Below are 57,671 nucleotides of genomic sequence, written 5' to 3'. Positions count from 1 at the left end.
CTAACTGTGGAGCTTGGTCTTCTTTTATTGAAGAGGTCGAGGTTGCAGAGGTCAAGAATGCGCGTGTGTCCTTGACAGGTGAGAAAACCAAGCCTATGAAATTGGCTGAAGTAACATCTATCAATGTTAATCGAACCAAGACTGAGATGGAGGAATTCAACCGTGTACTCGGTGGGGGTGTGGTACCAGGGAGTCTCGTCCTAATTGGTGGAGATCCAGGTATTGGAAAATCAACCCTTCTCTTACAAGTATCAACCCAGCTGTCTCAAGTAGGAACAGTCCTCTATGTCAGTGGTGAGGAGTCTGCCCAGCAGATCAAACTCCGTGCAGAGCGCTTGGGGGATATTGATAGCGAGTTTTATCTCTATGCTGAGACCAATATGCAGAGCGTGAGAGCTGAGGTAGAGAGAATCCAGCCTGATTTTCTCATCATCGACTCGATTCAGACCATTATGTCTCCTGAAATTTCTGGGGTGCAAGGGTCAGTTTCTCAAGTACGAGAAGTGACGGCAGAGCTTATGCAGCTGGCTAAGACTAATAATATTGCCATCTTTATAGTCGGTCATGTGACCAAGGAAGGAACTTTGGCGGGACCTCGAATGTTGGAGCATATGGTAGATACGGTTCTTTACTTTGAAGGGGAGCGCCACCATACATTCCGTATCTTGAGAGCAGTTAAAAACCGTTTTGGTTCGACCAACGAGATTGGAATCTTTGAGATGCAGTCAGGTGGCTTGGTTGAAGTTCTTAATCCTAGTGAAGTGTTTCTGGAAGAACGCTTGGATGGAGCCACTGGCTCGTCAATCGTTGTGACAATGGAAGGAACACGTCCAATTCTTGCGGAAGTGCAGGCCTTGGTGACGCCGACCATGTTTGGAAATGCTAAGCGTACGACGACAGGGCTTGATTTCAATCGCGCTAGTCTGATTATGGCTGTTCTGGAAAAACGTGCAGGGCTTCTCTTGCAAAATCAGGATGCCTATCTCAAATCAGCTGGTGGTGTCAAATTAGATGAACCTGCTATTGACCTGGCTGTTGCAGTTGCTATTGCTTCTAGCTACAAGGACAAACCAACCAATCCTCAGGAATGTTTTGTAGGAGAGTTGGGTTTGACGGGAGAGATTCGGCGCGTAAATCGTATCGAACAACGGATCAATGAAGCCGCTAAGCTTGGATTTACAAAAATCTATGTACCAAAAAATTCCCTAACAGGTATAAAGCCACCTAAGGAAATTCAGGTGATTGGGGTGACGACTATTCAGGAAGTCTTGAAAAAAGTATTCTCCTAATCGTTTTACTCAGATTTAGATTACTAATTATTTTATTGCAAACATTTATTAAAAGTAAGGAGGAATTTCTGATGAAATTTTCTATGGACAGTCATATGCAATTTCCTTTGGTAGAGTTGTCACTCAATCAAGGAGAAACCGTCTATATCCAGCGAGGTAGCATGGTCTACCATACACCCAATGTAAGTCTCAATACCCAGCTCAATGCAAGCGGTTCTGGTTTGGGACGTTTTGTCAAAGCTGTAGGGCGTTCAATGGTTTCTGGTGAAAGTACCTTTATCACTCAAGCTGTTGCAGAGTCTGACAACGGAAACCTTGCTTTAGCACCAGATACTCCTGGTCAAGTGATTGCTCTTGAGCTAGGCGAAAAGCAGTATCGATTGAATGATGGAGCCTTTTTAGCTCTTGATGGTACAGCTTTCTATACAATGGAGCGCCAGTCTATTGGGAAAGCTCTGTTCGGAGGGCAAGGCGGTCTCTTTGTGATGACAACCCAAGGTCAGGGAACTCTTTTGGCCAATGCTTTTGGATCTATTAAGAAAATTGAGTTGCAAAACCAAGAAATAACCATTGACAATGCCCATGTGGTGGCTTGGAGTCAATCTCTGGACTATGATATCCACTTAGAAAATGGCTTCTGGCAGTCTATTGGTACAGGCGAAGGAGTGGTGAATACCTTCCGAGGGACTGGTGAGGTCTATGTACAAAGTCTCAATCTTCAGAGCTTTGCAGGCTCTCTTAATAAGTATATCCAAAAAGGTTCATAATATTAAAAAAACTAGGACAGAAACCCAAGCTAGTTGCTGGATGTCTCTGTCCCAGTTTTTTTATATGAAAGTTGACAGCTGACAAGACAAAGAAAAGATGGTAAGATAGGAGATAAATAATTTGGTGTTCAAATTATCTGGCAGACTAGAAAGTGAGTTGTCATGTCCTATTTTGAAAATTTTTTAAAAGCCAATCAAGCTTATGTAGAACTACATGGAGATTTGCATTTATCCATTAAACCCAAGACCAAGGTTGCAATCGTAACTTGTATGGATTCGCGTCTACACGTTGCGCCAGCTCTGGGGTTAGCTCTGGGAGATGCCCATATTTTACGGAATGCGGGAGGTCGAGTGACTGAGGATATGATTCGCTCGCTTGTGATTTCTCAACAACAGATGGGTACAAGAGAGATTGTAGTTCTTCATCATACAGACTGTGGGGCTCAAACCTTCAATAACGAGGATTTTCAAGAGCACTTGAAATGTGAATTGGGAGTTGATGTATCTGGGCAGGATTTTTTACCGTTTCAAGACATCGATGAGAGTGTTCGAGAGGATATGAAGTTGTTGCGAGAATGTCCCTTAATTCCAGATGATGTCATTATTTCAGGAGCTGTTTATGATGTAGATACAGGTAGTATGAGGGAGATATACTAACTTTCTATTTAAAAGTTTCTAGAGTAGCATGAAGTAGGATGAGAAGGTTGACAAGTTTTACCTTTGATATCACTAATATAAAATAGCATAAGATAAGAGTATAAAAGTCTACTCTTGTCTTATTTTTTATTGAAAAATCGAGAAAAAAGCGCTACAATGGTAGATGGAAAAATGTTGTGAAAAACACAAGTGATACATAAATACCGGAGGAAAACATGTCTTTTTCTGATTTAAAGCTGTTTGCCCTTTCTTCAAATAGAGAATTGGCAGAGCGTGTGGCGCAAGAGATTGGGATAGAGTTGGGAAAATCGACTGTTCGTCAATTTTCAGACGGAGAAATTCAAGTTAATATCGAAGAATCTATCCGTGGAAAACACGTCTTTATTCTACAATCAACTAGCTCACCAGTAAATGATAATCTACTTGAGATTTTGATCATGGTAGACGCTTTGAAGCGTGCCAGTGCAGAATCTGTCAACGTTGTTATGCCTTATTATGGTTATGCACGTCAGGATAGAAAAGCTAGAGCGCGTGAGCCAATCACTTCAAAACTCGTTGCAAATATGCTTGAAGTAGCTGGAGTTGATCGTTTGTTGACGATTGATTTGCACGCTGCACAGATTCAAGGGTTCTTTGATATTCCGGTGGATCACTTGATGGGTGCTCCATTGATTGCGGATTACTTTGAGCGTCGTGGCATGGTTGGTTCCGACTTTGTCGTTGTCAGCCCGGACCACGGTGGGGTGACTCGTGCTCGTAAATTAGCAGAATTTTTGAAAACTCCAATTGCCATTATCGACAAGCGTCGTAGTGTAGACAAGATGAATACTAGTGAAGTTATGAATATCATTGGTAAGGTAGAAGGTAAGACTTGTATCTTGATTGATGATATGATTGATACAGCTGGAACTATTTGTCATGCGGCTGATGCTCTAGCAGAAGCAGGAGCTGTTGAAGTTTACGCAAGTTGTACGCACCCAGTTCTTTCTGGTCCAGCTATGGAGAACATCCAAAAATCAGCTATTAAAAAATTGGTTGTTTTGGACACTATCTATCTTCCAGAAGAACGTTTGATTGATAAGATTGAACAAATCTCTATTGCCCATCTTTTAGGCGATGCTATTGTACGTATCCATGAAAAACGTCCTCTTTCTCCATTATTTAGTATCGAGAAAAAAATCTAAACTTTCACTTGAATAAACGAATTTCCTAGCAGACTTTTCTCTTGCTAGGAAATTTTTTGTAGCCAACAACTGCAAGCCTTTTCAAAATGTGCTATACTGATGAAAAGGAGGGTTTCTATGACTCAAGAATTTATCAATCCAAGTGATGGTGTGGTCCGTCAGTATCTAGCAACCAGTAAAACTCTAGCTGTAGTAGGCTTATCCGATCGTGAGGAAACAACTAGCAATCGAGTGACTAAAGAAATGCAGGCTCGTGGCTATAAAATCATTCCAGTTAACCCTAAAGCTGTAGGTAGCGAGATTCTGGGAGAAAAGGCTTATGCCAGTCTAGCTGAAATTCCTTTCCCTGTAGATATCGTCAATGTATATCGTCGTAGTGAATTTTTACCGGATGTAGCACGAGACTTTCTCAAGGCGGATGCCAAGATCTTCTGGGCACAACTAGGGCTTGAAAGTTTGGAAGCAGAAGAAATCTTGCGTGCTGGAGGATGCGATGACATCGTGATGAATCGTTGCATCAAGAGAGAACATACACGTTTAATTCTTGAACAATAAAAAGGTAGCTGATGGGCTACCTTTTGTGTTGNGTTTGGAAGCAGAAGAAATCTTGCGTGCTGGAGGATGCGATGACATCGTGATGAATCGTTGCATCAAGAGAGAACATACACGTTTAATTCTTGAACAATAAAAAGGTAGCTGATGGGCTACCTTTTGTGTTGTACTCAATGAAAATCAAAGAGCAAACTAGGAAACTAGCCGCAGGCTGTACTTGAGTACGGCAAGACGACGTTGACGTGGTTTGAAGAGATTTTCGAAGAGTATTAGAAAATACCGATGAGTAATTGCATGCCAAGGCTAGTCAGGATGATAGCGATCCAGCAAAGGGCTCCAAGAAGAATGGATTTTCCACTGGATTTGATCATAGCAATGAGGTTGGTTTTGAGACCAATAGCACTCATAGCCATGATGATGAGGAATTTGGAGAGTTGTTTGAGAGGTGAAAAGAAGCTATTGCTAACACCAAAAGAAGTAAGGACGGTGGTTAGCAGAGAAGCTAGGATAAAGTAGAGAATGAAAACGGGGAAGATTTTTTTAAGCTTCACTCCTTGGTTGTTGCCTTGTTGACGGCTTTGCCAATAGGAGAGGAAGAGAGTGATAGGGATAATAGCCAGGGTGCGTGTCAGTTTGACAATAGTGGCAGACTCAAGAGTGTTGCTATTGTAAAGACTATCCCAAGCGCTAGCTGTGGCTGTTACAGAGGAAGTATCGTTGACCGCAGTACCCGCAAAGAGAGCAAAACCTTCGTTGGAAAGATGAAGCCAAGAACCTAGAGTCGGAAAGATAAGAGCTGCCAAGACATTGAAGAAAAAGATAACAGAAATGGCTTGGGCTACTTCTTTTTCCTTGGCGTGAATAACAGGAGCAGTCGCTGCAATGGCAGAACCGCCACAGATAGAAGATCCAACTCCAATCAATGTAGCTAGCTTTGTATCCAGATTAAAAAAGCGTTGGAAAAAGAAAGCTATAATCAAGGCTATAGAAATGGTAGAAAGGATAACTGGGAGAGAAGACTTTCCAACTGCGAAAACTTGTGAGATATTGAGTCCAAAGCCCAGTAAGATGACTGCGTATTGGAGCAATTTTTTGGAGCTATAAGTCAAGCCGGCTTCCAGTTGTGTATAGGAAGTGAGAAAGGGATGGAGAATCATTCCGATAAAAATGGCGAAAACAGGTGCTCCCACAACAGGCAGAAAGCCTCCTAAAACCCAAGAGATGATAGAAATGATTAGACAGGCTAACAGTCCTGCCCAATTTTTTGATAGAAATGACATAAAAACCTCCAAAAATAAATACTACTTATTATAATCTTATCTGTCAGAAAAGTAAAATAGAAAGTGGGAATAAGGTTGTAAATTAATGGAATTTTGCGGTCAGAGAGCTTTTGTAGTATAATAGATATATGTTCTTTGATCAAGGAGGATATATATGGATTTAACCAAACGCTTTAATAAACAATTAGATAAGATACAAGTTTCCTTGATTCGTCAATTTGACCAGGCTATTTCAGAGATTCCTGGAGTCCTGCGATTGACCTTGGGAGAACCAGATTTTACAACGCCAGATCATGTCAAGGAAGCTGCAAAGCGAGCCATTGACCAAGATCAATCCTACTATACAGGGATGAGCGGTTTGTTGGTATTGCGTCAGGTGGCGAGTGATTTTGTAAAAGAGAAATATCAGCTAGACTACAATCCAGAGAATGAAATCTTGGTCACAATTGGTGCGACAGAGGCTCTGTCAGCTACTCTGACAGCTATTTTGGAGGAAGGAGACAAGGTTCTCTTGCCGGCCCCTGCCTATCCTGGTTATGAGCCAATTGTCAATCTAGTTGGGGCTGAGATTGTCGAGATTGATACAACTGAGAATGGTTTTGTCTTGACTCCTGAGATGTTGGAAAAGGCAATTTTGGAGCAGGGGGACAAGCTTAAGGCAGTTATTCTCAACTATCCAGCCAACCCTACAGGAATTACTTATAGTCGCGAGCAATTAGAAGCCTTGGCAGCTGTTTTACGTAAGTATGAGATTTTCGTAGTCTGTGATGAAGTCTACTCAGAATTGACCTATACAGGGGAAAATCATGTATCTTTGGGAACTATGTTGAGAGATCAGGCAATTATCATTAACGGTCTTTCTAAATCCCATGCCATGACAGGTTGGCGTTTAGGTTTTATCTTTGCACCAGCAAACTTCACAGCTCAACTCATCAAGAGTCATCAATATTTGGTAACTGCTGCAAACACCATGGCGCAACATGCTGCAGTAGAAGCCTTAACAGCTGGTAAAGATGATGCAGAACCCATGAAGAAGGAATATATCCAACGTCGGGACTACATTATCGACAAGATGACTAAGCTTGGGTTTGAAATCATCAAGCCGGACGGTGCTTTTTATATCTTTGCTAAGATTCCAGCAGGTTACAATCAAGATTCCTTTGCTTTTCTAAAAGATTTTGCCCAGAAGAAGGCTGTTGCCTTTATCCCTGGTGCAGCTTTTGGTCAATATGGAGAAGGTTATGTGCGCCTGTCTTATGCAGCTAGTATGGAAACTATTAGTGAAGCTATGAAACGACTTGAGGAGTACATGAGAGAAGCATGATTCAATCGATTACGAGTCAGGGTTTAGTACTTTATAATCGAAATTTTCGAGAGGATGATAAGCTTGTTAAAATCTTTACAGAACAGGCAGGCAAGCGCATGTTTTTTGTCAAACATGCCGGCCAATCCAAACTAGCTCCTGTCATTCAACCTTTAGTCTTAGCCCATTTTCTCCTAAAAATCAATGACGATGGACTTAGTTATATAGAAGATTATCATGAGGTGAAGACTTTTCCGAAAATCAATAGTGACCTCTTTGTTATGGCTTATGCGACCTACGTTGCGGCCTTGGCAGATGCGAGTTTGCAGGATAATCAAGAAGATGCTCCCCTATTTGCTTTTTTGCAAAAGACTTTAGAGCTGATGGAAGAGGGTCTGGATTATCAAGTTTTGACCAATATTTTTGAAATTCAAATATTGACACGTTTTGGAATCAGTCTCAACTTTAATGAGTGTACCTTTTGTCATCGTGTGGGGCAAGCCTTTGACTTCTCCTTCAAATACGGGGGTTGTCTTTGTCCCGATCATTACCATGAAGATGAGAAACGATGTCATTTAAATCCCAATATTCCTTATCTGCTCAATCAATTTCAAGCCATTGATTTTGAGACCTTGGAGACTATCTCACTTAAGGCCGAAATCAAGCAAGAATTGCGCAAGTTTATGGACCAAATCTACGAGGAATATGTCGGCATTCATCTGAAATCAAAGAAATTTATTGATTCCCTAGCCGACTGGGGACAACTACTGAAAGAGGAAGACAAATGAAAAAAATCGCAGTTGATGCAATGGGTGGCGATTACGCACCACAAGCTATTGTAGAGGGAGTTAATCAAGCCCTTGCTGACTTTTCAGATATTGAGATTCAACTTTACGGAGATGAAAGCAAAATCAAGCAATATCTAACAGCTACAGAGCGCGTCAGCATTATCCATACAGATGAGAAGATTGACTCAGACGACGAGCCAACAAAAGCTATCCGTAAGAAGAAAAATGCCAGTATGATTTTGGCGGCCAAGGCTGTCAAAGATGGAGAGGCAGATGCTGTTCTTTCTGCAGGGAATACAGGTGCTTTGCTAGCTGCAGGATTCTTCATCGTTGGCCGCATCAAAAATATTGATCGACCTGGATTGATGTCAACATTGCCAACTATAGATGGAAAAGGTTTTGATATGCTTGACCTTGGTGCCAATGCAGAAAATACAGCCCATCACCTTCATCAATATGCAATCCTAGGTTCCTTCTATGCTAGAAATGTTCGTGGCATTGAAAAACCTCGTGTAGGTTTGCTTAATAACGGGACAGAGAGCAGCAAGGGAGATCCACTCCGCAAGGAAGCCTATGATTTATTAGTGGCTGACGAGAGTTTGAATTTCGTCGGGAACGTGGAAGCGCGTGATTTGATGGATGGTGTTGCTGATGTAGTCGTAACAGATGGTTTCACGGGAAACGCTGTGCTCAAAGCTATTGAAGGGACTGCTATGGGTATCATGGGCTTGCTCAAAAATGCTATTGTAGGTGGTGGTCTTAGAGCCAAGCTAGGGGCTTTCCTTCTTAAGGATAACCTCAGAGGTTTGAAAAAACAGCTCAACTATTCAGATGTCGGAGGTGCGGTTCTGTTTGGTGTTAAGGCACCAGTAGTTAAGACTCATGGCTCAAGTGATGCCAAGGCTGTCTATAGCACAATACGCCAGATTCGTACCATGCTTGAGACAGATGTAGTTGCTCAAACTGCGCGTGAATTTTCAGAGGAATAAGGAGAACAATATGACAGAACAACAAATTTTTGACCGTATCGTAACCATCATTCAAGAGCGTCAAGGAGAAGACTTTGTCGTAACCGAAAACTTGAGCTTAAAGGATGATTTGGATGCTGATTCAGTAGATTTGATGGAATTTGTCCTAACCGTTGAGGATGAATTTGGAATCGAAATCGGTGATGAAGAAATTGACAACCTCCAAAGTGTCGCAGACGTATTAGCAATTATTAAAAATAGAATATAAGAAAAAGCAACATGCTGGTCATGTTGCTTTTTTGGTTGTGTGGAGTTTGAATGATTATGGTCTGGTTATCTAAATAGTCTGATTTGATTTTTTCTAAACATTTTAGATCGGAGAATACGTTTACGTTCGTAAAACATTTGATTTATGCTTGTTTTTGTGTTAGAATGAGGCCAAGCAATACGAAAGGCGAATAATAAAATGTCCAGTAAACTTATTTATACGGGAAAAGCTAAAGATATCTATACTACAGAAGACGAACATGTGATTAGGTCCGTTTATAAGGACCAGGCTACCATGCTGAATGGTGCTCGTAAAGAGACTATCGAAGGTAAAGGTGTGCTCAATAATCAGATTTCGTCTCTTATTTTTGAAAAATTGAATGCTGCGGGTGTAGCTACTCACTTTATCGAACGTATCTCTGATACAGAACAATTGAACAAGAAGGTTTCAATCATTCCTTTGGAGGTTGTGCTTCGTAACGTGACTGCGGGTTCTTTCTCAAAACGTTTCGGTGTTGAAGAAGGTTTGGACTTGAATACTCCTATCGTTGAATTTTACTACAAAAACGATGATTTGGATGACCCATTCATCAATGACGAGCATGTGAAGTTCTTGGATATTGCCAATGATGAACAAATTGCTTATATCAAGGAAGAAACACGTCGTATCAATGAATTGCTGAAAGATTGGTTTGCACAAATTGGTCTTCGTTTGATTGACTTTAAATTGGAATTCGGTTTTGATAAGGATAGCAAAATTATCTTGGCAGATGAATTTTCACCAGATAACTGCCGCCTTTGGGATGCGGAAGGGCACCATATGGACAAGGATGTTTTCCGTAGAGATTTGGGCAGTCTAACGGATGTTTATAAGGTTGTGTTAGAGAAGTTGCAAGACTTGAAATAAGTTGTTTGAAACGGAAAACCTTCGTCTTTCAAGTAAAAGGACTCAGGCTGAAAAGGTCTACTAGACCTTTTCACTCCGTCGTGATCTTGGTAGCTTGACGGATGTTTATAAGGTTGTGTTAGAGAAATTGCAGGGATTGAAGTAAAGTTATACTTGGTCGTCACTACAATCTTTAAGTAGAAATAGATAAAGGAACTAAAATGGATAAACGTATTTTCGTTGAGAAAAAAGCTGATTTTCGTGTCAAATCTGACTCTTTGGTAAAAGAATTACAACATAATCTTCAGTTGAAAACTTTGAATGATCTTCGAATTGTTCAGGTTTATGATGTCTTTGATTTGGCAGAGGACTTGTTTGCACGTGCAGAAAAACACATTTTCTCTGAGCAAGTGACCGATACTGTTTTGGATGAAGCTGAAGTGAAGGCTGATCTTGAGAAGGTTGCTTTCTTTGCTATCGAAAGTTTGCCTGGTCAATTTGATCAACGTGCAGCATCTTCACAGGAAGCTTTGCTTTTGCTTGGTAGTTCAAATGATGTAACGGTGAACACAGCACAATTGTACTTGGTCAATAAGGATATTGATGCGAATGAATTGGAAGCTGTTAAAAACTATCTCTTGAACCCAGTGGATTCTCGTTTCAAAGATATCACTGTTGGTATTGCGAAACAGGATTTCTCTGAGTCTGACAAGACCATTCCAAGCTTGGATTTCTTTGAAACTTATACGGCAGAAGATTTTGCACAGTACAAGGCTGAGCAAGGATTGGCCATGGAAGTGGATGACCTTCTCTTCATTCAAGATTACTTCAAGTCAATTGGACGTGTGCCAACTGAGACTGAGTTGAAGGTTTTGGATACTTACTGGTCTGACCACTGCCGTCACACGACTTTCGAGACTGAGTTGAAAAACATTGACTTCTCAGCTTCTAAATTTGAAAAACAATTGCAAGCGACTTATGACAAGTATATTGCCATGCGTGATGAGTTGGGACGTACAGAAAAACCTCAAACATTGATGGATATGGCGACTATTTTTGGTCGTTATGAGCGTGCCAATGGTCGTTTGGACGACATGGAAGTGTCTGATGAAATCAATGCCTGCTCAGTTGAAATTGAGGTGGATGTCAATGGTGTCAAAGAGCCATGGCTTCTCATGTTCAAAAACGAAACCCACAACCACCCAACGGAAATCGAACCTTTTGGTGGAGCGGCTACTTGTATCGGTGGTGCCATTCGTGACCCATTGTCAGGGCGTTCATATGTTTACCAAGCTATGCGTATCTCAGGTGCTGGCGATATTACAGCTCCAATTGCTGAAACTCGCGCTGGTAAATTGCCACAACAAGTGATTTCTAAAACAGCGGCTCACGGTTATTCTTCATATGGTAACCAAATCGGTCTTGCAACAACTTATGTTCGTGAATACTTCCACCCAGGTTTTGTTGCTAAGCGTATGGAGCTAGGTGCCGTTGTCGGTGCGGCTCCTAAGGAAAATGTGGTCCGTGAAAAACCTGAAGCAGGTGATGTGATTATCTTGCTCGGTGGTAAGACTGGACGTGATGGTGTCGGTGGTGCGACAGGTTCATCTAAAGTTCAAACGGTTGAATCTGTTGAAACAGCTGGTGCTGAGGTTCAAAAAGGGAATGCCATCGAAGAACGTAAGATTCAACGTCTTTTCCGTAATGGGGAAGTGACACGTCTGATCAAGAAATCAAATGACTTTGGTGCTGGTGGTGTCTGTGTGGCTATCGGTGAATTGGCTGATGGTCTTGAAATTGATCTAGACAAAGTGCCATTGAAATACCAAGGTTTGAACGGTACAGAAATTGCCATCTCTGAATCTCAAGAGCGTATGGCTGTGGTGGTTCGTCCAGAAGACGTAGACGCCTTCGTTGCTGCATGTAACAAAGAAAATATTGATGCAGTTGTCGTTGCAACAGTGACTAAAAAACCAAATCTTGTCATGCACTGGAATGGTGAAACCATCGTTGATTTGGAACGTCGTTTCCTTGATACGAACGGTGTACGTGTGGTTGTAGATGCCAAGGTGGTTGACAAGGATGTCAAGCTTCCAGAAGAACGTCAAACATCTGCTGAAACCCTTGAAGCTGATACTCTTGAAGTCTTAGCTGACCTTAACCATGCAAGTCAGAAAGGTTTACAAACCATCTTTGATAGCTCAGTTGGTCGTTCAACTGTCAATCACCCACTTGGTGGTCGCTACCAAATCACACCAACGGAAGCTTCTGTACAGAAATTGCCAGTCCAACATGGTGTAACGCATACAGCTTCTGTTATGGCGCAAGGGTTCAACCCTTATGTGGCAGAATGGTCTCCATATCATGGTGCTGCTTATGCGGTCATCGAAGCAACCGCTCGTTTGGTTGCTGCTGGTGCAAACTGGTCTAAGGCTCGTTTCTCTTACCAAGAGTACTTCGAGCGTATGGATAAACAAGCAGAGCGTTTTGGTCAACCAGTAGCAGCTCTTCTTGGATCCATTGAAGCTCAGATTCAACTTGGGTTGCCATCTATCGGTGGGAAGGACTCTATGTCTGGTACCTTTGAAGAATTGACAGTACCACCAACCTTGGTTGCTTTTGGTGTCACAACTGCAGATAGTCGTAAGGTCCTTTCTCCAGAATTTAAAGCTGCTGGTGAAAATATCTATTATATCCCAGGTCAAGCTTTGGCACAAGAAATTGACTTTGATCTTATCAAGTCTAACTTTACTCAATTTGAAGCTATCCAAGCTGACCATAAAGTAACAGCTGCATCGGCTGTCAAATATGGTGGAATCCTTGAAGCTCTTGCACTTGCGAGCTTTGGGAACCATATTGGTGCCACTGTAAGCCTTGAAAATCTTGAGACTGCCTTGACAGCTCAACTGGGTGGATTCATCTTTACATCTCCGGAAGAGATTTCAGGGGTTGCCAAGATTGGACAAACAGCAGCTGACTTTACACTTACTGTCAATGGTGTAATGCTTGATGGACAAAAACTTGACAGTGCCTTCCAAGGTAAATTAGAAGAGGTCTACCCAACGGAATTTGCACAAGCAACTGAGTTGGAAGAAGTACCTGCTGTGGCATCAGATGCTGTCATCAAAGCTAAAGAAACGGTTGAGACACCAGTGGTTTACATCCCAGTATTCCCAGGTACGAACTCTGAATACGATTCCGCTAAGGCCTTTGAAAAAGAAGGTGCAAAAGTCAACTTGGTACCATTTGTCACACTGAATGAAGAAGCTATTGTCAAGTCTGTTGACACCATGGTTGACAATATCGAAAAAGCTAACATTATCTTCTTTGCAGGTGGCTTCTCAGCAGCCGACGAACCTGATGGATCAGCTAAATTTATCGTTAATATCTTGCTTAATGAAAAAGTACGTGCAGCTATCGATAGCTTCATCGAACGTGGTGGTTTGATTATCGGTATCTGTAACGGATTCCAAGCTCTTGTCAAATCAGGTCTTCTTCCATATGGTAACTTTGAAGATGCAAGCAGTACTAGTCCAACTCTCTTCTACAATGATGCCAACCAACACGTGGCTAAGATGGTTGAAACACGTATTGCCAATACGAACTCACCATGGCTTGCTGGCGTGAAAGTTGGTGACATCCATGCCATCCCAGTATCACACGGTGAAGGTAAGTTTGTCGTGACAGCTGAGGAATTTGCAGAACTTCGTGACAATGGTCAAATCTTTACCCAATATGTTGACTTCGAAGGCAAACCAAGCATGGACTCTAAATACAATCCTAACGGATCTGTCAATGCGATTGAAGGTATCACAAGTAAGAACGGTCAAATCATTGGGAAGATGGGTCACTCAGAACGTTTCGAAGACGGTCTATTCCAAAATATTCCAGGGAATAAAGACCAATATCTCTTTGCATCAGCGGTTAAATACTTTACTGGAAAATAGGCTTTGCAGATTTTCTAATAGAGAACCATCAGTAAATGTAAAATCAAGTAGATCTAACTTACGACAATTGCAAATGATTTATTGTTGCGAGTGAAACGAGCTTCTGCCGTATCATTCCGCTCTAGTATCGTTAAGGAATGATACACAAATAAAAATTAGGTATATAAAATGACATACGAAGTAAAATCTCTTAATGAAGAATGTGGTGTTTTTGGTATCTGGGGCCACCCAGACGCTGCCAAATTGACCTATTTTGGACTCCATAGTCTTCAGCACCGTGGTCAGGAGGGGGCAGGAATCCTCTCCAATGACCAAGGGAAATTGAAGCGTCATCGTGATATGGGGCTTTTATCAGAAGTCTTCAAAAATCCTGCGAATTTGGATAAATTGACAGGAACTGGAGCGATTGGGCACGTGCGTTATGCGACTGCGGGAGAAGCTTCTGTAGACAATATCCAACCTTTCCTTTTCCGCTTTCATGATATGCAGTTTGGTTTGGCTCATAATGGGAATCTGACCAATGCAGAATCGCTCAAGCAAGAATTGGAACAAAGAGGAGCGATTTTCAGCTCAACCTCTGACTCTGAAATCTTGGCTCACCTTATTCGCCGTAGCCACAATCCAAACCTGATGGGTAAAATCAAGGAAGCGCTCAGTCTTGTCAAAGGTGGTTTTGCTTATCTCTTGATGTTTGAAGATAAGTTAATTGCAGCCCTTGACCCAAATGGGTTCCGTCCTCTGTCAATCGGGAAAATGGCTAATGGAGCAGTAGTGGTTTCATCTGAAACCTGTGCCTTTGAAGTAATCGGTGCTGAGTGGATTCGCGACGTAAAACCAGGCGAGATTGTCATTATTGATGACAATGGCATCCAGTATGACAGCTATACAAATGATACTCAGCTGGCTATCTGTTCCATGGAGTATATCTATTTTGCCCGTCCCGACTCTAACATCCATGGTGTCAATGTCCATACGGCTCGTAAGAGAATGGGAGCTCAACTGGCACGTGAGTTCAAGTATGAAGCTGATATCGTAGTCGGGGTGCCAAACTCCTCTCTTAGCGCAGCTATGGGATTTGCGGAAGAATCAGGTCTGCCAAATGAAATGGGGCTCATCAAGAACCAATATACGCAACGGACCTTTATCCAGCCGACTCAAGAATTACGCGAGCAAGGGGTTCGGATGAAATTGTCTGCCGTTTCTGGTGTGGTTAAAGGAAAACGCGTGGTTATGATTGATGACTCTATCGTGCGAGGAACAACATCTCGTCGCATTGTCCAACTTTTGAAAGAAGCGGGGGCATCAGAAGTACACGTTGCCATTGGTAGTCCTGCTCTTGCCTATCCATGTTTCTACGGGATTGATATCCAGACACGTCAGGAGTTGATTGCGGCCAATCATACAGTCGAAGAGACTCGCCAAATCATTGGTGCGGACAGCCTGACCTATCTTTCGATTGATGGCTTGATTGATTCTATCGGCATTGAAACAGATGCGCCAAATGGCGGTCTCTGTGTCGCTTACTTTGACGGTGACTACCCAACTCCTCTCTATGACTATGAAGAAGACTATCGTAGAAGTTTAGATGACAAGATCAGTTTTTACAAATAGACGGCTAAAGACTCTCGATTAAAGAAAAGGAATGAATAAAATGACGAATAAAAATGCTTATGCGCAGTCTGGTGTGGATGTTGAAGCGGGTTATGAAGTTGTTGAACGGATCAAAAAACACGTAGCACGTACGGAGCGTGCGGGTGTTATGGGAGCTCTTGGTGGTTTCGGTGGTATGTTTGACCTTTCAAAAACAGGTGTCAAAGAACCTGTTTTGATTTCAGGAACTGACGGTGTTGGCACCAAGATCATGCTTGCTATCAAATACGACAAACACGATACTATCGGTCAAGACTGTGTAGCTATGTGTGTCAATGACATCATTGCTGCAGGTGCTGAGCCCCTTTACTTCCTAGACTATGTGGCGACTGGTAAAAATGAACCAGCTAAGCTAGAACAAGTGGTTGCTGGTGTGGCAGAAGGTTGTGTACAAGCAGGTGCAGCCCTCATCGGTGGGGAAACTGCTGAAATGCCTGGTATGTATGGTGAAGACGACTATGACTTGGCTGGTTTCGCAGTCGGTGTGGCAGAAAAATCTCAAATCATCGACGGTTCAAAAGTAGCAGAGGGAGACGTCCTTCTCGGACTTGCTTCAAGCGGAATCCACTCAAATGGTTACTCGCTCGTCCGTCGTGTCTTTACCGATTATACAGGTGAGGAAGTCCTCCCAGAATTGGAAGGCAAGAGACTCAAGGAGGTTCTTCTTGAGCCAACTCGCATCTATGTCAAGGCTGTCTTACCACTCATTAAAGAGGAATTGGTGAATGGAATTGCCCACATCACAGGTGGTGGATTCATCGAAAATGTCCCACGGATGTTCTCAGATGATTTGGCTGCTGAAATTGACGAAAGCAAAGTACCAGTTCTTCCAATTTTCAAAGCTCTTGAAAAATATGGCCAAATCAAACACGAAGAAATGTTTGAAATCTTCAACATGGGTATTGGTCTCATGCTTGCGGTGAAACCAGAAAATGTTGAACGTGTCAAAGAACTTCTTGATGAACCTGTTTATGAAATAGGTCGGATTGTCAAGAAGACAGATGCAAGTGTGGTGATTAAATAATGGCTAAAAAAATTGCTGTTTTTGCTTCTGGAAATGGATCAAACTTTCAGATCATTGCAGAGCAATTTCCAGTTGAATTTGTCTTTTCAGATCATCGAGATGCCTACGTCCTTGAGCGTGCAGAAAATCTTAGAGTTTTATCCTATGCCTTCGAACTCAAGGAGTTTGAGAGCAAAGCAGACTACGAAGGAGCCATTGTCGAACTCTTAGATAAGCACCAGATTGACTTGGTTTGTCTCGCAGGCTATATGAAAATCGTTGGTCCAACCTTGCTAGCGGCTTATGAAGGCCGTATCATCAATATTCACCCAGCTTATCTGCCAGAATTTCCAGGTGCTCATGGGATTGAGGACGCTTGGAATGCAGGTGTGGACCAGTCTGGCGTGACTATTCACTGGGTGGACTCTGGTGTTGATACCGGTAAGGTCATCAAACAAGTCCGTGTACCACGCCTTGAAGGGGATACCCTTGATACTTTCGAAACTCGCATCCACGAAACAGAGTATAAGCTCTATCCAGAAGTCTTGGATAGTTTGGGAGTAGAGAGAAGATAAAAATGAAATCAGAGATGATTTTATGACAACCCCAAAGGTAGCAACTAAGGAGAAGTTTATGGGTTTATTTGATTTTTTTAAGAAGAAATCTTCTGATAAAGAGAAGCCTACTGAAGATGAAGACAAGATTGTTGTTGGATCCGAAGAAACAGATGATAGTGCTCCTGGATGGGATGCGATTGATGCAGAATTTAACCGTTTATATCCTGATCAGCCCAATCCTCGCCATTATGGAACAGTCATCAAGTATATGTTAGGTGGTCCGGATCCGCTAGATGGTATCAGTGTTTATGATGCAGGAGAGTTTTGGCATTTTGTCAGCTATGGCTTATCAGAGTTATATACAAAAGAAAGTGAAGACCCTGAGTACAGTGGTTATGGAATTGAATTGACTTTTAAGTTAAAGAAATCAACTAACGACGAAGAAGAAATTAAAAATGGCTGTGGTTTACTGCAGTATGTGGCAAGATATATTTTTCAAACAGGGACAGTGGTGTTACCAGAAGAATACATTTATACCAAGCAAACAGTAGGGATTGATGCTAAGCAGAAATCTAATCTGACAGGATTCTTGACTGCTGCTGATGATTTAGCTAATACCATTGATACTCTGCATGGAAAAGTGGAGTTTGTAACCCTGATTGGTGCGACAGATACCGAACTGCGAAGTGTTTATGAAAGTGAAACAAGTAAGCTTGAGGTCAGAAAACTATTACAAAAACTTGGAAATCAGCTTACAGACTATCATCGTCAGTCTCTAGTTTAAATGATGTGAAAGAGCCTCTTGAATCAAGGAAAGGAAGAAAAATGACTAAACGCGCACTAATTAGTGTTTCAGACAAAGCAGGCATTGTTGAATTTGCCCAAGAACTCAAAAAACTCGGCTGGGATATCATCTCAACGGGTGGGACCAAAGTTGCCCTTGATAATGCTGGGGTAGACACCATTGCCATCGATGATGTGACTGGTTTCCCAGAAATGATGGACGGTCGTGTCAAGACCCTCCACCCAAATATCCATGGCGGTCTCCTCGCTCGTCGTGACCTGGATAGTCACTTAGAAGCAGCCAAGGATAACAAAATCGAATTGATTGACCTTGTTGTGGTCAATCTTTACCCATTCAAGGAAACCATTCTTAAACCAGATGTGACTTATGCGGATGCCGTTGAAAACATCGATATCGGTGGTCCATCTATGCTTCGTTCAGCAGCTAAAAACCACGCTAGCGTAACAGTTGTTGTAGACCCTGCTGACTATGCTGTTGTCCTTAACGAATTGGCAGCTAATGGCGAAACAAGCTACGAAACTCGCCAAGGTTTGGCGGCTAAGGTTTTCCGTCATACAGCGGCTTACGATGCCTTGATTGCAGAATACTTCACAGCTCAAGTGGGTGAAACAAAGCCTGAAAAACTCACTTTGACTTATGACCTCAAGCAACCAATGCGTTACGGTGAGAACCCTCAACAAGACGCAGACTTCTACCAAAAAGCCTTGCCAACGGATTACTCCATTGCATCAGCTAAACAGCTTAACGGTAAGGAATTATCCTTCAACAATATCCGTGATGCTGACGCTGCCATTCGTATTATTCGCGATTTCAAAGCACGTCCAACAGTTGTGGCTCTCAAACACATGAACCCATGTGGGATTGGTCAAGCTGATGACATCGAGACTGCTTGGGACTACGCTTATGAGTCTGACCCAGTTTCTATCTTTGGTGGGATTGTCGTTCTCAACCGTGAGGTGGATGCTGCGACAGCTGAGAAGATGCACGGTGTTTTCCTTGAAATCATCATCGCACCAAGCTATACGGATGAAGCGCTAGCTATTTTGACCAATAAAAAGAAAAACTTGCGGATTCTGGCCTTGCCATTTGACGCACAAGATGCTAGTGAGGTAGAAGCAGAATACACAGGTGTTGTTGGTGGACTCCTCGTTCAAAATCAAGACGTGGTCAAAGAAAGCCCAGCTGACTGGCAAGTGGTAACCAAACGCCAACCAACTGAGACAGAAGCGACTGCCCTTGAGTTTGCATGGAAAGCCATCAAGTATGTCAAATCAAACGGAATCATCGTGACTAATGATCACATGACACTTGGCGTTGGCCCTGGTCAAACCAACCGCGTGGCATCCGTCCGTATTGCCATTGACCAAGCTAAAGATCGCCTTGACGGTGCTGTCCTTGCTTCGGATGCCTTCTTCCCATTTGCGGATAATGTGGAAGAAATCGCAAAAGCAGGTATCAAGGCTATCATCCAGCCAGGTGGATCAGTCCGTGACCAAGAGTCTATCGAAGCTGCTGATAAATACGGCTTGACTATGGTCTTCACAGGCGTGAGACATTTTAGACATTAAGAAAATAAAAGGGAAGAAAACAGTTTCTTTCCTTTTTTTGCTTTAAAAGCGAAACGAAACAAGATTAAAACGAACGTTTATGGTATAATATTAGTAAATAATTCGCAAAAGAGGTTGAAAGATGAAGCTGTTAGTTGTCGGCTCGGGTGGCCGTGAACATGCCATTGCTAAGAAGTTGCTTGAGTCAAAAGACGTTGAAAAAGTCTTTGTAGCTCCTGGGAATGACGGGATGACTCTGGATGGTCTGGAATTGGTAAATATCTCTATTTCCGAACATTCTAAATTGATTGAGTTTGCAAAAGCCAACGATATTGCTTGGTCCTTCATTGGTCCAGATGACGCCCTTGCGGCTGGGATTGTGGATGAGTTCAATGCAGCTGGTCTCAAAGCCTTTGGTCCGACTAAAGCTGCGGCTGAGCTTGAGTGGTCCAAGGATTTTGCTAAGGAAATCATGGTCAAATACGATGTTCCGACAGCAGCCTATGGGACCTTCTCAGATTTCGAGGAAGCCAAGGCCTATATCGAAGAAAAAGGCGCTCCAATCGTAGTCAAGGCAGACGGTTTGGCCCTTGGGAAAGGTGTCGTCGTTGCGGAGACAGTCGAGCAAGCAGTAGAAGCCGCTCACGAGATGCTTTTGGACAATAAATTCGGCGACTCAGGTGCGCGTGTGGTCATCGAGGAATTCCTTGACGGAGAAGAGTTCTCTCTCTTTGCCTTTGTCAATGGCGACAAGTTCTACATCATGCCAACGGCTCAGGACCACAAACGTGCTTATGATGGCGACAAGGGGCCCAACACTGGTGGAATGGGTGCCTATGCGCCAGTTCCTCACTTGTCACAGAGCGTGGTTGACACAGCGGTTGACACCATTGTCAAGCCAGTCCTCGAAGGCATGATCAAAGAAGGTCGTCCTTATCTTGGTGTACTTTATGCCGGTCTTATCTTGACAGCTGATGGGGCCAAAGTCATCGAGTTCAACGCTCGTTTTGGAGATCCTGAAACGCAAATCATCTTGCCTCGTTTGACATCTGACTTTGCACAAAATATTACGGATATCCTCGATGGCAAGGAGCCAGCTATTACTTGGACGGATAAGGGTGTGACACTAGGTGTGGTTGTAGCTTCAAACGGCTACCCACTCGCTTATGAGAAGGGTGTCAAGCTTCCAGCCAAGACAGAAGGCGACATCATCACTTACTATGCCGGAGCTAAATTTGCTGAAAATGGGAAAGACCTTCTTTCAAACGGAGGCCGTGTTTACATGCTGGTTACCACAGCTGATACCGTCAAAGACGGCCAAAACATTATCTACAACCAACTCAACAAACAAAATACAGAAGGCCTCTTCTACCGAAACGATATCGGTAGCAAAGCAAACAAATAATCAGCGGCTGTAGGTCGTAAAAGGCGAGCGAAAGCGAGCTAGTATAGGATAATCGTCGCAGTAGTGGAACTCCTAGTAGCAGAGCTACTAGGAGCGGAAAACTGGAGACTCAGGCTCCAGTTTTAGTAATGGAACGCCATAGGCGGTCGCTTACGTCCGCACTACAATAGACGATTATCAAAAAAGGAGAATAAATGAAACCAGTAATTTCCATTATCATGGGCTCAAAATCCGACTGGGCAACCATGCAAAAAACCGCTGAAGTCCTAGACCGCTTCGGTGTAGCCTACGAAAAGAAAGTTGTTTCCGCACACCGTACACCGGACCTCATGTTCAAACATGCCGAAGAAGCACGTAGCCGTGGTATCAAGGTTATCATCGCAGGTGCAGGTGGCGCTGCTCACTTGCCAGGGATGGTAGCTGCCAAAACAACCCTTCCTGTCATCGGTGTACCAGTCAAATCACGTGCGCTTAGTGGCGTGGATTCTCTTTACTCGATTGTTCAGATGCCGGGTGGCGTACCAGTCGCAACTATGGCGATCGGTGAAGCGGGTGCGACCAATGCGGCCCTCTTTGCCCTCCGTCTCCTTTCAGTAGAGGATCAGGCTATTGCGACAGCATTGGCAGATTTCGCAGAAGAACAAGGAAAAATCGCAGAGGAGTCGACGAATGAGCTCATCTAAAACAATCGGAATTATCGGTGGTGGTCAGCTGGGTCAGATGATGGCCATTTCTGCTATCTACATGGGGCACAAGGTTATCGCGCTGGATCCTGCTGCGGATTGCCCGGCCTCTCGCGTGGCGGAAATCATCGTGGCGCCTTATAACGATGTAGACGCCCTCCGTCAGTTGGCTGAGCGTTGCGATGTTCTCACTTATGAATTTGAAAATGTTGATGCTGACGGTTTGGATGCCGTTATCAAAGACGGTCAGCTCCCACAAGGAACAGACCTACTTCGCATTTCCCAAAACCGGATTTTTGAGAAGGACTTTCTTTCCAATAAGGCTCAAGTCACTGTGGCCCCATACAAGGTCGTGACTTCAAACCAAGACTTGGCAGATATTGACCTATCGAAAAACTATGTTCTCAAGACTGCGACTGGTGGCTATGATGGGCATGGACAAAAGGTCATTCGCTCAGAAGCAGATTTAGAAGAAGCTTATGCACTAGCGGATTCAGCAGACTGTGTATTGGAAGAATTTGTCAATTTCGACCTTGAAATTTCTGTCATTGTATCAGGAAATGGCAAGGACGTGACAGTTTTTCCAGTTCAGGAAAATATCCACCGCAACAACATTCTGTCTAAGACCATTGTGCCTGCTCGCATTTCAGAAAGTCTAGCTGAGAAAGCTAAAACTATGGCAGTGCGAATCGCTGAACAGTTGAACCTGTCTGGAACCCTTTGCGTGGAAATGTTTGCGACAGCTGATGACATCATTGTCAATGAAATTGCGCCACGTCCACACAATTCTGGCCACTACTCAATTGAAGCCTGTGACTTCTCCCAGTTTGATACCCATATCTTAGGTGTTCTCGGAGTACCGCTTCCAGCTATCAAACTGCATGCCCCAGCTGTCATGCTCAACGTACTTGGTCAGCATGTCGAGGCTGCTGAACAATATGTCACAGAAAATCCAAGCGCCCACCTCCACATGTATGGTAAAATAGAAGCGAAGCACAACCGCAAGATGGGACATGTGACTTTGTTTAGTGATGTACCGGATGAGGTTGAGGAATTTGGGAAAGAAGAGTTTGATTAAAAATTATGGGATTATTTAATTTTGGAAAACCAAAAGATGAAATATTAGAAGCTAAGTTACAAAAACTTACCGATGATATTGAAATAAAAAAGGTAGATTTAGCCAAATTAGAGCAACAAATAAAAAAAGGGAAAGAAGTAATCTCGCTAGATACTGAACTTGCCCAGAAGAGAAATGAGTTAGCTCAATTAAACGAGGAAATTGCCGTCGCAAATGGCAATCTAAATTTGCAGGAATTTGGTTTCTTTGAAAGACAATATAGCTTTTCTGATAGTACAAAGTATAAAGATAAATTAGATTCTTTAAGAATGCAACAAAAATCCATGGTTAAAAATGGAACTGCTGGAAGAATAATCACTCCTATGCTCTTAGATAATAGTAAAAGTAAAGGAAAGGCTATGCAGAATCAACTAATTAAAGCAGCTTTAAGAGGCTTTAATGGTGAGGCTGATGCTCTTTTAGTCAAGATTTCAGTGGTAAATGTTGACAATAAAATTAAAGCTTTAAGAAAAGTGTTTGAACAGTTAAATAAAATGTATGCACGGAATTTAATTGAAATCACTTATCCATATTTAGACTTGAAAATTGAAGAGCTACGTTTAGCAGCTGAGTACGAACTTCAGAAACAAGAAGAAAAAGAGTTACTTCGTGAACAACGGGAAAAGGAACGAGAGGATAAAAAACTTCAAGCTGAGATTAAAGCGAAACGAAAACAATTGGAGAAGGACAGAGATCACTTTAAGAATATGGTTGCCAAGGTAACAGAGTTACTGAAAGAAGCAAAAAATGATGAAGTAGATGAACTCAAACGCCAATTAGCTGAATATCAGGACAAACTATCTGAATTAGATGAAATTGAAGAAGATATTGATTATAGAGAAGGCCATGCAACGGCAGGATATGTATATGTAATATCTAACATAGGTTCTTTTGGTGAAGACGTATATAAAATTGGAGTAACTCGCCGTTTAGAGCCATTGGAACGAATTAGGGAATTGAGCAGTGCATCTGTACCATTCCAATTTGATGTCCATGCGTTGATATTTAGTGAGGAAGCATTTGCACTGGAAACAGAATTGCACAATCAACTTGCTAATTATAAAGTAAATAAGGTGAATGGACGAAAAGAGTATTTCAAAGTTTCCTTTGAAGAAATTAGAAATATTCTAGCAACCCATAAAGAATTAACGGTAGAGCTGAATGAAGATGCTGAAGCATTTGAATACAGGCAAACCAAAGCTATTGAAGATAAACAGTTATAATAAGTATCCCTTACTTGCTAACTGATGTGAAACATCAAAAGAAAGGAAAAAAACAATGATCGAACGTTACTCTCGTCCTGAGATGGCGAATATTTGGAGTGAAGAAAATAAATACCGTGCTTGGCTTGAGGTGGAAATCTTGGCTGACGAGGCATGGGCTGAGTTGGGGGAAATCCCTAAGGAAGATGTGGCTTTGATTCGTGAAAAAGCGGACTTTGACATTGACCGTATTTTGGAAATCGAGCAAGAGACTCGTCACGATGTGGTTGCCTTCACGCGTGCGGTTTCTGAGACGCTTGGTGAAGAGCGTAAGTGGGTTCACTATGGTTTGACGTCTACTGACGTGGTCGACACTGCCTACGGTTACCTCTACAAGCAGGCCAACGATATCATCCGTCGTGACCTTGAAAACTTCACTAACATCATCGCTGATAAGGCTAAGGAGCACAAGTTCACCATCATGATGGGTCGTACGCACGGTGTGCACGCTGAGCCGACAACATTTGGTCTTAAATTGGCGACTTGGTACAGCGAAATGAAACGCAACATCGAGCGTTTCGAGCATGCAGCTGCTGGTGTCGAAGCTGGTAAGATTTCTGGTGCAGTTGGGAACTTTGCAAACATTCCACCATTTGTTGAAAAATACGTCTGCGACAAGCTTGGTATCCGTGCTCAAGAAATCTCTACACAGGTCCTTCCTCGTGACCTTCACGCTGAGTACTTTGCAGTTCTTGCGAGCATTGCGACTTCTATTGAACGCATGGCAACGGAAATCCGTGGTCTGCAAAAGTCTGAGCAACGTGAAGTGGAAGAATTCTTTGCCAAAGGTCAAAAAGGGTCTTCAGCGATGCCTCACAAGCGCAATCCAATCGGTTCTGAAAACATGACAGGACTTGCGCGTGTTATCCGCGGTCACATGGTGACAGCCTATGAGAATGTTGCTCTATGGCACGAACGTGATATCTCTCACTCATCAGCTGAGCGTATCATCACACCAGATACGACTATCTTGATTGACTACATGCTCAACCGTTTTGGAAATATCGTCAAGAACTTGACTGTCTTCCCAGAAAACATGATCCGCAACATGAATTCTACGTTTGGTCTTATCTTTAGCCAACGTGCCATGTTGACCTTGATTGAAAAAGGTATGACGCGTGAGCAAGCTTACGACCTTGTTCAACCGAAGACGGCCCAATCATGGGATAATCAAGTAGACTTCAAACCACTTCTTGAAGCAGATCCAGAGGTAACATCACGTTTGACTCAAGAAGAAATCGACGAAATCTTCAACCCAACTTACTACACCAAACGAGTGGATGAAATTTTCGAACGCATTGGTTTGGGTGACTAATCATAAAATAAAAAAGCGAGATTGAATCTCGCTTTTTATTTGTGCTTATACTCAATGAAAATCAAAGAGCAACCTAGGAAGCTCGCCGCAGGCTGTACTTGAGTACGGCAAGGTGAAGCTGACGTGGTTTGAATTCGATTTTCGAAGAGTATTAATCTTTTTTCTTGCTAAGTCCATATGCTGTGAGTGCAGCCATCAAACCTGTAGCAATCAACCATTCTGAACCTTGGCTTCCTGTCTCAGGAAGTTTATTTTCTTTTGCCACAGGAGCTGGGGCTTGAGGAAGAGCTTTGTTTTCCTCGGCAGGAACAGTTGCTGGAGCTGGTTTACTTGGAATTTCTAATTTTGGTTTTTCTTCTGCAACAGGAGCTGGCACATTTGGAATCTCTAGTGCTGGTTTGTCTTCCGCAACAGGAGCTAGTCCTTTTTCGTCTCCCACATGTGTTACAGGAGTCCCAACTTCGATGATTTGAGTAACTGGTTCTTGAGCAACAACACTAGTAACCAATGTTTTCACTTCGCTTCCGTCAGCAGCAGTAGACACAGAATAGAAATGACTACGACGTCCTTTAACACCTTCAGTTACGACACGAGTTTCTCCCTTAGGTAAGGCATCAGTTTCACGAGTGATAGTTGTAAACGGAATTTCTTCGTCCTCGATGACAACACGTGGTTTGGCATCTGCAACAGGAGCAACTCCTTCTTCATCTCCCACATGTGTTACAGGAGTTCCAACTTCGATGATTTGAGTAACTGGTTCTTGAGCGACAACGCTAGTGACCAATGTTTTCACTTCGCTTCCGTCAGCAGCAGTAGACACAGAATAGAAATGACTACGACGTCCCTTAACACCTTCAGTTACGACACGAGTTTCTCCCTTAGGCAATGCATCAGTTTCACGAGTGATAGTTGTAAACGGAATTTCTTCGTCCTCGATGACAACACGTGGTTTGGCATCTGCAACAGGAGCAACTCCTTCTTCATCTCCCACATGTGTTACAGGAGTTCCAACTTCGATGATTTGAGTAACTGGTTCTTGAGCGACAACGCTAGTGACCAATGTTTTCACTTCGCTTCCGTCAGCAGCAGTAGACACAGAATAGAAATGACTACGACGTCCCTTAACACCTTCAGTTACGACACGAGTTTCTCCCTTAGGCAATGCATCAGTTTCACGAGTGATAGTTGTAAACGGAATTTCTTCGTCCTCAATCACAACACGTGGTTTGGCATCTGCAACAGGAGCAACTCCTTCTTCGTCGCCGACATGAGTGACAGGAGTTCCAACTTCAACAACTTGGTTGACAGCTTCTTTTGTGACTTTGCTTTCAAGAACTGTTTCAGTTTCCTTACCATTTTCAGTAGTAACTGAGACGTAGATTGTACGTTCACCTTTGGCACCTTCAGTGACAACTTTTTCTTGTCCTGCTGGAAGGTTAGGATTTTCCTTCTTGACAGTTTCAAATGGGATTTCTTCCGTTCTTGTGATAAGCTCTGGTCGGTTTTCAACGTTGGCAGCAACTTCATTTTCATCAAGGCTTCCTGAGTGAGTTGCAGCTGGTTTGAGACCAAGTCTTGCTGCCTTAAGGTTAGCTACAAGTGTATTCAACTCAGCTTGTTTATTTCGGTTGAGATTGTAGTTTAGTGCTTCTTTAGCAGCCTTGAGAGCATCGAGACTTTCTGTGCTATATCCTTCTAAGTTTTCAGGGATTTGAGCAAGTTCCTCGCGAAGAGCCTTGTAGTCAGCACGGAAGTAGTCTTTGTTGTGATCTGCAAATGCAGTCATGAGCTCAAAGATTTCTTCTTCTTTGTACTCAGCGCTTGGTCTATCTGCCCAGATAGCTACCATACTACCAACAGTAGGTAGATCAACCTCAGGATATTTAGTTGAAGCTAGCTGGTTGAATGGAGTTTTTTCAGTGTTTTCGATAGCTTTCTTGAGGAAGCCTCCACCATCTTCAGGTTTTTGACCGAGGATATAGTACCAATCTCCGTTAGTGTTAAGGAACTTATACCCCTTGCTTGCTAGATATTGAGGAGATGCAAGGTTATAACCCCACCAACCTTTAGACCAGTAAGAGATGATAACATCTTTATCAAACTCAACATCGTCCTTATCTTCATAGTAGAAACCATCGTTAAAGGCCATTGGTTGCAGACCTTTTTCTTTAGCCATGGCAGCTAGACCATTAGCATAATCTGCAAACTTACCATAGAGTCCATACCACTTGAGGTAGTACCAACCTTGAGCGTTAGTAGCGTCGTTGGCATACTCATCTGTACCATAGTTAAAGATCTTAGTCTTGCCTGCAAAGAAGTCCATGTATTTGCCGATAAGGGCTTTTGTAAAGTTCATTGCTTCTTCGTTTTCAAGGTCCATGGTTGTTTTTGAAACCTTGTCAAAGTTAGCTTGAGGGTTTGCAATGCCCAATTTTTCCATAGCGACAAGCATAGCATCCATGTGGCCAGGACTGTTGATGGCAGGGATGATTCCAATGCCTCTATCCTTAGCATATTGGATAAGCTCAGTGATTTCAGCCTGGCTCAGAGTTGTTCCATTTGGATCGTCGTAGTAAGATTTTGTTCCTTCAATGATGGCGTTTTTCACATCGTCACTTGCATAGGTCTTGCCGTTTGCAGTGATCGTCATGTCATCCAAGAGGAAGCGAAGTCCATCATTTCCAAGGAGGAGATGAAGGTCAGAGTAACCAAGTTCGCTGGCTTTATCTACGATACGTTTGAGTTGGTCTAGAGTGAAGTATTTACGTCCAGCATCGATTGAGATAACCTTGTTTTTGGCAAGTTTTTCAACTTCACGTTTGGCATCTTCTTCTTTTTGAGCTTCTGGTGTGAAGGTTAAGTTGCTAACGGCTTCTTGGAGTTTTGCAATTGCTTGGTCAATGCTATCTTGTTCAGCACGGCTAAGGTTGCTATCCAGAGAGCGAATAGCTTTTTCAGCTTCTTTAACGGCAGCAATACTTTCTGCAGTATAGCGACTAAGGTCAGTTGGCACTTCTTTAAGAGCTTGTTCAGCAGACTCGTAGTCAGCGGCGAAATATTCAGCATTTGAGTTTGCGAATTGACGCATGAGTTTGAAGAGGCGAGATGGAGAGTAGCGGGCAGATGGAGTATCAGCCCAAGCAGCTACCATACCACCGATGATAGGAATATCAGCTCCTTCAGTTTTTGGAACTGAAGTAATCGGTGTGCTCTTAATACCGTTCAAACCTTGGTCTAGGTTATACCAACCCTGTCCATCAGCATTACGGCCGAGAACGTAGTACCAAGCATCGTTAGTATTGAGGATTTCGTGCCCTTTTTCAGATAGAAGTTTAGATGAGGCAACATCATAACCGCCCCAACCACCAGTCCACATAGACACGATGATGTCTTTGTCAAAGGTACCAAAAGTAGTATCACTATTATAGTAGATACCGTCGTTGAAGGCCATTGGTTTCAGACCGTGAGATTTGACAATACGAGCTAGGTCATTAGCATAGGCGATGAATTTATCATAACCCTTGTCTGGGAAACCATCTTCTGGATACCATTTATAGGCTTGAAGTACACTCCATCCTTTGGCATTAGTAGCATCGTTAGCATACTCATCTAAACCGATGTTAAAGATTTCAGACTTGCCAGCAAAGTAAGCAGCGTATTTATCAATCAAGGCTTTTGTAAAGGCAACAGCCTTTTCGTTGTCAAGGTCAACTGTACGTTCTGATTCTTTACCAAAGTAGTTGAAGTTAGGTTTTTCAATGCCAAGTTCTTTCATGGCGTTAAGGATAGCATCCATATGACCTGGGCTATTGACTGTTGGGATAAGTCCAATTCCTTTATCCTTAGCATAACCAATCAAGTCGGTCATTTCACTTTCAGTTAGATGATTACCGTTTGGATCATTGTAGTAAGCATTGGTTCCATTTTCAACAGCACGTTTGACATCATCGCTTGCGTAAGTTTTGTCACCTACAGTTAGAGACATATCATCAAGCATGAAGCGCAAGCCATCATTTCCGACTAAAAGGTGAAGATCAGTATAGCCATAGTGTTTGGCTTTGTCGATGATTTCTTTCAGTTGGTCTGGAGAGAAGTATTTACGTCCGGCATCGATAGAAACAATTTTCTTTTTAGCCAGTTTTTCATTCACTTGAGCTGCTCGTTCTGTAGCGACTGCGGGTGCTTCGACCTTAGCAACTTCTTTGTTTTCTTCTTTTTCTTTTTCAGATTCTGTCTTCTTAGCTTCTTCAGTAATTTCTGCCTTAGCTGGAGTTTCTTCTGCTGTGACTGGTTCTGCTACGGCAGGTGCAGGAGCAACTTCAACTTTTGGAGCTTCAGTATTTGCTACTGGAGTAGCTGGAGTAGCATTTTCTGTTGTTGGAGCAGTCTCGAGTTTTTCTTCACTCCTTGGTGGAGTGACTTCTCCAGTGGTTTGGACAGCAGGCTGATTTTCTGTTGGAGCAGGCACGACTCCGTCGGCAGCAACGGCTTGAGCCTGAAAGGCAAAGCCGATCAATACAGAAGCTGCTCCGATTGCATATTTACGAATAGAGAAGCGCTGTTTATTTTCTGGTTTCATTAAAAAACCTCCCCTTTTATATTTTTGATAGCGTTTTCACATACTAACTCTATTGTATGTTCTAACTAAAATAAAGTCAAGTTTTTGAGGAAATTACTATAAAAAATAGAATAATTTATAAATTAAGATATATTTTTCTAATTTTGACTATTTTTTAGTAAAAAGGTTACTAATTATAGAATTGCTTGAAATGCTATTCTCAGGGAAGGGAGCTGATGCTATAATGGGTATATAAAAACCCTGAGACAGTTGCCTCAGGATTTTTATAAATTAGTGACCACGGTCACAAGAAATGAATTTAATTTTGTAGAAATCAGAACGTTTATAAGTTTCGATGTATTCCAAAACTTGACCAGTTGCTTCAAGCTGAGTTGTCTTAGTTTGGAAAACAGTTGGGAATTTAGTGTCGATTCCTAAAATAGAAGCGGCATGTTTTGGAGTCGGAAATACAATTTCGTTAATTTCTTCAAAATGCTCGTCATTCATGTGAATGTGGTAGTCCAATTTGAAACGAGTATAGATAGAACTATAGTATTCAAGATTTGGATAGTTGGCATTGATATATTGTTCAGGAATGTATGAATTGTGATAGATATAGGTAACGCCATTTGTTTCACGAACACGTTCAATCTTATAATAGAATTGATCGCCGCGTAGGCCAAGTTTTTCTAAATATTTAAGATCGTTCCCACGTTCGATAGAAAGAACAGTTACTTTATCATCTTTGGTTTCGAAGATTTCCACATCAGAAAATTCAACGAGTTTGTGTTTACGTGCACGAGCCACGAAGGTTCCTTTCCCTTGCTGGCGGACGATATATCCGTCTTTGGCAAGGTCGTTCAAGGCGCGGACTACTGTGATTGAACTAACATCATACATGGAAATCAATTCTGCTTCAGTGTAAAACTTGTCTCCACTAGCGAATTGACCAGAAATGATCTTATTTTTCAATTCATCTTTAATGTATTGATACTTTGGAATTGCCATATTTTCACCTCATTTTTTTCCTTCTCCACTTATCATTTTAACATAAATTCTAAAAAATAGCTGAAAAGCACTTAAAAAAATTAAAATATCAGAATAAGAATTTAGGATAGATATAAATAATTCGTGTTTTGTCCTGTATTTTTGCTCTTCAATCAGAATGTTGATTTTATAGGATTTGAGAAGAGTTTTAGAAAAGATTCAGTAAAAAAATAGAAAAATTTTAAAGAAAATTTCAAAAAGTATTGACATTAATCCCCGATTAGTTTATAGTTGATATAACAATACATGAAAGCGCAAACTTTTCGCTTTTAGGGGAGGAAGAATGGCAAGATTTGAAATTAAAGATGATTTCTATCTGGATGGGAAACCATTCAAGATTTTGTCTGGCGCCATTCACTATTTTAGAGTTCCTGCGGAAGATTGGCATCATTCATTGTATAACCTCAAGGCACTAGGTTTCAATACGGTTGAGACTTATGTTGCTTGGAACATGCATGAACCTGCTGAAGGTAACTTTAACTTTGAAGGCAATCTTGATTTAGAGAGATTTCTTCAAACTGCACAAGATTTGGGCTTATATGCAATTGTACGTCCTTCTCCATTTATCTGTGCAGAATGGGAATTCGGTGGTTTACCAGCATGGCTCTTGACCAAGGATATGAGAATACGGTCATCTGACCCAGCTTTCATTGACATGGTTGGTCGCTACTATGATCAGTTGCTTCCACGTCTAGTTCCGAGATTATTGGAAAACGGTGGGAATATTCTCATGATGCAAGTCGAAAATGAGTACGGATCCTATGGCGAGGATAAGACCTACTTGAGGGAAATTCGACATTTGATGGAAGAACGAGCAGTTACTTGTCCGCTTTTCACATCAGATGGACCATGGCGAGCAACTCTTAAGGCTGGAACCTTAATTGAGGATGATCTCTTTGTGACAGGGAACTTTGGTTCCAAGGCTGCTTATAATTTCTCGCAGATGCAAGAATTCTTTGATGAGCACGGCAAGAAATGGCCACTCATGTGTATGGAATTCTGGGATGGATGGTTCAATCGATGGAAAGAACCAATCATCAAGCGTGAACCTGAGGAATTAGCAGAAGCTGTCCACGAGGTTTTAGAGCAAGGCTCTATCAACCTTTACATGTTCCATGGCGGAACCAACTTTGGTTTTATGAATGGTTGTTCAGCTCGAGGAACCATTGATTTACCACAAGTAACATCTTATGATTATGACGCTCTTCTTGATGAAGCTGGAAACCCAACTGCTAAATATTTCGCAGTGAAAGAAATGATGGCGGCTTACTATCCTGAGTATCCGCAATCTGAACCGCTTTACAAAGAGAGTATGGAAGTAGAAGCAATTCCGCTAGTTGAAAAAGTTTCCTTGTTTGAAACCTTGGATAGCCTGACAAGTCCCATCGAAAGTCTCTACCCTAAGAAAATGGAAGAGCTAGGACAAGGTTATGGCTACCTACTCTATCGTACGGAAGCAAGTTGGGATGCGGATGAAGAACGCATTCGAATCATTGACGGACGTGATAGAGCTCAACTCTTTATCGATGGTAAACGAGTGGCAACACAGTACCAAACAGAAATCGGTGAAGATATCTTTTATCAAGGTAAAAAGAAAGCGCTCTCTAGACTTGATATACTTATTGAAAATATGGGACGTGTCAACTATGGACACAAATTCTTAGCAGATACACAGCGAAAAGGAATTCGCACAGGTGTTTGTAAAGATTTGCATTTCTTGCTCAACTGGAAGCAATATCCACTTCCTCTTGATAACCCAGAGAATATTGATTTCTCTAAGGGATGGACAGAAGGGCAACCTGCCTTTTACGCTTATGACTTTGAAGTTGAGGCGCCAAAGGATACCTACTTAGACTTATCTGAGTTTGGTAAAGGGATTGCTTATATCAACGGACATCATCTAGGTCGTTTCTGGAATGTCGGTCCAACCTTATCTCTTTATATTCCACATAGCTATCTCAAAGAAGGTGCCAACCGCATCATTATCTTTGAAACAGAAGGGGAGTATAAGGAACACATACATTTAACTTGTAAACCTACACTAAAACTTATAAAGGGGGAAAACTTATGACAATTGTAGGATGCCGTATCGATGGGCGCTTAATTCACGGACAAGTAGCAAACCTTTGGTCTGCTAAACTTAATGTTTCACGTATCATGGTCGTTGACAATGATGTTGTGAACAACGACGTTGAAAAAAGCGGCTTGAAACTCGCAACACCACCAGGTGTAAAACTTAGTATTTTGCCAGTTGATAAAGCAGCAGCGAATATCCTTGCTGGTAAATACGATAGCCAACGTCTTTTGATTGTAGCACGCAAACCTGACCGTTTCCTCGGTTTGGTAGAAGCAGGTGTGCCACTTGAAACTGTCAATGTCGGCAACATGTCTCAAACACCAGAAACACGTGCGATCACACGTTCTATTAACGTTGTTGATAAAGACGTAGAAGATTTCCACAAATTGGCGGAAAAAGGTGTTAAACTTACTGCTCAAATGGTTCCAAATGATCCAGTTTCAGACTTTTTGAGCTTATTAAAATAGGAAAAAATTTTTAGGAGGTCATTGTTATGATACAATGGTGGCAAATTTTACTTCTCACTCTGTACTCAGCTTATCAAATCTGTGATGAGTTGACGATCGTTTCTTCTGCAGGTTCGCCTGTATTCGCTGGTTTCATTACTGGTTTAGTCATGGGAGATTTGACAACTGGTTTGTTTATCGGTGGTAGCTTGCAGTTGTTCGTACTTGGGGTAGGTACCTTCGGTGGTGCTTCTCGTATTGACGCAACTTCTGGTGCGGTTCTTGCGACTGCTTTCTCAGTTTCACAAGGAATCGAAACAGACCTTGCGATCACTACAATCGCTGTACCAGTAGCAGCACTTTTGACTTACTTCGACGTACTTGGTCGTATGACTACAACATTCTTCGCTCACCGTATTGACGCTGCGATTGAACGCTTTGACTACAAAGGAATCGAACGTAACTATCTTCTTGGTGCGCTTCCTTGGGCTCTATCTCGTGCCCTTCCAGTATTCTTCGCCCTTGCTTTCGGTGGAGAATTCGTACAAGGTGTTGTAAATCTTGTTAAAGAATACCAATGGGTTGCAGACGGTTTGACTCTTGCAGGTCGTATGCTTCCAGGTCTTGGATTCGCTATCTTGCTTCGTTACCTTCCAGTTAAACGTAACCTTCACTACCTTGCTATGGGATTCGGTTTGACAGCTATGTTGACTGTACTTTACTCAAACGTAACAAGTCTTGGTGGAGCAGTTGCTGGAATCATTGGCACTCTTCCTGCTGAAGTTGCTGAAAAAATTGGCTTTGTTAACAACTTCAAAGGATTGTCTATGATCGGTATCTCTATCGTAGGTATCTTCCTTGCGGTTGTTCACTTCAAGAACAGCCAAAAAGTTGCTGTAGCAGCACCTTCTACTCAGTCAGAAAGTGGGGAAATTGAAGATGACGAATTCTAATTACAAATTAACAAAAGAAGATTTTAATCAAATTAACAAACGTAGCTTGTTCACTTTCCAATTGGGATGGAACTACGAACGTATGCAAGCATCAGGTTACCTTTACATGATCTTGCCACAATTGCGTAAAATGTATGGAGATGGAACTCCTGAGTTGAAAGAAATGATGAAAGTTCATACTCAATTCTTCAACACTTCACCATTCTTCCACACAATCATCGTTGGTTTTGACCTTGCCATGGAAGAAAAAGATGGCGTTGTCTCTAAAGATGCGGTTAACGGTATCAAGACAGGTTTGATGGGACCATTCGCTCCTCTTGGAGATACTATCTTTGGTTCACTTGTACCTGCTATCATGGGATCTATCGCTGCAACAATGGCTATCGCTGGTCAACCTTGGGGTATCTTCCTTTGGATTGCAGTTGCAGTAGCGTATGACATCTTCCGTTGGAAACAGTTGGAATTTGCCTACAAAGAAGGGGTTAACCTTATCAACAACATGCAAAGTACTTTGACAGCTTTGATTGAAGCTGCATCTGTACTTGGTGTGTTCATGATGGGTGCTCTTGTAGCAACAATGATCAACTTTGAAATTTCATACAAATTGCCAATCGGTGAAAAGATGATTGACTTCCAAGATATCTTGAACTCAATCTTCCCACGTTTGCTTCCAGCAATCTTCACTGCCTTCATCTTCTGGTTGCTTGGTAAGAAGGGTATGAACTCTACAAAAGCTATCGGTATCATTATCGTGCTTGCCTTGGCTCTTTCTGCCTTTGGTAAATTTGCACTTGGAATGGGCGCATAATTTATGACGAAATCATTAATTTTAGTGAGCCACGGTCGTTTCTGTGAAGAACTTAAAGGTAGCACAGAGATGATTATGGGACCACAAGATAACATTCATGCGGTCGCTCTTCTTCCAGAAGATGGACCAGAAGAATTTACTGCTAAGTTTGAAGCTGCTGTTGAAGGATTGGATGATTTCCTAGTCTTTGCGGATCTTCTTGGCGGAACTCCATGTAACGTGGTGAGCCGTTTGATTATGGAAGGTCGTGATATTGAACTTTATGCAGGAATGAACCTTCCAATGGTCATTGAGTTTATCAATGCAAGCCTAACTGGAATGGATGCGGACTATAAGAGTCGTGCTTCAGAAAGCATTGTGAAAGTTAATGATTTATTGGCAAGCTTCGACGACGATGAAGATGAATAATACTCTTCAAAAATCAAATTCAAACCACGTCAGCTTCGCCTTGCCGTATATATGTTACTGACTTCGTCAGTCTTATCCGGCAACCTCAAAGCAGTGCTTTGAGCAACCTTCGGCTAGCTTCCTAGTTTGCTCTTTGATTTTCATTGAGTATAAGATGTGATTGCGTTAAAACGTTAAATCATCTTATAGAAAATATACATGGGAATGGGAGCGACTCCCATTCCCATGTTTTCAATCATGAAACAATATTAGATTAGAGGTTTTCAATGCTAGATTATACAAAAGAAGATTTGCTTGAGTTGGGAGCAGAGATCACCACACGAGAAATTTACCAACAACCAGATGTTTGGAAGGAAGCTTTTGAATCATACCAAGCACGCCGTGACGAAATTGCAGCCTTCTTGAAAGGAATTGCAGATAAACATGACTACATTAAGGTTATCCTGACTGGTGCTGGGACTTCAGCTTATGTGGGTGATACCTTGGTTCCATACTTCAAGGAAGTCTATGACGAACGTAAATGGAATTTCAATGCTATTGCTACAACTGATATCGTTGCAAACCCACAAACCTATTTGAAAAAAGAAGTACCTACGGTTTTAGTATCCTTTGCTCGTAGTGGAAACTCACCTGAGAGTGTAGCAACCGTTGACTTAGCAAAAGCCTTAGTTGACGAGCTTTATCAAGTAACAATCACTTGTGCGGCTGAAGGGAAATTAGCACTTCAAGCCCACGGTGACGATCGCAACCTCTTGCTCTTGCAACCGGCAGCTTCTAACGATGCTGGATTTGCTATGACATCAAGCTTTACTTCAATGATGTTGACCGCACTTTTGGTCTTTGATCCAACTGAATTTGCTCTTAAAGCAGAACGTTTTGAAGTGCTTTCTAGTCTTGCTCGTAAAGTTCTTGACAATGTGGCAGATGTGAAAGAGTTGGTTGACTTGGACTTTAACCGTGTGATTTACTTAGGTGCAGGTCCATTCTTCGGACTTGCTCATGAGGCACAACTGAAAATTTTGGAATTGACTGCTGGTCAGGTTGCGACAATGTATGAAAGTCCAGTTGGCTTCCGTCACGGTCCAAAATCTCTCATCAACGAAGATACAGTTGTCTTAGTTTTTGGCACTACAACAGACTATACTCGTAAGTATGACTTAGACTTGGTTCGTGAAGTTGCAGGGGACCAAATCGCTCGTCGCGTTGTTCTCTTGAGTGATCGAGCCTTTGGTCTTGAAAACGTTAAGGAAGTAGCACTTGGCTGTGGCGGTGTCTTGAATGACGTTTACCGTGTATTCCCTTATATTGTTTATGGTCAATTATTTGCTCTCTTGACTTCGCTTAAGGTTGGCAACAGACCTGATACACCATCACCTACAGGTACAGTAAACCGCGTCGTTCAAGGTGTTATTATTCACGAATTCAAATAATAAGGAGAAAAGGATGAAAACATACACAGAACGTGTATTTGGGAAAGTTGATGACAAGGATGTTGTCGCTTATCGCTTTGAAACAGAAGCAGGCTACCAACTAGAAATCATGACCTATGGTGCAACGATTCTACGCTATGTAACTCCTGATAAGGCTGGTAATTTTGCCAATGTTATCCTAGGCTTTGATGATTTTGATAGCTATGTAGGTAACAGTCCTAAACATGGAGCGAGTGTAGGTCCAGTTGCAGGTCGTATCGCAGGTGCGACATTCGAATTGAATGGGAAAACCTATGAACTCGAAGTCAATAACGCAAGCAACTGTAACCACAGTGGTTCAACAGGTTGGGATTCTAGTTTGTTTGAACTAGTCGAGGTGAGCGACCATGGTTTGACTCTTTACACAGAAAGAACAGACGGGACAGGAGGTTTCCCTGGAAACCTTAAAATTTGGATTAGCTACCACTTGGAAGAAACTGGTGCCTACGAAGTTAGTTATAAGGTAACGACAGACAAAGATACTTTGGTCAATCCGACCAACCATAGCTACTTTAACTTGTCAGGCGATTTCACTCAGACGGTTGACCGCCATGTTTTCCAACTGAATACAGAAGGTATTTATCCAATCGCTCCTGACGGTGTCCCAGCTAAAGCTCCAGATGCTAATCGTGATGTGGTCAAACATATCTACAATGGCGCCTTGTTGAAGGATATCTTTGCAGAAGAAGATGAGCAAATCCAACTCGTATCTGGTTTGGACCACCCATTTGCTCTGCCTGCAGGACATGACAATGCTGGTTTTCTCTATGACCAGGGTTCAGGTCGCTTCTTACTCTTTAAGACAGAAGCTCCTTGCTTTGTAGTTTACACCGCAAACTTTGTGGATGAGAGTGTCATTATCGCTGGTCAGCCGATGATTCAGCACAATGGAATTGCTCTTGAAGCGCAGGCTTTACCAGATGCTATTCACAGTGACCTGAAAGATCAAGTCATTCTAAAAGCAGGAGAGACTTTCACTAGCAAAACTCGTTACGAAATTGTCGTTAAATAATAAAAATTCTCTGAAGTCATAGGATTTCAGAGAATTTTTTATTATTCTTCATCTGGTGTGAGAATCATCGGAATGATGATTGGTTCACGTTCAGTGTTTTCGTAAAGGAATGGTCGAATGGCGTTTACGATAGCACCATTGACAGACTGGACGCTGGCATCCTTGTTTTTCAAAGCGATACGAATAGCATTGAAAAGGATGCGCTGACTTTGACGGATCAAGTCGCCAGATTCGCGCATGTAGACGAAACCACGACTAAGGATATCTGGTCCAGAAATAATCATCTGAGACTCAAAGTCTACCGTTGCGACAGCAAGTACGACACCGTCTTCGGATAGGTCTCGGCGGTCTTTTAGGACTGCCGCACCGATTTCGCCGATCCGATTTCCATCGACGTAGATATCTTGAGCATTGAAATGACCAGCGATACGAGCAGAGTTTGCAGTAAGGGCAAGGACATCACCATTGCTCATGATAAAGATATTGTCCTTCTCAACTCCAGTATCTACGGCAAGTCCAGCGTGGACTTTTTGCATGCGATATTCACCGTGAACAGGCATGAAGTATTTTGGTTTGATGAGGCGGAGCATGAGTTTCTGTTCTTGCTGACCACCATGTCCAGATGTATGGATGTTGTTAATCTTACCATGGATGACTTCAACACCAGCTTCAGAAATGATGTTAATCAGCTTGTTAACGCTAGTGGTGTTTCCAGGGATTGGACTAGATGAGAAGATAACCGTATCGCCAGGTTGGAGTTGCACTTGACGGTGGGTTCCGTTAGCGATACGAGAGAGAGCCGCCATAGGTTCACCCTGGCTACCTGTACAGAGGATAAGAATTTCACCTGCAGGGTAATCTTTGATTTCATTTGCTTCGATGAAGGTTCCTTTTGGCGCTTTGATGTAGCCAAGTTCGATTCCGTTGACAATGGCCTTTTCCATAGAGCGTCCAAAGACAGCAATCTTACGCCCTGTTTTGACAGCGGCATCAGTTGCTTGTTGGAGACGGAAGATATTTGAGGCAAAGGATGCAAAGATGATGCGCCCCTCGATACCTTGGATAATCTTCATAATAGACTGACCAACGACCTTTTCAGAGTTTGTAAAGGTTGGTACTTCAGCATTTGTCGAGTCTGAGAGTAAGCAAAGCACTCCGTCTTCACCTAGGGCTGCCATACGGTGCAAGTCTGCAGGTTCACCAACTGGTGTAAAGTCAAACTTGAAGTCACCGGTACAGACGATTTTTCCTTGAGGTGTGTGGATAACAATTCCCAAAGGTTCTGGGATCGAGTGAGTTGTTCTAAAGAAAGTTGCTTTAAGATTTTTAAAGGTCAACTCAGTGTTGTGGTTGATTTCGTGAAGTGTAGCATTACGCAAAAGGCCATGCTCTTCGAGTTTTCCACGGATCAAAGCGAGTGCAAGAGGTCCTGCATAGATAGGGATATTTGCTTGCTTGAGCAAGAAAGGAATCCCACCAATATGGTCCTCGTGTCCGTGTGTAATCAAGAGAGCCTTGACGCGGTCGATATTTTCGACAATGTAAGAGTAATCAGGGATAACGTAGTCGATACCAAGCAAGTCATCCTCGGGGAATTTAATCCCTGCATCAACGATAATGATTTCGTCTTGGTATTCGATTCCGTATGTGTTTTTACCGATTTCTCCTAGACCACCAATGGCAAAAACGCCCACTTCTTCTGGTTTAAGAGTATAGGCCATATTAGAACTCCGTAATTTCGAATGCGCCAGTTTCTTTTTCGTAGTCTAGCAATTTGTCTGACAAGAGCTCGATATATTCAACGTTGAATTCTGGACGGTTTTTTTCAACAAGTTCACGGGCAATGATACGTCCCTCAAGTTCTGAGCTGGCATCAATGTCTAAGTAAAGTGAGCGTGTTGTTTCACGACGTGGGCTACGGTCTTTTGTTTCTTGATAAAAAACTTTGTAAATCATGTGTTTCCTTTCTGTTTTCAGGTCAGCTGTATTCAAAAAATTACCAGCTTGAAGCTGTTTGTTTCTATTTTATTTTCTGCCTGTATTGACCTTGATTCGTTACAATTATCTCAATTATAACATAAAAAGGGGAATTAGTAAAAGCAGGAAACATGAAAGTAAGGAGCTTGAAATGTGTTTCATTTTGCCCGATACAAGTATTTGAAGACTTTAGAATCAAGTGCTATAATAAAGTTAGAAAAGAGGTTTTTCCTTATGAAGGAGGGCAGGATATGTTTCAACTAGCTATTATCATTCGTCTTCTGGCCTTTACGGGATTTGTTGCCTGTGTTTACGGAGGAAATGTTTTGTATACTCGGTTGGAGTATCGGAAAGCCAAACTCATTTGGAAGATTGGCTTCGTGACTCTGTATTCGTTTTTCCTTCTCCTAGTGACCTATGTGGTCTGGTTCGTATTTTACTTTGGTTTGAATTCTTGAGTGCTTGTCCTGTCTATTTGGCAGGACATTCTTGTTTCAAAACAAAGAAAATTCCCATGTGTCAGCTTTTGTAGTATAATAGTAAACAGACAAAAAGATAGGAATGTGTTATGAAAGTATTAGCTTTTGATACGTCCAGCAAGGCTCTTTCTCTAGCTATTTTAGAGGACAAGCAGCTTCTTGCTGAGACCACGATTAATATCAAGAAAAATCACAGTATTACCCTCATGCCTGCTATTGATTTTTTGATGGCGAGTTTGGATTTGACGCCAAAGGATTTGGATCGAATCGTCGTAGCAGAGGGGCCGGGTAGCTATACAGGTTTGCGAATCGCAGTAGCAACTGCCAAGACCTTGGCTCATACCTTAAACATTGAGTTGGTAGGTATGTCGAGCCTTTTAGCTCTGCTACCGAATCAAGAGGAAGGTCTGGTTGTTCCTTTGATGGATGCACGCCGTAACAATGTATACGCAGGATTTTATGAACATGCTCAACCTGTCTTTCCCGAAGCTCACCTGTCTTTCGAGGAAGTCCTTGAGCAAGTCAAGGATGCTGAACAGGTGACCTTTGTTGGAGAAGTGGGTCCCTTTGTGGAGCAGATCCAAGAACAATTACCACAGGCCAACTATCAAGAAACCTTACCAAACGCAGCGAATCTTGCTCTTTGGGCATGGGATAAGGAAGCAGACTCCTTGCACGATTTTGTGCCGAATTACCTCAAGCGTGTCGAAGCTGAGGAAAATTGGCTCAAGAACCATAGCGAGTCTGGCGAGTCTTACATTAAACGCCTATGATAGAAATCAAACGAATCCAACAGCAACCTGATGTGGCACAAGCTATCTACGAAGTGATGACGGATGTTTATCCCGTCAGTCCTTGGACGTTGGAACAAATCCAAGCAGACCTGTCTCAAGACCAGACTTGGTATGCTTTGGCTTATGATGGGGCAGAAGTGATTGGCTTTCTAGGCGTGCAGGAGAATCTTTTTGAAGCAGAAGTCTTGCAAATCGCTGTCAAGAAAGCTTATCAAGGTCAGGGGATAGCCTCAGCCTTGTTTGCTCAATTACCAGCAGACAAGGAGATTTTTCTCGAAGTCAGAAAGTCAAACCAACGAGCGCAAGCATTTTACAAGAAAGAAAAAATGGCGGTCATCGCTGAGAGAAAGTCCTATTACCATAATCCAGTTGAGGACGCCATTATCATGAAGAGAGAAATAGATGAAGGATAGATATATTTTAGCATTTGAGACATCCTGTGATGAGACCAGTGTCGCCGTCCTGAAAAACGACGACCAGCTCTTGTCCAATGTCATTGCTAGTCAAATTGAAAGTCATAAACGTTTTGGTGGCGTAGTGCCAGAAGTAGCCAGTCGTCACCACGTCGAGGTCATTACAGCCTGCATCGAGGAGGCGTTAGCAGAAGCAGGAATTACTGAAAACGATGTGACAGCTGTGGCGGTTACTTACGGACCAGGCTTGGTCGGAGCCTTGCTTGTTGGTTTGTCAGCTGCTAAGGCCTTTGCTTGGGCTCATGAACTTCCCCTGATTCCCGTGAACCACATGGCTGGTCACCTCATGGCAGCTCAAAGTGTCGAACCTTTGGAGTTTCCCTTGCTAGCCCTCTTGGTCAGTGGTGGCCACACAGAGTTAGTCTATGTTTCTGAGGCTGGTGATTATAAGATTGTTGGAGAAACTCGTGATGATGCGGTTGGTGAGGCCTATGATAAGGTCGGTCGTGTCATGGGTTTGACCTATCCAGCCGGTCGGGAGATTGACGAGTTGGCTCATCAAGGTCAGGATGTATATGATTTCCCACGTGCCATGATCAAGGAGGACAATCTGGAGTTTTCATTCTCTGGATTGAAGTCTGCCTTTATCAATCTTCACCACAATGCCGAGCAAAAGGGAGAAAGTTTATCCAAGGAAGACCTATCTGCATCCTTCCAAGCAGCAGTCATGGATATTCTCATGGCAAAAACCAAGAAGGCCTTAGAAAAATACCCTGTTAAAACCTTAGTTGTGGCTGGTGGTGTAGCTGCAAATAAAGGTCTTAGAGAACGTTTGGCGGCTGAAATCACCGACGTCAAGGTTATCATTCCACCTCTGCGACTTTGCGGAGACAATGCGGGTATGATTGCCTATGCTAGCGTTAGTGAGTGGAATAAAGAAAACTTTGCAGACTTGGAACTAAATGCCAAACCCAGCCTCGCTTTTGATACTATGGAATAAAGAGTTAGCTCAGCGTTAACTCTTTTATCTTGGACAAATGCGCGAGTTTTTTAGTATAGTAGAAATATGAGATTTAAAAAAATAATTAGTGTAGCACTTGCCCTAGTGGTATTGTTGCTGTCTCTGCTGGTTTTTCAGCTGTTTCAAAAGACGCAATTGGTCATGTTTGAAACTATTTCATTTAACATGCCCCTCGAATCCTTTGAAAAAGTGTTTGGAAAACCTAATGAAATAGTAGAAGAAACAGAAACTGGTTATCACAATCCTTGGCATGCAAGAGATCCCTATCTCTATAAAACAGGGCGCCTTTTCTACCACTACGAAAACTTTAAATGGAAAAGTTACAGCGGTCGTGTGACCTTTACTTTTTCAGAATCGCATCGTTTACAAGGGGCGTCGGTTTATTTCCCTGTGGCTTCCAAAGCTCAACAGAAAGAAATCTTTTATCAAATGACCAAAGATATGAAAGCAGAAATCGAAGCTCTTCCAGATTACCAGTCCATGACCACTGATACGGTAGGACTCTATGATGACGGTTATCGCTACAAGGTTAAACTGAAAGGGCAAATGAGAGAACTCTGGATTGATGTTTATCCTACAGAATATGAGGATGAGGATAATCCTGAGAACAACCAATATAATATTCGCATCGATCAATCTCGATGGTAGTCGCCCTAGGGTTCTTGTTTTGAACGCTTTGTGACAATAGAATGATGTATTTGTAAGAATGAGGAGGTTTATGAAAGAAAAAGGATTTTGGGAGGGGGCACAGGCTGCAGTGCCGACCGCTTTAGGCTATGTCAGCATCGGACTTGCTTGTGGGATTATCGGGGCTCCATATGTAACCCCTGTAGAGATGGGCTTGATGAGTCTCTTTGTTTATGCTGGAAGTGCCCAGTTTGCCATGCTGGCCTTAATTGCAGTCCAAGCGCCTGTGGCTGCTATTGCCATGACGGTCTTTTTGATCAATCTACGGCTCTTTTTATTGAGTTTACATGCATCGACCTATTTCCGTCATACTAGTCTCTGGCATAATATCGGAATGTCTAGCCTCTTGACGGATGAGACATACGGGGTCTTGATGGGCGAGCTGGTCCATACGGAAAAGGTTAATCCTATGTGGATGCACGGAAACAACCTTAACAGCTATCTAGCTTGGTTTGTCGGAACTGTTGTCGGGACTGCTCTAGGTGGACTTTTGCCAAATCCGGAAGTTATTGGTCTAGATTTTGCCCTAGTGGGGATGTTTATCGGGATTTTTACTTCCCAGTTTCAAATTATGCAAAAACGGATTCCCTTGCGCAACCTCTTCATCATTTTAGGAGTTGTTGCCCTTTCCTTCTTTATGCTTTTGACAGTGGTGTCTCAGTCACTAGCTGTTCTGTTTGCGACCTTGCTAGGTTGTACCATGGGGGTGGTCTTGGATGGTCAGTAAGTATATTTTAATGGCAATTATCTTCTCTGGCTTGGTGACCTGGATTCCAAGAATGATTCCTTTCATACTTGCTAAGTACAAAGGATTACCAGTAATCGTAGAGCGTTTTTTGAAATTTTTACCTGTATCTATTATCTTCGCCTTGATTCTTTCAAGTGTGGTGACAGGAAAAATCGGAAGCTTCCCACAGATAAAATGGTTAGACTTGATAGCAGTCTTTCCAACAGCCTTAGTCGCCTTTCGTTACCGCAATCTGGTGGGGACGGTTCTCTTTGGAGTGGTCTTGATAGCAGTCCTACGCTTGGTTTTTTAATCAGCCATAAAGAAAAACTATGGCAAATATAGAAATCATATAATGGCGCAATTGCTTTTTTTCTGTTAAGATAAGACTGTATCTTATTTTGGAGGAAATATCATGAAAAAAATCGTTAAATATTCATCACTTGCTGCCCTAGGGCTTGTTGCCGCAGGTGTATTAGCAGCTTGCTCAGGTGGTGAGAAGAAAGATGCTGCATCTGGTGAAGCAACATCTGGTAAGAAAGAAATCGTTGTAGCAACTAATGGATCGCCAAAACCATTTATCTATGAAGAAAATGGTGAATTGACAGGTTACGAGATTGAGCTTGTTCGTGCTATCTTTAAAGACTCAGACAAGTATACTGTCAAGTTTGAAAAGACAGAGTGGTCAGGGATTTTCCCAGGACTTGATAGCGATCGTTACCAAATGGCCGTTAACAACCTTAGTTATACCAAAGAACGTGCAGAGAAATACCTCTACGCAGCGCCAACTGCTAAAAACCCTAACGTTCTTGTTGTGAAGAAGGACGACACTAGCATCAAGTCTCTTGATGATATCGGTGGAAAATCTACTGAAGTCGTTCAAGGAACAACCTCAGCTAAACAATTGGAAGCATACAACACAGAACATGCTGACAATCCAACTATCCTTAATTATACTAAGGCAGATTTCCAACAAATCATGTCTCGTTTGAGCGATGGACAATTCGACTACAAGATTTTTGATAAAATCGGTGTAGAAACAGTTATCAAAAACCAAGGTTTGGATAACTTGAAAGTCATCGAACTTCCAAGCGATCAACAACCTTATGTTTATCCACTTCTTGCCAAAGGTCAAGATGAGTTGAAGGCTTTTGTGGACAAACGCATCCAAGAACTCTATAAAGATGGAACGCTTGAAAAACTATCTCAACAGTTCTTTGGTGGCTCTTACCTGCCAGCAGAAGCTGACATTAAATAGTTAAAACTTACCTCTGTTAGTGACAGGGGTATTTTTATGTAAGCACATTCAAAAAAACGACCTCTTTACCTCATATTCTTTGACAGAAGGCGTTTACATAGATTATAATAGTATATAATACCCTTAAAGGAGATTGTCATGAAATATAAAAAATTTCTATCCTCATTTACATTAGCGACTGCTTTGTTAGCAGCAAGTGCGATAAATCAGGAAGTTCAAGCTAATGAAAAGCCTGTAGATGCTAAGGAAAAAGCTGTTACACCATCATCATCTGAAAAACAGATTACAGATGCGCAAAAGGAAGTTAAGAAAGCTCAAGCGTCTGTAGATGAAAAAGCTTCAAAAGAAGCGGAGGCTAAAAAGGACTTAGCCAAGGCTGATAAAAAGGTTGCTGAGACAAAAGAATCTATCAATATCGCTAAAAATGCTGATGCTATCATCGAAGAAGAATCAAAAGTAGCATCTGAGAAGAGCGCTGAAAAAACAGAAGCTGACAAAGCTTTGGCAAATGCAGAATCTACAGCAACAGCAGCTAAATCTGCAGCAACAGCAGCTAAAGAAGCTAGCCAATCTGCCAATGAAAAGCGTGATGCTAAAGCGGCAGAGGTAAAAGCTAAACAAGCTGAACTAGATGGTATGACTGATGAAAGTCTTAAAAATCAAATCTCTAATACAGAAAAAGAGGTTAAAAAGGCAGAGCAGTCTCTTCAAGAACAGACTAAAGCAGCAAGTGAAGTAGCGAATAAGATAGCAGAAAAACAAAAGGAACTTGACAATTACAAACCAACAGTCTTGAAAAATGTCTTGAATCCAGAAGAACAAGGGCATAAAGCTCCAGCATCTGAGGATGATTATGACTATAACAAAAAATATCGCCCTAGAGACGCCGCAGGCAAACCTTTGATGGAAAATGTTGACTTTCAAGGTGTTCGTGAAGTTGAAGAGGAAGCAACTGAAGAAATGAAACGCTTCACTAAGGCGCTGGCTGATTACAATGCAAATCCATCCAAATATAAAACAAGACCAGTCTTTAAGTTTGTTGTGGATAATCGCAAATTGACAGAAGCTTTCATTGAGGTAGCAAATGAACTCCGTCGCGCTAATGGTGTTACACAAGATTTAGCTCTAGACGAAGCCTACATCAAACATGCAGAAGAACGTTCAAATGAAATGGCTACTACTGGTATCCTAAGCCATGATACCAAGTTATCACACCCAGATGGAGAAGATGTTCGTGTAGAAAATATCGGAATGGATTATGCAATTCCTGGAACAGATGGTGGACCAAACTTTGTGGAAGTTAAAAATGGTCAAACGATTTATAATTACGATAAGATTATGAGTTATAAACAGTATGCTTATAAAATCCTTTTAGCTTGGTATGCAGACTTTAATAATATAAAAGGAATCGACTACGGACACCGCAGAGCCCTTCTTACACCGGTTGGAGGGAAAGTAGGAGTTGCCCAAGGAACGATTGAAGGAAAAAATCCTAATAACATTTATTATACATATACAAGTAATGCCTATTCACCTGAAACAGTGAAGGAATACACGTCTAATTTCTATGCCTTTAAGGACGATGATAAATTGCATCCGACTTTCTATGGTAAACGCATGAAGTTCTTGCCTGAGCATCACTTTGTATACGTTGAAAAAACAGTTATTGACAAATCTGCTGACCTTAAGGCTGAACTTGCATCATTGAAAGCAGAAAAAGCTGACAAAGATGCGAAAAAAGTAGCTGCTGAAACTAAAAAAGCTGACTTGTTAGTAGCTTTGGATAAATTAAATAAACAAGCCAATAATTTATCAAGTTCACGTGAACAAGTTAAAAAAGACTTGGAACAAGCGAAATCTGATTTGGCAACCTTGACTGCAGATGCGAAAGCAAAAGCTGACTTAGTTGCTACGAAATCACAAGAAGCAACTAAAGCAAGTCAAAATCTAAAAGCCTTGCAAGCCAAGGTAGCAGAATTGGCTACAGCCATTAAAAATGCAGAAGAAAAACGCGATAAAGCAATGACCTTGAAAGGTCAAGCATCAGCCTTGGAAACAACCTTGAAGCAAGCAGAAACTGATAAAGCAAATGCACAGAAAGTTAGTGATCAAGCAGAAGCTGAGTTGAAATTGGCTCAAACAGCCTTGGCAGAAGCTAAAGCGAAGCTACAAGCTTTATTAGATGTACTTGAAGCAGAGAATATGCTGAAAGTGGCAGAAAAAGACGGAATGATTATTGGGCTACCAAAAAATGCACCAATTCAAGACCCACTTCCAGAATTTGATCTTCGTAAACTTGCTGACAAACCTCAAGGAGCAGAAACTAAAAAACCTGGAGAAAAAGCTTCTACTAAAGTATTACCAAATACAGGAACAAACTCAGGTGTAGATGGACAAACGACTCTGTTTGGAGTTTACGGTTTACTTGCGAGTCTCGGCTTAGCAGGCATCGTAACACGACGCAGAAGACAAGGTGAATAAATCTTAAAAGCTATCTAGTAATCAGCTAGATGGCTTTTTTGTAGAATGATAGATCCGAGGATAGGTCTAATATCAGCTTAATATGTATAGTTTCAAACTATATGTCTGTCTATCTAATAACAATTTGCGAAATCAAATAAAGTATGAGATACTATTACGGTATTATTTTTAAAGGAGAAAGAATCATGAAAATCAAAAAATGGTTAAGCGTAGCAGCGATTGCTACAGTAGCAGGCCTTACACTTGCAGCTTGCGGAAATTCAGACAAGAAAGCGGACAATACAACTACAGTTAAAATTGCGACTGTTAACCGTAGTGGTTCAGAAGAAGCACGTTGGGACAAAGTCCAAGAATTGGTTGAAAAAGACGGAATTAAATTGGAATTCACAGAGTTTACAGATTACTCACAACCAAACAAGGCAACTGCTGATGGTGAAGTAGACTTGAACGCTTTCCAACACTACAACTTCTTGAACAACTGGAACAAAGAAAACGGTAAAGATCTTGTAGCGATTGCAGATACTTACATCTCACCAATCCGTCTTTACTCAGGTTTAAACGGAAGTGAAAACAAGTACACTAAAGTGGAAGAAATCCCAGATAACGGTGAAATCGCAGTACCTAACGATGCTACAAACGAAAGCCGTGCTCTTTACTTGCTTCAATCAGCTGGTTTGATTAAGTTGGATGTTTCAGGAACTGCACTTGCGACAATCGCAAACATCACAGAAAATCCAAAGAACTTGAAAATCACTGAATTGGACGCTAGCCAAACAGCTCGTTCATTGTCATCAGTTGATGCAGCTGTTGTAAACAACACTTTTGTTACAGAAGCAAAATTGGACTACAAGAAAGCACTCTTTAAAGAGCAAGCTGACGAAAACTCAAAACAATGGTATAACATCATCGTTGCGAAAAAAGATTGGGAATCATCACCTAAAGCTGATGCAATCAAGAAAATTATCGCAGCTTACCACACTGACGAAGTGAAAAAAGTCATCGAAGAAACTTCAGACGGCTTGGATCAACCAGTTTGGTAATAAACATAGGGAGGTGGGAGAGATTTTTTCCACCTCTTGCTTTTATATAGAGCCTAAAGCGTATGAAATCCACTTGTATTGATTCTAAAGGTACAAGTCCTAGTAGAAAGGTAGAGAGAAAATGGTTTTCCCTAGCCAAGAAGAACAAATTGAAAAGTTTGAAAAGGATCATGTAGCGCAACATTATTTTGAAGTTTTGCGTACCTTGATTTCTAAAAAATCAGTCTTTGCCCAACAAGTCGGCCTGAAAGAGGTGGCTCGTTATCTAGGTGAGATTTTTAAACGTGTTGGTGCAGAAGTTGAGATTGACGAGAGCTATACGGCGCCTTTTGTCATGGCACATTTCAAAAGTTCACGACCAAATGCCAAGACTATCATTTTCTACAACCACTATGACACAGTACCAGCAGATGGTGATCAAGTTTGGACCGAGGATCCTTTTACACTCTCTGTGCGTGATGGCATTATGTATGGGCGCGGGGTTGATGATGACAAAGGGCATATCACTGCTCGCTTGAGCGCTCTGAGAAAATATATGCAACATCACGATGATCTTCCAGTCAATATCAGCTTCATCATGGAAGGGGCAGAGGAATCGGCCTCTATGGATTTGGACAAATATCTAGAAAAACACGCGGACAAACTCCGAGGTGCAGATTTATTAGTCTGGGAACAAGGAACAAAGAACGCCTTAGAACAGTTAGAAATCTCTGGTGGAAACAAGGGAATTGTGACCTTTGATGCCAAGGTCAAGAGTGCAGACGTGGATATCCACTCCAGCTATGGTGGTATTGTGGAGTCAGCTCCATGGTATCTCATTCAAGCCTTGACTAGCCTTCGCGCTGCCGACGGCCGTATCTTGGTAGAAGGCTTGTACGATGAGGTCCAAGAGCCTAACGAACGTGAGTTAGCCTTGGTCGAAACTTATGCCCAACGTAATCCAGAGGAAATCAGTCAGATTTATGGCTTGGAATTGCCACTTTTACAAGAGGAACGTACCGCCTTTCTAAAACGTTTCTTTTTTGAGCCAGCGCTCAATATCGAAGGGATTCAGTCAGGTTATCAAGGTCAAGGAGTTAAAACGATTTTGCCAGCAGAGGCTAGTGCCAAGCTAGAAGTCCGTTTGGTTCCAGGGCTTGAACCCCATGATGTTTTGGAGAAAATCCGAAAACAACTAGACAAAAATGGCTTTGATAAGGTAGAATTGTACTATACTTTGGGTGAGATGAGCTATCGAAGTGACATGAGTGCGCCGGCCATTCTCAATGTCATTGAGCTGGCCAAGAAATTCTATCCACAGGGCGTATCTGTCTTGCCGACAACAGCTGGTACAGGTCCTATGCATACGGTATTTGATGCCTTAGAAGTACCTATGGTTGCCTTTGGTCTAGGAAATGCCAATAGCCGAGACCACGGTGGAGATGAAAATGTGCGAATCGCCGATTATTACACCCATATTGAATTAGTAGAGGAGCTGATTAGAAGTTATGAGTAGAGACATTATCAAATTAGACCAGATTGATGTGACTTTCCACCAAAAGAAAAGAACCATCACAGCGGTCAAGGATGTGACCATTCACATTCAAGAAGGGGATATCTACGGGATTGTAGGATATTCTGGAGCAGGGAAATCAACCCTAGTTCGTGTTATTAACCTTTTACAAAAACCATCTGCAGGTAGAATTACTGTTGATGATGATGTGATTTTTGATGGGAAAGAAACCTTAACTGCCGGGCAATTGCGTCGTAAGCGTCAAGATATTGGGATGATTTTCCAACACTTTAACCTTATGAGTCAAAAAACGGCCGAGGAAAATGTAGCCTTTGCCCTCAAACACTCTGGACTCAGTGAGAAAGATAAGAAGGCTAAAGTGGCTGAATTATTAGACTTGGTCGGATTGGCTGACCGTGCTGAAAACTATCCTTCACAACTTTCTGGTGGACAAAAACAGCGTGTAGCCATTGCGCGTGCCTTGGCCAATAATCCAAAAATCTTGATTTCGGATGAGTCGACTTCAGCTCTTGATCCAAAGACGACCAAACAAATCTTGTCACTCTTGCAAGAATTGAACCGTAAACTAGGTTTGACCATTGTCTTAATTACACATGAGATGCAAATTGTCAAAGACATTGCTAATCGTGTAGCAGTCATGCAGGATGGCCGCTTGATTGAAGAAGGTAGCGTTCTTGAAATCTTCTCAGATCCTAAGCAACCATTGACCCAGGACTTTATCTCAACGGCTACTGGTATCGATGAAGCTATGGTCAAGATTGAAAAGCAAGAAATCGTGGAGCACTTATCTGAAAATAGCATTTTGGTACAACTCAAGTATGCAGGCGCTTCTACAGATGAGCCACTTTTGAATGAATTGTACAAGCACTACCAAGTAACAGCAAATATTCTCTATGGAAACATCGAAATTTTGGATGGTACTCCTGTTGGTGAGCTTGTGGTTGTCTTGTCAGGGGAAAAAGAAGCACTGGCAAAAGCTCAAGAAGCTATCCATCAGGCTGGTGTACAACTAAAAGTATTGAAGGGAGGACAGTAAGATGGCAGAATTGATTAAAGCATACTTACCAAATGTCTATAAGATGGGCTGGTCTGGTCAAGCTGGCTGGGGGACAGCTATCTACTTGACCCTTTATATGACGGTTCTTTCCTTTATCATCGGAGGGTTCTTGGGTCTCGTGGCAGGTCTTTTCCTTGTCTTGACGGCTCCGGGTGGTGTTTTGGAAAACAAGGTCGTTTTCTGGATTTTAGACAAGATTACCTCAATTTTCCGTGCAGTTCCATTTATCATCCTTTTGGCTATCTTGTCACCACTTTCTCACTTGATTGTGAAGACAAGTATCGGTCCAAATGCGGCTATCGTACCTCTATCTTTTGCAGTTTTTGCCTTCTTTGCTCGTCAGGTTCAAGTAGTTTTATCAGAGCTTGATGGCGGTGTCATTGAAGCGGCTCAAGCAAGTGGAGCGACATTCTGGGATATTGTGGGTGTTTACCTATCAGAAGGACTTCCAGACTTGATCCGAGTGACGACTGTAACCTTGATTTCACTAGTTGGTGAAACAGCTATGGCGGGAGCAGTTGGGGCTGGAGGTATCGGTAACGTAGCTATCGCTTATGGTTTTAACCGTTACAATCACGATGTGACTATTCTTGCGACCCTCATCATTATATTGATTATCTTTTCTATCCAATTTTTGGGAGATTTCTTGACCAAGAAATTAAGTCATAAATAAAAAAGAGCCACCTGGCTCTTTTTTATGATGTTTTATGTGCTAATTTCTTACTAAGTGTTTGTCCAATCAGGGCACCAAGTAGAGCGCCGATGAGAATACTTGTGATAAAGAGGAGGATATTAGTAGGATTCGGTGCAACCATAATGCGATCGATATAGTCCTGAGATTTTCCACGAGCGACTAGAGTTGCGATATAGGCTTGAGGGGTCAACCACATGAGTAGGATGGGACCAGTAGTACCAAAGGCAAAAACTAGGAAGGAAAGAAGGTTCTTGACCTTATCTTTGTAGTGGCCTAGGTGAGCGATGCCATCTGCTGCAAGACCGCAGATAATTCCTGGCAGAAAGGCTCCAGCACCATGCTTGCTCCCGAGGAAAAATAGAGAAATTACAAGTCCAATCGTAGTAATTGCTCCAAAACGAGGAACCTTTGCTAAAAGGATCATATAGACGCTACCGCCCACAAGAGCAGAAAAGGCAGGGGCGTAAAACATATTTCCAGTGTGGTCGACAAGGTTCCCTAGTAGAACCCCCACTCCGATACAGAGAAAGTAGACAAGGGCAGCAACAAGGGTTGTCAAGATATTCTTTTTCATAAGTTCTCCTTCGTATATCTGATGGTTTTCATTGTATCATGCCTGCCTTAGATTGTAAATACTGGCCGACATTTGCTATTTGTCCGGAAACTAGATGAAAGAGGAATAGACTAAAGCTATTTCTTTACTCCTCCGACTGTCCCAATCCCTTTATTTATGGTAAAATAGGACTATTAAGTTAGAAAGAGGATTTTCTATGAAATTACAAAAACCAAAAGGAACGCAGGATATTTTACCTGCTGAGTCTGCCAAGTGGCAGTACGTTGAAGGCTTTGCGCGTGAAATTTTCAAACGCTACAACTACGCAGAAGTGCGTACCCCTATTTTCGAGCATTATGAAGTCATCAGTCGTTCTGTTGGAGACACAACTGATATCGTAACCAAGGAAATGTATGATTTTTACGACAAAGGTGATCGCCATATTACCCTCCGTCCAGAAGGAACAGCGCCAGTCGTTCGTTCTTATGTGGAAAACAAACTCTTCGCACCAGAAGTGCAAAAGCCAAGCAAGTTCTACTACATGGGCCCAATGTTCCGCTATGAGCGCCCACAAGCAGGCCGTTTGCGCCAATTCCACCAGATTGGTGTGGAGTGCTTTGGCTCTAGTAATCCAGCTACCGATGTAGAAACGATCGCTATGGCAGCTCACTTCTTGAAAGCAATTGGCATTCAAGGCGTCAAACTACACCTCAACACTCTTGGAAATCCTGAAAGTCGTGCGGCCTATCGTCAAGCCTTGATTGACTACTTAACACCGCTCAAAGATAGTTTGTCTAAAGATAGTCAACGTCGTTTGGAGGAAAATCCTCTTCGTGTCTTGGACTCGAAGGAAAAAGAAGACAAGGTGGCAGTGGAGAATGCACCATCTATCTTGGATTACCTGGATGCAGAAAGCCAAGCTCACTTTGATGCTGTTCGTCAGATGTTGGAGAATCTAGGAGTAGACTATATCATCGATACCAACATGGTGCGTGGTCTGGACTACTATAACCATACGATTTTTGAGTTTATCACAGAGATTGAGGGCAATGACTTAACAGTCTGTGCAGGTGGTCGTTACGATGGCTTGGTTGCTTACTTCGGGGGTCCTGAAACTGCTGGATTTGGCTTTGGACTTGGTGTAGAGCGTCTTCTTCTAGTCCTAGAAAAACAAGGCGTGGCACTTCCTATCGAAAATGCTCTAGACGTCTATATTGCTGTCCTTGGTGAAGAGGCTAATCTGAAGGCTTTGGAGTTGGTACAAGCTCTTCGCAAACAAGGCTTCAAAGCCGAGCGTGATTACCTCAATCGCAAACTTAAAGCTCAGTTTAAGTCAGCCGATGTTTTTGGAGCTAAGACCCTTATCACTCTTGGAGAGAGCGAAGTCGAAAGTGGACAAGTCAAGGTTAAGAACAACCAAACGCGAGAAGAAGTTCAAGTTTCGCTTGAAGCTATTAGTAAAAATTTCTCAGAAGTTTTTGAACAATTAGGATTCTAATAGAAAAGTAATGAACCAGGGATTTATTCCTGGTCTTTTTACTTAGTAATAAAAAAGACGACCGTTGAAATCAAATTTTACAAAAAATGGCTCAGAAAAACTGAACATTTAATAGAATAAAATGCTAAAAAATAAGAAAAACTCTTGTAAACGTATTCAAAAAATGCTATGATATATCTGATTAATAAAGAGGAGTCAATCATGAATCATTTTAAAAAGAACGCGATGCGGATGTTTGCATTTTTAGGTATAATCGTGTTATCTTTGACAGTACTGACAACAGTTTTTGCGGCTGATGTTACAGACTATACCAATAAAACAACAATCACTGTTGATGGTCAACCATTGACATCGGAAACTCAAATCAGCACAGGTAAAGTGTTGGAAGCAACCAATACCATTTCTTTCCCTGATACTCAACAAATTAAGGAAGGCGATGTACTGGTACTTGATCTTCCTAAAGAATTGGGCTTGATTACTAAACTAGAATTTCCAATTACCCATAGCAGTGGTGAAATAGTTGGGAATGCAGTAACAGACCCAAGTACTCAAAAAGTAACGATTACCTTTACCGATTATTTCTCTAAGAATTACAAAGATAAGGTAATGTCTTTGAAATATTCTGTGCGTCCAAATGTAACCAACTTACCAGAATCGGGTAAATATACTTTCCAATTCGGGACAGAAAATTATACCCTTAATTATGATAAAACAGACGGTGAAGCTGGTGACTATGAAATGAAATATGGTTACCAAGATTCAGAAAATCCTAAACGCATCAAGTGGCGTGTTGTTTTGAACGCAGTTCAAGATAAATTAAACAACATGGTTATCAAGGATGACTTTAGCGATAGTGGACAAGTCTTGGTAGAAAGCTCTTTCCGTGCCGTTCGTTATGCAACTCAACCAGAAAAAATTCCAAATGAAGCAGCTCTTCTTAAATTGGAACCAATCGATAACTTTAGCAAAAAAGCTGAATTCACTCGAAATGCGGATGGTAAAATCACAGGGTTCACCATTAACTTTGGTGACAACTGGAACTGGGCAATGTACATTGAGTACACAACAGAATTAACTTCAGAACTTCCAAAAGGTACTAAAGTTGCCAATGTTTTGGAATGGTCAGCAAGTAACTTCCAAAAATCTCGTTCAGTCAGTGCATTGACTCGTTTAGAAACAGGTTCAGGTGAGGGTAGTGGAGATAAGACTACTACTACAACTACGACCACAACAACCACGACTACAACAACCACAACGACAGAAGGTCCAGCGACAACTTCAACAACTACAACGACAGAAGAACCAACGACCACTTCGACAACTACAACGACAGAAGGTCCAGCGACAACTTCAACAACTACAACGACAGAAGGTCCAGCGACAACTTCAACAACTACAACGACAGAAGGTCCAGCGACAACTTCAACAACTACAACGACAGAAGGTCCAGCGACAACTTCAACAACTACAACGACAGAAGGTCCAGCGACAACTTCAACAACTACAACGACAGAAGGTCCAGCGACAACTTCAACAACTACAACGACAGAAGGTCCAGCGACAACTTCAACAACTACAACGACAGAAGGTCCAGCGACAACTTCAACAACTACAACGACAGAAGGTCCAGCGACAACTTCAACAACTACAACGACAGAAGGTCCAGCGACAACTTCAACAACTACAACGACAGAAGGTCCAGCGACAACTTCAACAACTACAACGACAGAAGGTCCAGCGACAACTTCAACAACTACAACGACAGAAGGTCCAGCGACAACTTCAACAACTACAACGACAGAAGGTCCAGCGACAACTTCAACAACTACAACGACAGAAGGTCCAGCGACAACTTCAACAACTACAACGACAGAAGGTCCAGCGACAACTTCAACAACTACAACGACAGAAGGTCCAGCGACAACTTCAACAACTACAACGACAGAAGGTCCAGCGACAACTTCAACAACTACAACGACAGAAGGTCCAGCGACAACTTCAACAACTACAACGACAGAAGGTCCAGCGACAACTTCAACAACTACAACGACAGAAGGTCCAGCGACAACTTCAACAACTACAACGACAGAAGGTCCAGCGACAACTTCTACAACCACAACGACAGAAGGTCCAGCGACCACTTCAACAACTACAACGACAGAAGAACCAACGACCACTTCAACAACAACAGAAGAATCAACAACCACGACTACGACAACCTCAAAACCAGACGTTCCTGGGACATCTACTACGGAGGAGAAACCAAAACTTCCTCAAACTGGCGAATCAGTAGGAACTGGTTTGGTGTTTGCTGGAATCGTCATCTTATCAAGTACAGTTGTATTGAAACGTAGATATTCTAACAAGTAATAGTTTAGTTTCTTAAAAAAGGAGAGAACAAGATTCTCTCCTTTTAATATTATAAGAATTCATGTATAAAAAATCCGAACTTTATTAGTCTGTTTTTGACTAAAATAATAATTTTTTTGTACTTTAGAGTTACAAAAAAGCTAATTGTATCTAAATAAGGGTGAAAAAAATACTTTAATACTTTCAATCACTTGCAATAATAAATAAATATGATATAATCAATTTTAAAATTGATAATTTTATATTGTCATTTTAAAAAGAAAAGGGAGCCATAATGAAAAAGTTTGTAAAAACTAGTTTTGTGCTGTCATTATTTATCTCTATATTGGCAGTATTTTTTGTTGTGTCATCTGGAAAGGTGCACGCTGATACATCTAAAAAAGTGGATGTTATCACAGAAGTAAAAATTCAAAATGACAAAGGTGAGGCTTTGACAGGACCGGTTGGTCGATTTGACAGTTTCCGTCTGAATGCAAAATTTGCTTTAGAGGGGAAAAATGTTAAAGCTGGAGATACAACAGAAGTTAGCATAGCTTCTCCGATTGATATTAAGTCTCAGGATTTTGAAATTAATGACTCAATTACTGGTAAATTGATCGCTAATGCAAAGGTTGATGCCGCTGCTGGTAAAATTATCTTGACCTTTACAAAATTTGTGGAAGAAAAAAATGACGTTTCAGGTTCATTTTTCTTCTATGCTCAAGTTAATAAAGTGAAATCTCCAAACGATGGAGAAGTTCCGGTTAAAGTTTCTGTAAATGATAAAGAGAAATTCACTGGTAAAGTTACAAGTGGGACGATTGGTGGAGGCTACCGCTACTCTATCATTAAATCAGGTTGGAGCGAAGTAGGAAACAAAGAGCTTGGTTTCCGAATTTCTGTAAATAGAACCAATGAAGTAATTAACGACGCTGTTATTACTGATACCTTGAAATCAAAAGGTATCACATACAAGCCAGGAAGTCTCAAGATTAAAAAAGGAACTTGGGAATATACCAATGGTAAATGGGTACTCAAGAACGCAAAAGATGTTACAGCTGACTATAAAGTGATTATTAATGGAGATTCATTTTCTATTAACCTAGGTAACATTGCTGCA

50 protein-coding genes and 1 pseudogene (2 of these 51 cut by a window edge) are annotated in these 57,671 nt (G+C 41.9%); 45 read left to right on the top strand and 6 right to left on the bottom strand.

The window, feature by feature from the left end; all coding sequences use genetic code 11:
- From radA to AB2B47_RS08660, 6 genes and pseudogenes are all read left to right on the top strand, one after another.
- A protein-coding gene (radA, locus tag AB2B47_RS04395; RefSeq protein ID WP_080561317.1) for a DNA repair protein RadA crosses the window boundary here: on the top strand, positions 1–1,289 show its 3' portion. Its footprint begins 76 nt before the window's first position; the window shows 1,289 of its 1,365 coding nt (coding positions 77–1,365); its start codon lies beyond the left edge, outside the window; its stop codon occupies positions 1,287–1,289.
- Positions 1,290–1,360: 71 nt separating this feature from the next.
- Positions 1,361–2,056: a TIGR00266 family protein gene (locus AB2B47_RS04390; protein WP_006152949.1), complete on the top strand. Its 696-nt coding sequence runs from the start codon at positions 1,361–1,363 to the stop codon at positions 2,054–2,056.
- 162 nt (positions 2,057–2,218) lie between these two features.
- Complete coding sequence (locus tag AB2B47_RS04385; RefSeq protein ID WP_004250355.1) at positions 2,219–2,713, top strand: beta-class carbonic anhydrase; 495 nt, start codon at positions 2,219–2,221, stop codon at positions 2,711–2,713.
- Between the two features lie 215 nt (positions 2,714–2,928).
- Positions 2,929–3,897 carry a ribose-phosphate diphosphokinase gene (locus AB2B47_RS04380; protein ID WP_006152847.1) on the top strand — a complete coding sequence of 323 codons (969 nt, stop codon included), beginning with the start codon at positions 2,929–2,931 and terminating at the stop codon, positions 3,895–3,897.
- A 117-nt stretch (positions 3,898–4,014) separates the two neighbouring features.
- Positions 4,015–4,452: a CoA-binding protein gene (locus tag AB2B47_RS04375; RefSeq protein ID WP_006152810.1), complete on the top strand. Its 438-nt coding sequence runs from the start codon at positions 4,015–4,017 to the stop codon at positions 4,450–4,452.
- A 34-nt stretch (positions 4,453–4,486) separates the two neighbouring features.
- Positions 4,487–4,585 (top strand): annotated as a pseudogene (locus AB2B47_RS08660) (CoA-binding protein); the annotation flags it as partial.
- A gap of 133 nt (positions 4,586–4,718) precedes the next feature.
- On the opposite strand, the gene AB2B47_RS04365 reads toward AB2B47_RS08660, so the two are convergent.
- The gene (locus AB2B47_RS04365; RefSeq protein WP_006152900.1) at positions 4,719–5,729 is read right to left on the bottom strand and encodes a YeiH family protein; all 1,011 of its coding nucleotides are present in this window, start codon (positions 5,727–5,729) and stop codon (positions 4,719–4,721) included.
- 154 nt (positions 5,730–5,883) lie between these two features.
- On the opposite strand from AB2B47_RS04365, the gene AB2B47_RS04360 reads away from it, so the two are divergent.
- The 16 genes from AB2B47_RS04360 to purB all read left to right on the top strand — a co-directional run bounded on the left by AB2B47_RS04360 (position 5,884) and on the right by purB (position 25,232).
- A complete protein-coding gene (locus AB2B47_RS04360) occupies positions 5,884–7,053 on the top strand; it encodes a pyridoxal phosphate-dependent aminotransferase (protein ID WP_006152968.1) in 1,170 nt (389 codons plus the stop codon).
- Complete coding sequence (recO, locus tag AB2B47_RS04355) at positions 7,050–7,820, top strand: DNA repair protein RecO (protein WP_006152981.1); 771 nt, start codon at positions 7,050–7,052, stop codon at positions 7,818–7,820. The genes AB2B47_RS04360 and recO overlap by 4 nt, the downstream gene beginning before the upstream one ends.
- Positions 7,817–8,809 (top strand): phosphate acyltransferase PlsX, encoded by a 993-nt coding sequence (plsX, locus tag AB2B47_RS04350; RefSeq protein WP_320693715.1) that lies wholly within the window; start codon positions 7,817–7,819, stop codon positions 8,807–8,809. The genes recO and plsX overlap by 4 nt, the downstream gene beginning before the upstream one ends.
- A 10-nt stretch (positions 8,810–8,819) precedes the next feature.
- Positions 8,820–9,056: an acyl carrier protein gene (locus tag AB2B47_RS04345; protein ID WP_036756571.1), complete on the top strand. Its 237-nt coding sequence runs from the start codon at positions 8,820–8,822 to the stop codon at positions 9,054–9,056.
- 198 nt (positions 9,057–9,254) lie between these two features.
- Positions 9,255–9,962 (top strand): phosphoribosylaminoimidazolesuccinocarboxamide synthase, encoded by a 708-nt coding sequence (purC, locus tag AB2B47_RS04340; protein ID WP_320693714.1) that lies wholly within the window; start codon positions 9,255–9,257, stop codon positions 9,960–9,962.
- Positions 9,963–10,162: 200 nt separating this feature from the next.
- Positions 10,163–13,888: a phosphoribosylformylglycinamidine synthase gene (locus AB2B47_RS04335; protein WP_320693713.1), complete on the top strand. Its 3,726-nt coding sequence runs from the start codon at positions 10,163–10,165 to the stop codon at positions 13,886–13,888.
- Positions 13,889–14,056: 168 nt separating this feature from the next.
- Positions 14,057–15,499: an amidophosphoribosyltransferase gene (purF, locus tag AB2B47_RS04330; protein ID WP_004250374.1), complete on the top strand. Its 1,443-nt coding sequence runs from the start codon at positions 14,057–14,059 to the stop codon at positions 15,497–15,499.
- 40 nt (positions 15,500–15,539) lie between these two features.
- Complete coding sequence (gene purM / locus AB2B47_RS04325; protein ID WP_320693712.1) at positions 15,540–16,562, top strand: phosphoribosylformylglycinamidine cyclo-ligase; 1,023 nt, start codon at positions 15,540–15,542, stop codon at positions 16,560–16,562.
- Entirely contained in the window at positions 16,562–17,116 is a 555-nt protein-coding gene (purN, locus tag AB2B47_RS04320) for a phosphoribosylglycinamide formyltransferase (protein ID WP_036756558.1), read from the top strand. Before purM ends, purN begins: the two co-directional genes overlap by 1 nt.
- A 58-nt stretch (positions 17,117–17,174) precedes the next feature.
- Positions 17,175–17,882 carry a suppressor of fused domain protein gene (locus AB2B47_RS04315; protein ID WP_320693711.1) on the top strand — a complete coding sequence of 236 codons (708 nt, stop codon included), beginning with the start codon at positions 17,175–17,177 and terminating at the stop codon, positions 17,880–17,882.
- 41 nt (positions 17,883–17,923) lie between these two features.
- Positions 17,924–19,471, top strand: coding sequence for a bifunctional phosphoribosylaminoimidazolecarboxamide formyltransferase/IMP cyclohydrolase (purH, locus tag AB2B47_RS04310; RefSeq protein ID WP_320693710.1), 1,548 nt, complete (start codon positions 17,924–17,926; stop codon positions 19,469–19,471).
- A gap of 121 nt (positions 19,472–19,592) precedes the next feature.
- Positions 19,593–20,855 carry a phosphoribosylamine--glycine ligase gene (gene purD, locus AB2B47_RS04305; protein ID WP_320693709.1) on the top strand — a complete coding sequence of 421 codons (1,263 nt, stop codon included), beginning with the start codon at positions 19,593–19,595 and terminating at the stop codon, positions 20,853–20,855.
- Between the two features lie 194 nt (positions 20,856–21,049).
- On the top strand, positions 21,050–21,538 hold the full coding sequence (gene purE, locus AB2B47_RS04300; RefSeq protein WP_000805604.1) for a 5-(carboxyamino)imidazole ribonucleotide mutase: 489 nt from the start codon (positions 21,050–21,052) through the stop codon (positions 21,536–21,538).
- Positions 21,525–22,616, top strand: a complete 1,092-nt coding sequence (gene purK, locus AB2B47_RS04295; protein ID WP_320693708.1) for a 5-(carboxyamino)imidazole ribonucleotide synthase — start codon at positions 21,525–21,527, stop codon at positions 22,614–22,616. The genes purE and purK overlap by 14 nt, the downstream gene beginning before the upstream one ends.
- A 5-nt stretch (positions 22,617–22,621) precedes the next feature.
- Entirely contained in the window at positions 22,622–23,878 is a 1,257-nt protein-coding gene (locus tag AB2B47_RS04290; protein ID WP_320693707.1) for an SNIPE associated domain-containing protein, read from the top strand.
- Between the two features lie 55 nt (positions 23,879–23,933).
- The gene (gene purB, locus AB2B47_RS04285; protein WP_320693706.1) at positions 23,934–25,232 is read left to right on the top strand and encodes an adenylosuccinate lyase; all 1,299 of its coding nucleotides are present in this window, start codon (positions 23,934–23,936) and stop codon (positions 25,230–25,232) included.
- Positions 25,233–25,383: 151 nt separating this feature from the next.
- Here purB and AB2B47_RS04280 read toward each other — a convergent pair whose 3' ends face one another.
- Both AB2B47_RS04280 and AB2B47_RS04275 read right to left on the bottom strand, forming a co-directional pair.
- A complete protein-coding gene (locus AB2B47_RS04280) occupies positions 25,384–29,811 on the bottom strand; it encodes a G5 domain-containing protein (RefSeq protein ID WP_320693705.1) in 4,428 nt (1,475 codons plus the stop codon).
- Positions 29,812–30,081: 270 nt separating this feature from the next.
- The gene (locus tag AB2B47_RS04275) at positions 30,082–30,798 is read right to left on the bottom strand and encodes a GntR family transcriptional regulator (protein WP_006153065.1); all 717 of its coding nucleotides are present in this window, start codon (positions 30,796–30,798) and stop codon (positions 30,082–30,084) included.
- 322 nt (positions 30,799–31,120) lie between these two features.
- Here AB2B47_RS04275 and AB2B47_RS04270 point away from each other — a divergent pair, with 322 nt between their 5' ends.
- The 7 genes from AB2B47_RS04270 to AB2B47_RS04240 all read left to right on the top strand — a co-directional run bounded on the left by AB2B47_RS04270 (position 31,121) and on the right by AB2B47_RS04240 (position 38,010).
- The gene (locus tag AB2B47_RS04270) at positions 31,121–32,908 is read left to right on the top strand and encodes a glycoside hydrolase family 35 protein (protein WP_320693704.1); all 1,788 of its coding nucleotides are present in this window, start codon (positions 31,121–31,123) and stop codon (positions 32,906–32,908) included.
- Positions 32,905–33,381, top strand: coding sequence for a PTS sugar transporter subunit IIB (locus AB2B47_RS04265; protein ID WP_004250394.1), 477 nt, complete (start codon positions 32,905–32,907; stop codon positions 33,379–33,381). The genes AB2B47_RS04270 and AB2B47_RS04265 overlap by 4 nt, the downstream gene beginning before the upstream one ends.
- Before the next feature lie 26 nt (positions 33,382–33,407).
- Positions 33,408–34,313: a PTS mannose/fructose/sorbose/N-acetylgalactosamine transporter subunit IIC gene (locus AB2B47_RS04260; protein WP_006153031.1), complete on the top strand. Its 906-nt coding sequence runs from the start codon at positions 33,408–33,410 to the stop codon at positions 34,311–34,313.
- Complete coding sequence (locus AB2B47_RS04255; protein ID WP_006152801.1) at positions 34,300–35,121, top strand: PTS system mannose/fructose/sorbose family transporter subunit IID; 822 nt, start codon at positions 34,300–34,302, stop codon at positions 35,119–35,121. The genes AB2B47_RS04260 and AB2B47_RS04255 overlap by 14 nt, the downstream gene beginning before the upstream one ends.
- Positions 35,122–35,124: 3 nt before the next feature.
- Positions 35,125–35,529 (top strand): PTS sugar transporter subunit IIA, encoded by a 405-nt coding sequence (locus AB2B47_RS04250; RefSeq protein WP_000167445.1) that lies wholly within the window; start codon positions 35,125–35,127, stop codon positions 35,527–35,529.
- Positions 35,530–35,795: 266 nt separating this feature from the next.
- Positions 35,796–36,959 (top strand): SIS domain-containing protein, encoded by a 1,164-nt coding sequence (locus AB2B47_RS04245; protein WP_006153160.1) that lies wholly within the window; start codon positions 35,796–35,798, stop codon positions 36,957–36,959.
- 13 nt (positions 36,960–36,972) lie between these two features.
- A complete protein-coding gene (locus tag AB2B47_RS04240; protein ID WP_320693703.1) occupies positions 36,973–38,010 on the top strand; it encodes an aldose epimerase family protein in 1,038 nt (345 codons plus the stop codon).
- A gap of 41 nt (positions 38,011–38,051) precedes the next feature.
- Here AB2B47_RS04240 and rnjA read toward each other — a convergent pair whose 3' ends face one another.
- Complete coding sequence (gene rnjA / locus AB2B47_RS04235) at positions 38,052–39,731, bottom strand: ribonuclease J1 (RefSeq protein ID WP_254724644.1); 1,680 nt, start codon at positions 39,729–39,731, stop codon at positions 38,052–38,054.
- Between the two features lies 1 nt (position 39,732).
- A complete protein-coding gene (locus tag AB2B47_RS04230) occupies positions 39,733–39,966 on the bottom strand; it encodes a DNA-dependent RNA polymerase subunit epsilon (RefSeq protein ID WP_006149161.1) in 234 nt (77 codons plus the stop codon).
- 272 nt (positions 39,967–40,238) lie between these two features.
- Here AB2B47_RS04230 and AB2B47_RS04225 point away from each other — a divergent pair, with 272 nt between their 5' ends.
- From AB2B47_RS04225 to AB2B47_RS04165, 13 genes are all read left to right on the top strand, one after another.
- Positions 40,239–40,445, top strand: a complete 207-nt coding sequence (locus AB2B47_RS04225; RefSeq protein ID WP_006152980.1) for a hypothetical protein — start codon at positions 40,239–40,241, stop codon at positions 40,443–40,445.
- A gap of 110 nt (positions 40,446–40,555) precedes the next feature.
- The gene (gene tsaB, locus AB2B47_RS04220) at positions 40,556–41,239 is read left to right on the top strand and encodes a tRNA (adenosine(37)-N6)-threonylcarbamoyltransferase complex dimerization subunit type 1 TsaB (protein WP_006153081.1); all 684 of its coding nucleotides are present in this window, start codon (positions 40,556–40,558) and stop codon (positions 41,237–41,239) included.
- On the top strand, positions 41,236–41,673 hold the full coding sequence (gene rimI, locus AB2B47_RS04215; protein WP_006152897.1) for a ribosomal protein S18-alanine N-acetyltransferase: 438 nt from the start codon (positions 41,236–41,238) through the stop codon (positions 41,671–41,673). Before tsaB ends, rimI begins: the two co-directional genes overlap by 4 nt.
- Positions 41,663–42,673, top strand: a complete 1,011-nt coding sequence (gene tsaD, locus AB2B47_RS04210; RefSeq protein WP_006152928.1) for a tRNA (adenosine(37)-N6)-threonylcarbamoyltransferase complex transferase subunit TsaD — start codon at positions 41,663–41,665, stop codon at positions 42,671–42,673. Before rimI ends, tsaD begins: the two co-directional genes overlap by 11 nt.
- A 66-nt stretch (positions 42,674–42,739) precedes the next feature.
- Positions 42,740–43,342 carry a hypothetical protein gene (locus tag AB2B47_RS04205; protein ID WP_320693702.1) on the top strand — a complete coding sequence of 201 codons (603 nt, stop codon included), beginning with the start codon at positions 42,740–42,742 and terminating at the stop codon, positions 43,340–43,342.
- Positions 43,343–43,412: 70 nt separating this feature from the next.
- Positions 43,413–44,108, top strand: a complete 696-nt coding sequence (locus AB2B47_RS04200) for an AzlC family ABC transporter permease (RefSeq protein WP_006153005.1) — start codon at positions 43,413–43,415, stop codon at positions 44,106–44,108.
- Positions 44,098–44,421, top strand: coding sequence for an AzlD domain-containing protein (locus AB2B47_RS04195; protein WP_006152935.1), 324 nt, complete (start codon positions 44,098–44,100; stop codon positions 44,419–44,421). The genes AB2B47_RS04200 and AB2B47_RS04195 overlap by 11 nt, the downstream gene beginning before the upstream one ends.
- Positions 44,422–44,523: 102 nt before the next feature.
- Positions 44,524–45,366 carry an amino acid ABC transporter substrate-binding protein gene (locus tag AB2B47_RS04190; protein ID WP_006149171.1) on the top strand — a complete coding sequence of 281 codons (843 nt, stop codon included), beginning with the start codon at positions 44,524–44,526 and terminating at the stop codon, positions 45,364–45,366.
- 138 nt (positions 45,367–45,504) lie between these two features.
- The gene (locus AB2B47_RS04185; RefSeq protein WP_320693701.1) at positions 45,505–47,847 is read left to right on the top strand and encodes a CAP domain-containing protein; all 2,343 of its coding nucleotides are present in this window, start codon (positions 45,505–45,507) and stop codon (positions 47,845–47,847) included.
- Between the two features lie 185 nt (positions 47,848–48,032).
- A complete protein-coding gene (locus tag AB2B47_RS04180; protein ID WP_303405437.1) occupies positions 48,033–48,887 on the top strand; it encodes a MetQ/NlpA family ABC transporter substrate-binding protein in 855 nt (284 codons plus the stop codon).
- Positions 48,888–49,008: 121 nt separating this feature from the next.
- A complete protein-coding gene (locus AB2B47_RS04175) occupies positions 49,009–50,382 on the top strand; it encodes a M20 family metallopeptidase (protein ID WP_320693700.1) in 1,374 nt (457 codons plus the stop codon).
- A complete protein-coding gene (locus AB2B47_RS04170) occupies positions 50,375–51,436 on the top strand; it encodes a methionine ABC transporter ATP-binding protein (protein ID WP_320693699.1) in 1,062 nt (353 codons plus the stop codon). Before AB2B47_RS04175 ends, AB2B47_RS04170 begins: the two co-directional genes overlap by 8 nt.
- Before the next feature lies 1 nt (position 51,437).
- Entirely contained in the window at positions 51,438–52,130 is a 693-nt protein-coding gene (locus tag AB2B47_RS04165; protein ID WP_320693698.1) for a methionine ABC transporter permease, read from the top strand.
- A gap of 22 nt (positions 52,131–52,152) precedes the next feature.
- Here AB2B47_RS04165 and AB2B47_RS04160 read toward each other — a convergent pair whose 3' ends face one another.
- Positions 52,153–52,725 (bottom strand): MptD family putative ECF transporter S component, encoded by a 573-nt coding sequence (locus AB2B47_RS04160; protein ID WP_320693697.1) that lies wholly within the window; start codon positions 52,723–52,725, stop codon positions 52,153–52,155.
- A 196-nt stretch (positions 52,726–52,921) separates the two neighbouring features.
- Between AB2B47_RS04160 and hisS the strand changes: the two genes are divergently transcribed.
- From hisS to AB2B47_RS04145, 3 genes are all read left to right on the top strand, one after another.
- Positions 52,922–54,202, top strand: coding sequence for a histidine--tRNA ligase (gene hisS, locus AB2B47_RS04155; protein WP_320693696.1), 1,281 nt, complete (start codon positions 52,922–52,924; stop codon positions 54,200–54,202).
- 201 nt (positions 54,203–54,403) lie between these two features.
- Positions 54,404–56,572, top strand: a complete 2,169-nt coding sequence (locus AB2B47_RS04150; protein ID WP_320693695.1) for a collagen binding domain-containing protein — start codon at positions 54,404–54,406, stop codon at positions 56,570–56,572.
- Positions 56,573–56,846: 274 nt separating this feature from the next.
- A protein-coding gene (locus AB2B47_RS04145; protein WP_320693694.1) for an LPXTG cell wall anchor domain-containing protein crosses the window boundary here: on the top strand, positions 56,847–57,671 show its 5' end (the start). 1,821 nt of this gene lie beyond the right edge of the window; the window shows 825 of its 2,646 coding nt (coding positions 1–825); the start codon lies at positions 56,847–56,849; the stop codon falls past the right edge of the window.

It is taken from the genome of Streptococcus wuxiensis (genome assembly GCF_040888245.1).
GTDB lineage: Bacteria > Bacillota > Bacilli > Lactobacillales > Streptococcaceae > Streptococcus > Streptococcus wuxiensis.
The sequence above is the reverse complement of the archived record's forward strand: the minus strand, read 5'-3'. Positions and strand labels throughout refer to the sequence as shown.

Excerpts from the sequence above, each read along its gene's own strand:
- AB2B47_RS04390 (WP_006152949.1), top strand. The coding sequence starts at position 1,361 with ATGAAATTTTCTATGGACAGTCATATGCAATTTCCTTTGGTAGAGTTG.
- AB2B47_RS04385 (WP_004250355.1), top strand. The coding sequence starts at position 2,219 with ATGTCCTATTTTGAAAATTTTTTAAAAGCCAATCAAGCTTATGTAGAA.
- AB2B47_RS04380 (WP_006152847.1), top strand. The coding sequence starts at position 2,929 with ATGTCTTTTTCTGATTTAAAGCTGTTTGCCCTTTCTTCAAATAGAGAA.
- AB2B47_RS04375 (WP_006152810.1), top strand. The coding sequence starts at position 4,015 with ATGACTCAAGAATTTATCAATCCAAGTGATGGTGTGGTCCGTCAGTAT.
- AB2B47_RS04365 (WP_006152900.1), bottom strand. The coding sequence starts at position 5,729 with ATGTCATTTCTATCAAAAAATTGGGCAGGACTGTTAGCCTGTCTAATC.
- AB2B47_RS04360 (WP_006152968.1), top strand. The coding sequence starts at position 5,884 with ATGGATTTAACCAAACGCTTTAATAAACAATTAGATAAGATACAAGTT.
- recO (WP_006152981.1), top strand. The coding sequence starts at position 7,050 with ATGATTCAATCGATTACGAGTCAGGGTTTAGTACTTTATAATCGAAAT.
- plsX (WP_320693715.1), top strand. The coding sequence starts at position 7,817 with ATGAAAAAAATCGCAGTTGATGCAATGGGTGGCGATTACGCACCACAA.
- AB2B47_RS04345 (WP_036756571.1), top strand. The coding sequence starts at position 8,820 with ATGACAGAACAACAAATTTTTGACCGTATCGTAACCATCATTCAAGAG.
- purC (WP_320693714.1), top strand. The coding sequence starts at position 9,255 with ATGTCCAGTAAACTTATTTATACGGGAAAAGCTAAAGATATCTATACT.
- AB2B47_RS04335 (WP_320693713.1), top strand. The coding sequence starts at position 10,163 with ATGGATAAACGTATTTTCGTTGAGAAAAAAGCTGATTTTCGTGTCAAA.
- purF (WP_004250374.1), top strand. The coding sequence starts at position 14,057 with ATGACATACGAAGTAAAATCTCTTAATGAAGAATGTGGTGTTTTTGGT.
- purM (WP_320693712.1), top strand. The coding sequence starts at position 15,540 with ATGACGAATAAAAATGCTTATGCGCAGTCTGGTGTGGATGTTGAAGCG.
- purN (WP_036756558.1), top strand. The coding sequence starts at position 16,562 with ATGGCTAAAAAAATTGCTGTTTTTGCTTCTGGAAATGGATCAAACTTT.
- AB2B47_RS04315 (WP_320693711.1), top strand. The coding sequence starts at position 17,175 with ATGGGTTTATTTGATTTTTTTAAGAAGAAATCTTCTGATAAAGAGAAG.
- purH (WP_320693710.1), top strand. The coding sequence starts at position 17,924 with ATGACTAAACGCGCACTAATTAGTGTTTCAGACAAAGCAGGCATTGTT.
- purD (WP_320693709.1), top strand. The coding sequence starts at position 19,593 with ATGAAGCTGTTAGTTGTCGGCTCGGGTGGCCGTGAACATGCCATTGCT.
- purE (WP_000805604.1), top strand. The coding sequence starts at position 21,050 with ATGAAACCAGTAATTTCCATTATCATGGGCTCAAAATCCGACTGGGCA.
- purK (WP_320693708.1), top strand. The coding sequence starts at position 21,525 with ATGAGCTCATCTAAAACAATCGGAATTATCGGTGGTGGTCAGCTGGGT.
- AB2B47_RS04290 (WP_320693707.1), top strand. The coding sequence starts at position 22,622 with ATGGGATTATTTAATTTTGGAAAACCAAAAGATGAAATATTAGAAGCT.
- purB (WP_320693706.1), top strand. The coding sequence starts at position 23,934 with ATGATCGAACGTTACTCTCGTCCTGAGATGGCGAATATTTGGAGTGAA.
- AB2B47_RS04280 (WP_320693705.1), bottom strand. The coding sequence starts at position 29,811 with ATGAAACCAGAAAATAAACAGCGCTTCTCTATTCGTAAATATGCAATC.
- AB2B47_RS04275 (WP_006153065.1), bottom strand. The coding sequence starts at position 30,798 with ATGGCAATTCCAAAGTATCAATACATTAAAGATGAATTGAAAAATAAG.
- AB2B47_RS04270 (WP_320693704.1), top strand. The coding sequence starts at position 31,121 with ATGGCAAGATTTGAAATTAAAGATGATTTCTATCTGGATGGGAAACCA.
- AB2B47_RS04265 (WP_004250394.1), top strand. The coding sequence starts at position 32,905 with ATGACAATTGTAGGATGCCGTATCGATGGGCGCTTAATTCACGGACAA.
- AB2B47_RS04260 (WP_006153031.1), top strand. The coding sequence starts at position 33,408 with ATGATACAATGGTGGCAAATTTTACTTCTCACTCTGTACTCAGCTTAT.
- AB2B47_RS04255 (WP_006152801.1), top strand. The coding sequence starts at position 34,300 with ATGACGAATTCTAATTACAAATTAACAAAAGAAGATTTTAATCAAATT.
- AB2B47_RS04250 (WP_000167445.1), top strand. The coding sequence starts at position 35,125 with ATGACGAAATCATTAATTTTAGTGAGCCACGGTCGTTTCTGTGAAGAA.
- AB2B47_RS04245 (WP_006153160.1), top strand. The coding sequence starts at position 35,796 with ATGCTAGATTATACAAAAGAAGATTTGCTTGAGTTGGGAGCAGAGATC.
- AB2B47_RS04240 (WP_320693703.1), top strand. The coding sequence starts at position 36,973 with ATGAAAACATACACAGAACGTGTATTTGGGAAAGTTGATGACAAGGAT.
- rnjA (WP_254724644.1), bottom strand. The coding sequence starts at position 39,731 with ATGGCCTATACTCTTAAACCAGAAGAAGTGGGCGTTTTTGCCATTGGT.
- AB2B47_RS04230 (WP_006149161.1), bottom strand. The coding sequence starts at position 39,966 with ATGATTTACAAAGTTTTTTATCAAGAAACAAAAGACCGTAGCCCACGT.
- AB2B47_RS04225 (WP_006152980.1), top strand. The coding sequence starts at position 40,239 with ATGTTTCAACTAGCTATTATCATTCGTCTTCTGGCCTTTACGGGATTT.
- tsaB (WP_006153081.1), top strand. The coding sequence starts at position 40,556 with ATGAAAGTATTAGCTTTTGATACGTCCAGCAAGGCTCTTTCTCTAGCT.
- rimI (WP_006152897.1), top strand. The coding sequence starts at position 41,236 with ATGATAGAAATCAAACGAATCCAACAGCAACCTGATGTGGCACAAGCT.
- tsaD (WP_006152928.1), top strand. The coding sequence starts at position 41,663 with ATGAAGGATAGATATATTTTAGCATTTGAGACATCCTGTGATGAGACC.
- AB2B47_RS04205 (WP_320693702.1), top strand. The coding sequence starts at position 42,740 with ATGAGATTTAAAAAAATAATTAGTGTAGCACTTGCCCTAGTGGTATTG.
- AB2B47_RS04200 (WP_006153005.1), top strand. The coding sequence starts at position 43,413 with ATGAAAGAAAAAGGATTTTGGGAGGGGGCACAGGCTGCAGTGCCGACC.
- AB2B47_RS04195 (WP_006152935.1), top strand. The coding sequence starts at position 44,098 with ATGGTCAGTAAGTATATTTTAATGGCAATTATCTTCTCTGGCTTGGTG.
- AB2B47_RS04190 (WP_006149171.1), top strand. The coding sequence starts at position 44,524 with ATGAAAAAAATCGTTAAATATTCATCACTTGCTGCCCTAGGGCTTGTT.
- AB2B47_RS04185 (WP_320693701.1), top strand. The coding sequence starts at position 45,505 with ATGAAATATAAAAAATTTCTATCCTCATTTACATTAGCGACTGCTTTG.
- AB2B47_RS04180 (WP_303405437.1), top strand. The coding sequence starts at position 48,033 with ATGAAAATCAAAAAATGGTTAAGCGTAGCAGCGATTGCTACAGTAGCA.
- AB2B47_RS04175 (WP_320693700.1), top strand. The coding sequence starts at position 49,009 with ATGGTTTTCCCTAGCCAAGAAGAACAAATTGAAAAGTTTGAAAAGGAT.
- AB2B47_RS04170 (WP_320693699.1), top strand. The coding sequence starts at position 50,375 with ATGAGTAGAGACATTATCAAATTAGACCAGATTGATGTGACTTTCCAC.
- AB2B47_RS04165 (WP_320693698.1), top strand. The coding sequence starts at position 51,438 with ATGGCAGAATTGATTAAAGCATACTTACCAAATGTCTATAAGATGGGC.
- AB2B47_RS04160 (WP_320693697.1), bottom strand. The coding sequence starts at position 52,725 with ATGAAAAAGAATATCTTGACAACCCTTGTTGCTGCCCTTGTCTACTTT.
- hisS (WP_320693696.1), top strand. The coding sequence starts at position 52,922 with ATGAAATTACAAAAACCAAAAGGAACGCAGGATATTTTACCTGCTGAG.
- AB2B47_RS04150 (WP_320693695.1), top strand. The coding sequence starts at position 54,404 with ATGAATCATTTTAAAAAGAACGCGATGCGGATGTTTGCATTTTTAGGT.